General features: G+C 52.2%; 53 protein-coding genes, 1 other RNA gene and 1 other annotated feature. Of the genes, 16 read left to right on the forward strand and 38 right to left on the reverse strand.

All coding sequences use genetic code 11. The features are described 5' to 3' along the window. Both V6944_RS18735 and ydfZ read left to right on the forward strand, forming a co-directional pair. Positions 1-412, forward strand: a 412-nt coding sequence (locus V6944_RS18735) for a hypothetical protein (RefSeq protein ID WP_333500053.1), incomplete at its 5' end; no start/stop codon positions are given. Positions 413-551: 139 nt separating this feature from the next. Further along, a complete protein-coding gene (gene ydfZ / locus V6944_RS18740) occupies positions 552-755 on the forward strand; it encodes a putative selenium delivery protein YdfZ (protein WP_333500054.1) in 204 nt (67 codons plus the stop codon). A 66-nt stretch (positions 756-821) separates the two neighbouring features. On the opposite strand, the gene V6944_RS18745 is transcribed toward ydfZ, so the two are convergent. Genes V6944_RS18745 through V6944_RS18760 form a run of 4 tightly spaced genes read right to left on the reverse strand, consistent with a single transcriptional unit; the run spans position 822 to position 5176 of the window. Continuing rightward, the gene (locus tag V6944_RS18745) at positions 822-1928 is read right to left on the reverse strand and encodes a DUF4056 domain-containing protein (RefSeq protein WP_333500055.1); all 1107 of its coding nucleotides are present in this window, start codon (positions 1926-1928) and stop codon (positions 822-824) included. Then, positions 1929-3056 carry a BamA/TamA family outer membrane protein gene (locus tag V6944_RS18750; protein WP_333500056.1) on the reverse strand — a complete coding sequence of 376 codons (1128 nt, stop codon included), beginning with the start codon at positions 3054-3056 and terminating at the stop codon, positions 1929-1931. Next, the gene (locus tag V6944_RS18755; RefSeq protein WP_333500057.1) at positions 3056-3994 is read right to left on the reverse strand and encodes a hypothetical protein; all 939 of its coding nucleotides are present in this window, start codon (positions 3992-3994) and stop codon (positions 3056-3058) included. Before V6944_RS18755 ends, V6944_RS18750 begins: the two co-directional genes overlap by 1 nt. A 30-nt stretch (positions 3995-4024) precedes the next feature. After that, the gene (locus tag V6944_RS18760; RefSeq protein WP_442910759.1) at positions 4025-5176 is read right to left on the reverse strand and encodes a BamA/TamA family outer membrane protein; all 1152 of its coding nucleotides are present in this window, start codon (positions 5174-5176) and stop codon (positions 4025-4027) included. Between the two features lie 169 nt (positions 5177-5345). Here V6944_RS18760 and V6944_RS18765 point away from each other — a divergent pair, with 169 nt between their 5' ends. Further along, the gene (locus tag V6944_RS18765) at positions 5346-6431 is read left to right on the forward strand and encodes a GGDEF domain-containing protein (protein WP_333500059.1); all 1086 of its coding nucleotides are present in this window, start codon (positions 5346-5348) and stop codon (positions 6429-6431) included. A gap of 19 nt (positions 6432-6450) precedes the next feature. Here the strand turns inward: V6944_RS18765 and V6944_RS18770 are convergent, their stop codons facing one another. From V6944_RS18770 to V6944_RS18780, 3 genes are all read right to left on the reverse strand, one after another. Further along, positions 6451-7260 carry a hypothetical protein gene (locus tag V6944_RS18770; RefSeq protein WP_333500060.1) on the reverse strand — a complete coding sequence of 270 codons (810 nt, stop codon included), beginning with the start codon at positions 7258-7260 and terminating at the stop codon, positions 6451-6453. A 160-nt stretch (positions 7261-7420) separates the two neighbouring features. Further along, entirely contained in the window at positions 7421-8467 is a 1047-nt protein-coding gene (ompA, locus tag V6944_RS18775) for a porin OmpA (RefSeq protein WP_333500061.1), read from the reverse strand. A 160-nt stretch (positions 8468-8627) separates the two neighbouring features. After that, complete coding sequence (locus V6944_RS18780; protein WP_333500062.1) at positions 8628-9815, reverse strand: OmpP1/FadL family transporter; 1188 nt, start codon at positions 9813-9815, stop codon at positions 8628-8630. Between the two features lie 754 nt (positions 9816-10569). On the opposite strand from V6944_RS18780, the gene V6944_RS18785 reads away from it, so the two are divergent. Beyond that, complete coding sequence (locus V6944_RS18785) at positions 10570-12270, forward strand: penicillin-binding transpeptidase domain-containing protein (protein ID WP_442910760.1); 1701 nt, start codon at positions 10570-10572, stop codon at positions 12268-12270. Between the two features lie 55 nt (positions 12271-12325). On the opposite strand, the gene menI is transcribed toward V6944_RS18785, so the two are convergent. Together menI and ydiJ are read right to left on the reverse strand one after the other, a co-directional pair. Continuing rightward, positions 12326-12736, reverse strand: coding sequence for a 1,4-dihydroxy-2-naphthoyl-CoA hydrolase (menI, locus tag V6944_RS18790; RefSeq protein WP_333500064.1), 411 nt, complete (start codon positions 12734-12736; stop codon positions 12326-12328). Then, positions 12733-15789, reverse strand: coding sequence for a D-2-hydroxyglutarate dehydrogenase YdiJ (gene ydiJ / locus V6944_RS18795; protein ID WP_333500065.1), 3057 nt, complete (start codon positions 15787-15789; stop codon positions 12733-12735). The genes menI and ydiJ overlap by 4 nt, the downstream gene beginning before the upstream one ends. A 258-nt stretch (positions 15790-16047) precedes the next feature. Here ydiJ and ydiK point away from each other — a divergent pair, with 258 nt between their 5' ends. Further along, on the forward strand, positions 16048-17169 hold the full coding sequence (ydiK, locus tag V6944_RS18800; RefSeq protein WP_333500066.1) for an AI-2E family transporter YdiK: 1122 nt from the start codon (positions 16048-16050) through the stop codon (positions 17167-17169). 192 nt (positions 17170-17361) lie between these two features. Next, positions 17362-17461: antisense sRNA RprA (gene rprA / locus V6944_RS18805), an RNA gene on the forward strand. Between the two features lie 62 nt (positions 17462-17523). On the opposite strand, the gene V6944_RS18810 is transcribed toward rprA, so the two are convergent. Further along, positions 17524-19893 carry a glycoside hydrolase family 3 N-terminal domain-containing protein gene (locus V6944_RS18810; protein WP_333500067.1) on the reverse strand — a complete coding sequence of 790 codons (2370 nt, stop codon included), beginning with the start codon at positions 19891-19893 and terminating at the stop codon, positions 17524-17526. Between the two features lie 232 nt (positions 19894-20125). Then, positions 20126-22504 carry a phosphoenolpyruvate synthase gene (ppsA, locus tag V6944_RS18815; RefSeq protein ID WP_333500068.1) on the reverse strand — a complete coding sequence of 793 codons (2379 nt, stop codon included), beginning with the start codon at positions 22502-22504 and terminating at the stop codon, positions 20126-20128. Positions 22505-22833: 329 nt separating this feature from the next. Here ppsA and ppsR point away from each other — a divergent pair, with 329 nt between their 5' ends. The 3 genes from ppsR (at position 22834) to hemP (ending at position 25185) form a co-directional block, all read left to right on the forward strand. Beyond that, positions 22834-23667, forward strand: coding sequence for a posphoenolpyruvate synthetase regulatory kinase/phosphorylase PpsR (ppsR, locus tag V6944_RS18820; protein ID WP_333494879.1), 834 nt, complete (start codon positions 22834-22836; stop codon positions 23665-23667). Positions 23668-23820: 153 nt separating this feature from the next. Beyond that, complete coding sequence (gene aroH, locus V6944_RS18825) at positions 23821-24867, forward strand: 3-deoxy-7-phosphoheptulonate synthase AroH (RefSeq protein ID WP_333500069.1); 1047 nt, start codon at positions 23821-23823, stop codon at positions 24865-24867. Positions 24868-24996: 129 nt separating this feature from the next. Beyond that, complete coding sequence (gene hemP / locus V6944_RS18830) at positions 24997-25185, forward strand: hemin uptake protein HemP (protein WP_442910761.1); 189 nt, start codon at positions 24997-24999, stop codon at positions 25183-25185. A gap of 31 nt (positions 25186-25216) precedes the next feature. On the opposite strand, the gene selO is transcribed toward hemP, so the two are convergent. From selO to thrS, 14 genes are all read right to left on the reverse strand, one after another. Next, on the reverse strand, positions 25217-26659 hold the full coding sequence (gene selO, locus V6944_RS18835; RefSeq protein ID WP_333500071.1) for a protein adenylyltransferase SelO: 1443 nt from the start codon (positions 26657-26659) through the stop codon (positions 25217-25219). 61 nt (positions 26660-26720) lie between these two features. Beyond that, positions 26721-27434, reverse strand: a complete 714-nt coding sequence (locus V6944_RS18840) for an EAL domain-containing protein (RefSeq protein ID WP_333500072.1) — start codon at positions 27432-27434, stop codon at positions 26721-26723. Positions 27435-27714: 280 nt separating this feature from the next. Beyond that, positions 27715-28179 (reverse strand): NlpC/P60 family protein, encoded by a 465-nt coding sequence (locus V6944_RS18845; protein WP_333500073.1) that lies wholly within the window; start codon positions 28177-28179, stop codon positions 27715-27717. Positions 28180-28273: 94 nt separating this feature from the next. Then, the gene (gene btuD, locus V6944_RS18850) at positions 28274-29035 is read right to left on the reverse strand and encodes a vitamin B12 ABC transporter ATP-binding protein BtuD (protein ID WP_333500074.1); all 762 of its coding nucleotides are present in this window, start codon (positions 29033-29035) and stop codon (positions 28274-28276) included. After that, entirely contained in the window at positions 29032-29586 is a 555-nt protein-coding gene (locus tag V6944_RS18855) for a glutathione peroxidase (RefSeq protein ID WP_333500075.1), read from the reverse strand. The genes btuD and V6944_RS18855 overlap by 4 nt, the downstream gene beginning before the upstream one ends. A gap of 100 nt (positions 29587-29686) precedes the next feature. After that, complete coding sequence (gene btuC / locus V6944_RS18860) at positions 29687-30670, reverse strand: vitamin B12 ABC transporter permease BtuC (RefSeq protein ID WP_333500076.1); 984 nt, start codon at positions 30668-30670, stop codon at positions 29687-29689. Positions 30671-30769: 99 nt separating this feature from the next. Beyond that, the gene (ihfA, locus tag V6944_RS18865; RefSeq protein ID WP_003030571.1) at positions 30770-31069 is read right to left on the reverse strand and encodes an integration host factor subunit alpha; all 300 of its coding nucleotides are present in this window, start codon (positions 31067-31069) and stop codon (positions 30770-30772) included. Between the two features lie 4 nt (positions 31070-31073). Beyond that, positions 31074-33461, reverse strand: coding sequence for a phenylalanine--tRNA ligase subunit beta (gene pheT, locus V6944_RS18870; RefSeq protein ID WP_333500077.1), 2388 nt, complete (start codon positions 33459-33461; stop codon positions 31074-31076). 15 nt (positions 33462-33476) lie between these two features. Further along, positions 33477-34460 carry a phenylalanine--tRNA ligase subunit alpha gene (gene pheS / locus V6944_RS18875; protein ID WP_185668625.1) on the reverse strand — a complete coding sequence of 328 codons (984 nt, stop codon included), beginning with the start codon at positions 34458-34460 and terminating at the stop codon, positions 33477-33479. 60 nt (positions 34461-34520) lie between these two features. Next, positions 34521-34645 (reverse strand) — a sequence feature (Phe leader region). Then, a complete protein-coding gene (gene pheM / locus V6944_RS18880; RefSeq protein WP_001386830.1) occupies positions 34596-34640 on the reverse strand; it encodes a pheST operon leader peptide PheM in 45 nt (14 codons plus the stop codon). It overlaps the preceding feature by 45 nt. Before the next feature lie 118 nt (positions 34646-34763). Continuing rightward, positions 34764-35120, reverse strand: coding sequence for a 50S ribosomal protein L20 (gene rplT / locus V6944_RS18885; protein ID WP_000124850.1), 357 nt, complete (start codon positions 35118-35120; stop codon positions 34764-34766). Positions 35121-35172: 52 nt separating this feature from the next. Further along, a complete protein-coding gene (rpmI, locus tag V6944_RS18890) occupies positions 35173-35370 on the reverse strand; it encodes a 50S ribosomal protein L35 (protein ID WP_003030583.1) in 198 nt (65 codons plus the stop codon). A 96-nt stretch (positions 35371-35466) separates the two neighbouring features. After that, a complete protein-coding gene (gene infC / locus V6944_RS18895) occupies positions 35467-36009 on the reverse strand; it encodes a translation initiation factor IF-3 (RefSeq protein WP_071828920.1) in 543 nt (180 codons plus the stop codon). Positions 36010-36012: 3 nt separating this feature from the next. After that, positions 36013-37941: a threonine--tRNA ligase gene (gene thrS, locus V6944_RS18900; protein WP_333500078.1), complete on the reverse strand. Its 1929-nt coding sequence runs from the start codon at positions 37939-37941 to the stop codon at positions 36013-36015. Positions 37942-38233: 292 nt separating this feature from the next. On the opposite strand from thrS, the gene yniD reads away from it, so the two are divergent. Beyond that, complete coding sequence (yniD, locus tag V6944_RS18905) at positions 38234-38341, forward strand: small membrane protein YniD (RefSeq protein ID WP_185668624.1); 108 nt, start codon at positions 38234-38236, stop codon at positions 38339-38341. A gap of 269 nt (positions 38342-38610) precedes the next feature. Here yniD and V6944_RS18910 read toward each other — a convergent pair whose 3' ends face one another. Together V6944_RS18910 and V6944_RS18915 are read right to left on the reverse strand one after the other, a co-directional pair. Further along, entirely contained in the window at positions 38611-38856 is a 246-nt protein-coding gene (locus V6944_RS18910; protein WP_333500079.1) for a hypothetical protein, read from the reverse strand. A gap of 270 nt (positions 38857-39126) precedes the next feature. Then, the gene (locus V6944_RS18915) at positions 39127-39885 is read right to left on the reverse strand and encodes a DUF481 domain-containing protein (protein WP_333500080.1); all 759 of its coding nucleotides are present in this window, start codon (positions 39883-39885) and stop codon (positions 39127-39129) included. A 316-nt stretch (positions 39886-40201) separates the two neighbouring features. On the opposite strand from V6944_RS18915, the gene pfkB reads away from it, so the two are divergent. Together pfkB and V6944_RS18925 are read left to right on the forward strand one after the other, a co-directional pair. Next, positions 40202-41134: a 6-phosphofructokinase II gene (gene pfkB, locus V6944_RS18920; RefSeq protein WP_333500081.1), complete on the forward strand. Its 933-nt coding sequence runs from the start codon at positions 40202-40204 to the stop codon at positions 41132-41134. A 274-nt stretch (positions 41135-41408) separates the two neighbouring features. Further along, the gene (locus tag V6944_RS18925) at positions 41409-42269 is read left to right on the forward strand and encodes a fructosamine kinase family protein (RefSeq protein ID WP_333500082.1); all 861 of its coding nucleotides are present in this window, start codon (positions 41409-41411) and stop codon (positions 42267-42269) included. 29 nt (positions 42270-42298) lie between these two features. Here V6944_RS18925 and tonB read toward each other — a convergent pair whose 3' ends face one another. Then, positions 42299-43018: a TonB system transport protein TonB gene (gene tonB / locus V6944_RS18930; protein WP_333500110.1), complete on the reverse strand. Its 720-nt coding sequence runs from the start codon at positions 43016-43018 to the stop codon at positions 42299-42301. Positions 43019-43238: 220 nt separating this feature from the next. Between tonB and V6944_RS18935 the strand changes: the two genes are divergently transcribed. Then, on the forward strand, positions 43239-43535 hold the full coding sequence (locus V6944_RS18935; RefSeq protein WP_064545104.1) for a YciI family protein: 297 nt from the start codon (positions 43239-43241) through the stop codon (positions 43533-43535). A 64-nt stretch (positions 43536-43599) separates the two neighbouring features. On the opposite strand, the gene V6944_RS18940 is transcribed toward V6944_RS18935, so the two are convergent. Beyond that, positions 43600-43773: a YciY family protein gene (locus tag V6944_RS18940; RefSeq protein ID WP_123652457.1), complete on the reverse strand. Its 174-nt coding sequence runs from the start codon at positions 43771-43773 to the stop codon at positions 43600-43602. 143 nt (positions 43774-43916) lie between these two features. On the opposite strand from V6944_RS18940, the gene cls reads away from it, so the two are divergent. Both cls and V6944_RS18950 read left to right on the forward strand, forming a co-directional pair. Next, positions 43917-45377 (forward strand): cardiolipin synthase, encoded by a 1461-nt coding sequence (gene cls / locus V6944_RS18945; protein ID WP_185669960.1) that lies wholly within the window; start codon positions 43917-43919, stop codon positions 45375-45377. A 33-nt stretch (positions 45378-45410) separates the two neighbouring features. Continuing rightward, positions 45411-45740 (forward strand): HI1450 family dsDNA-mimic protein, encoded by a 330-nt coding sequence (locus tag V6944_RS18950; RefSeq protein WP_185669961.1) that lies wholly within the window; start codon positions 45411-45413, stop codon positions 45738-45740. Positions 45741-45780: 40 nt separating this feature from the next. Here the strand turns inward: V6944_RS18950 and V6944_RS18955 are convergent, their stop codons facing one another. From V6944_RS18955 to V6944_RS18990, 8 genes are all read right to left on the reverse strand, one after another. Beyond that, the gene (locus tag V6944_RS18955) at positions 45781-46623 is read right to left on the reverse strand and encodes an ion transporter (RefSeq protein ID WP_333500083.1); all 843 of its coding nucleotides are present in this window, start codon (positions 46621-46623) and stop codon (positions 45781-45783) included. 53 nt (positions 46624-46676) lie between these two features. Beyond that, positions 46677-47681 carry a murein tripeptide/oligopeptide ABC transporter ATP-binding protein OppF gene (gene oppF, locus V6944_RS18960; RefSeq protein WP_220440814.1) on the reverse strand — a complete coding sequence of 335 codons (1005 nt, stop codon included), beginning with the start codon at positions 47679-47681 and terminating at the stop codon, positions 46677-46679. Continuing rightward, complete coding sequence (locus V6944_RS18965) at positions 47678-48673, reverse strand: ABC transporter ATP-binding protein (RefSeq protein WP_185669964.1); 996 nt, start codon at positions 48671-48673, stop codon at positions 47678-47680. The genes oppF and V6944_RS18965 overlap by 4 nt, the downstream gene beginning before the upstream one ends. An 11-nt stretch (positions 48674-48684) precedes the next feature. After that, a complete protein-coding gene (oppC, locus tag V6944_RS18970) occupies positions 48685-49593 on the reverse strand; it encodes an oligopeptide ABC transporter permease OppC (protein ID WP_333500084.1) in 909 nt (302 codons plus the stop codon). A 14-nt stretch (positions 49594-49607) separates the two neighbouring features. Beyond that, the gene (oppB, locus tag V6944_RS18975; RefSeq protein WP_333500085.1) at positions 49608-50528 is read right to left on the reverse strand and encodes an oligopeptide ABC transporter permease OppB; all 921 of its coding nucleotides are present in this window, start codon (positions 50526-50528) and stop codon (positions 49608-49610) included. A gap of 84 nt (positions 50529-50612) precedes the next feature. After that, entirely contained in the window at positions 50613-52241 is a 1629-nt protein-coding gene (gene oppA, locus V6944_RS18980; protein WP_333500086.1) for an oligopeptide ABC transporter substrate-binding protein OppA, read from the reverse strand. 47 nt (positions 52242-52288) lie between these two features. Next, entirely contained in the window at positions 52289-52411 is a 123-nt protein-coding gene (locus V6944_RS18985) for a hypothetical protein (RefSeq protein WP_333500087.1), read from the reverse strand. A 589-nt stretch (positions 52412-53000) separates the two neighbouring features. Beyond that, positions 53001-53648: a YchE family NAAT transporter gene (locus tag V6944_RS18990; protein ID WP_220440816.1), complete on the reverse strand. Its 648-nt coding sequence runs from the start codon at positions 53646-53648 to the stop codon at positions 53001-53003. Between the two features lie 496 nt (positions 53649-54144). On the opposite strand from V6944_RS18990, the gene adhE reads away from it, so the two are divergent. Then, a complete protein-coding gene (adhE, locus tag V6944_RS18995) occupies positions 54145-56814 on the forward strand; it encodes a bifunctional acetaldehyde-CoA/alcohol dehydrogenase (RefSeq protein ID WP_333500088.1) in 2670 nt (889 codons plus the stop codon). Positions 56815-56954: 140 nt separating this feature from the next. Here adhE and tdk read toward each other — a convergent pair whose 3' ends face one another. Then, positions 56955-57584 carry a thymidine kinase gene (gene tdk, locus V6944_RS19000; RefSeq protein WP_333500089.1) on the reverse strand — a complete coding sequence of 210 codons (630 nt, stop codon included), beginning with the start codon at positions 57582-57584 and terminating at the stop codon, positions 56955-56957. Positions 57585-57671 lie beyond the last annotated feature (87 nt).

Consider the following 57671-nt stretch of genomic DNA (forward strand, 5'->3'; position numbering starts at 1 on the left):
GAAAACCAGTATTATCAACGGCTCGGAAGTGTCTAGATTATCCGTGGCGATTCAACATTTCACTCTCATCTTTGCCTTTCATCAGCCAGATCGTTGCATTTCACATCTAGGCATCTGCATCACAATAGGCTATCTTACCCGCTCAAACCAAACCAGGGTTCCCCTCGTGCGTAGCCATTCCTCATTCAATTTTTTCTCACTTTGCTACATGATGATGACCTATGCGCTCATGTTCATCTGTGTACTGGTCTTCATTGACTTTGCCGTCGGTGAATCATCTGAGGATGTCTGGACTGGGCGGATGACCTTGCAGGACTATTTTCTCGAACACGCCCTGCTCTACCTTAGCATTGCCGTTGCAGGTGCCGCCGCTGGATTCATCATCTGGTTTATCGGTTCCAGAAAATCTTAATCCCCCTCTTTGGTAATCCAGGTACTTCATACAACGGATAAACCTCTCTTTTGACAAAGCTCAAAACATGACGCTTTCTATCGCGGTATTAATTCACACCGCAAATGTATCCCGTCTTGAAATGTGAAAGGAGGAGACGATGAAAACCTACGATCGTAACCGTAACGCTATCACTATCGGCAGCCGCGTCATGATTGCTAACAATGGCGCGACGGGCGTTATCCGGTCAATTCACGGTGAAGGTAAAACGGCTGAGCAAATGCGCCGTGCTGACTGCGTTGAGATTGAGGGTTGCGATGGCGTCTATTGCCCGCTGGATTTGATCCGTCTTGGCTTTAACTAATGCGTTATCGTGTTAACAAAAAACAACGTAGAAAATGACAGCCTAAGGCCACCGATGTGGCCTTATTTATTTCTGTATCCTCTCAAGTAGCACCTTGTCCGAACGCTCTGCTTTATCGGCCAGTTTTTGAAACTGCGATGGGCTGTAGAAGGATTTGGGTGGCGGAAGTAACTGCATCGCTTTCCCTGGATAGATCTGAAGCGCCCCCAAATGTGAAAGTTGATACCCTTCAACTACGGCAGGAAACGTTAGCATCAGCGGCTGCGCGCCTTCATGAGCAACGGGAGTGGGTAATCGGTTGATATTCAGGTTATAGTTTCTTTTTAGGACCAGAAATTTATCCGGCACTCTTCGTTTACTGTTCCACCACTCGCCATCCAGCTCGCGAAACTTCTTTTCGGTTTCCGTTCGTGTCGCAATATCCAGACCCAGTAGCGCCTCCTTCAGCGCAGACGTCATAGCCGCATTGTAGTCATCGACGGTTCCGACCTTCCCTTGCAGAATCAGCGCTACCGCGATGCGTGCGCCAAGCAGATTGGAATAGAGATCCTCCGGCGAAAAGGCGGAGATCTCTTCTGAAAAGCCGGGAACCGACTGAAACCCGTACCACTGTGCAATTTCATGCCACTGCGCTAATTCAAAGGCTAAATACCCGGCAAGCCAGGCCGCGATCGTATAGCGCGCACTCAACTCGGCCGGTGGGGTAAAGGCGTTTAATTGTATGCGCCTGACCCCCAGCTCATTGCTGTAAAAATAGCGCCAACGCTGGCCTAACTTTGGGTAGATTCTGGAGAAAAGAAAAAAGGTATTATCTGCGGTATCGCGGACGTGGGCGATGTCGATAAACCCTCCTCGATGGGTATAGACCAGCCCGTTTTCTTCTTTACTTAACCCGACGATATTTTTAACCGCGCCGAAGGCATTATCGTTGTACTGATGGTCACCCAGGGTATCCAGTGCGAGCACATTGCCAATCTGATAGAAGGGAATCGGTACGCCAATCGCACGTACCTGCAAATCGTGCCCGAACGCACAGCACGGACGTAGGGATTCTGGCGCATTAAGGTGCCCTGCGACGGGGGATATCTGACGGGCCTGCTTTAACGATAACAAACCGCCGCTTGCCTGGGCGCCAGCCATAACAACGAGCAGCAACAATAGCCATTTGCCCATTCAAAATGCCTCTGCTACCTGAAAATAGAATCCTGCGCTCTCTCGGCCAAAGCCAAGATCAAGCCTGATATTCATCGCCGGTTTAACCTCAAACCGATACCCTACGCCAGCGGTCGGCAGAAGAGGATGGTGGCTTAAGTCACCAGCATCATTTCCCAACGCCCCGGCCCCCAGCCAAAGTACGTAGCCGTGTCGCCAGTTGAGTTTGCGCCGGTACTCCATCTGCCCGCTTACAACATCTTTATCGCGATACCGCCCCTGGTAATAGCCCCGTAATCGTCGGTCATCTCCCGCCATCGAGAGCTTATCCCACGGAACGTCACCACGTGTAAAACGTCCCCAGAGATCAAACGCTAATACCGTTTTTTCATTGAGGAGATGGTAATAATCGTACTGAAGTTCTGCCGCCGTAAAGTGTGTATCGGAGCCCAATGCCGGATCATAGACGGTATATTCCATCTTAAAAAATTGCCCGTGCTCAGGGCGCGTCACCACATCGCGAGAATCATAGTTCACCGCCACGGACGCCCCGGAAGAAAGTGGAGAGGGATCCGCATGCCAGGTGGCAAAAACGTCTCCTGGATGGGCATCTTTTACACTTGCCTGCATGGATGAAAAATCCCAGCCAGCGCCTACATAGAAATTATCGGCCACCTCACGCAGCAACACCGGATGCAGACCTACAGAATTATTGGTGTAGCTCTGCTCTCCGCCCTGGGCGGCATCGTAGCCTACCCCCCAAAAGCTGGTGGGCACTTTGGCTATAGAACCGTCAACAAAGAGTCGCCAGCGATCGTCAGTGAAAAAAGTATAATTGTTGAGGCCAATACCTAACGCCCCACTCGAACTGATGAACCCGGTGAACGACAGCGATGAGTTTTGCGTCGTGCTATCGGACGGATCAACGCGATAAATCCCCGCCACCGCCATCCCCAGCCCAAGCTTTAATTCCGGCGTATAAAAAGGACCAGGCAACACGCTCCAGTTTATGCCTTTCGCCGGATCGTATTGATTATCCGCGCCCAGCTTAACCAGCAGGTCATCCACTGACCTCTTGTCGAGGGGAAGCGCGTCGGACTGAAAGCTCAACAACATCAGCCCCGCCAGAATAAAGGGTCTGATCATCATCAGAAACGATATTCGCCAGCAATAAAGAAGCTGTTACGTTCGTTAAACCCAATTTCCGTCAGAAGATTAAAGTGCGGCGTAATTTCATACTGACTCCCCACCAGCACATTCCAGGGCGATGTCAGACGCTGTTTAACATCAAAACGCCCCTCACCGTTCTGATTGACCGCATCAATTAACGGCTGAAGCGCCGCCGGCATACTCAGGTCTGAAAGGTTCCCTTTAAACTCCTGTTGAACGTCCTGGTACATGCTTCCTAGCCAGACGCTCAGGTGCGATAGACCCGCGGGGCCCTGGAGATTAAAGCGATATCCAATGCGGGGTGAGACGGTTAATGCCGAAATTTTGCCATCAAGAATATCGAAGTCCGTCCGCGTGTAGTTGGTGTCCACCAGCGCAAACCAGTTTTCATATCCCCCGGCAAGCGTAATGCCGGTTCCCCAGGTCATACCTTTAAAATCCAGGGTGAAATCAATATCCTGAAGATCGCCGCGTTGATAGAGCCGATGCACGGCCCCGGCTATGAGTCGATCAACGCCGGTATAACGCGTAGGATCCGCGTCAACCGATACGTTGGAGACGGATGAGCCACGAGAATGCCCCACCAATCCATACACGTTCAGAAAGGGGAAAACCCACATATCGAGACGCACCGTTTCTGATTTACTTTTTTCTCGTGTATGCCCGGCATCAATATTAAACATGTCCGTGGGAATAGGATGATTCCCCAGCGCCAGTCCTGAAAAACTGATGCTATCCACATCAATGTTCTGTCGCATATTCATATAGTTAACATTGATGCCAAAGGGTAATGGAATAGAATACCCGCGCGCTCTGGCCTCGTCTCCCCAGATAGGAAAGGTGCGGTCATCGCCGTCGGCCGCCGTTACCGCGCCTGATACCAACAGCAATGGCAAAACAGTATGCTTCCATCTCATTATTGAATGCCCACCAGTCCTGCGGCTCGCTTACAGCCCTGAGCCAACGTTGAAATAAACCGCCTGTTCGTTATCGCTAAACGCGATATCGACCCCGGTACGTAACCCATATTCACGGGCAATCAAGTAGCGAAACCCTGTCCCCCACGCCACCTCTGCGGTGTGAAACAAATCAGACGAAGTATCTGTCGCGCTTCCGGCACCAATAAAACCCTGAATAATCCAGCGTGGCGTAGCCTGCCAGCCCAGTTGTGTTTGCACCGTGGCAACGTCATTTCCCTGATAGCGATAACGGGAGATCCCCCTTAACGCGATATAGGGCCGCGCCATTGGCGGCAGGTGGTTATCCTGATGTGAGAGGCTTTGATAGTTTCCGGCAAGCGCCAGCGTCCAGGCAGGATTGAGCGGCAGGAACACCTTGCCGTCCAGCGTCAGCAGATCGTAGCGGTAATCTCCGCCTAGCGCGCTGCCATAAAACTGATACTCCCCCGAAAGAGATACCCCCTGCCCTGGCCAAAAGAGATTATCCGTGGTGTCATATTCCGCAACGATACCGAAACCCGAGGAGGTGCTGCTTTCGCCCAGTACGCGCTTCCAGATGCTGTCGATAACGGGGTTATTTTTGGCGGAGATATCCATTCTGGCCCAGAACTGCGAAGCACCAAGGAATACTGGCGTATCCCCGAGGCGAAAGAGCAGCTTTTGCATGCCCCCGTAGCCCTTTGTTTCAGTATTAATCGCTTTATTGTGACCAAAACCAATCACATCACCGGTATAAATATCCAGATTGATATCCGCATACCCCCCCGCCACCAAATAACGAATATGGTCGTCCTGCCAGGTATGGCGATGCCCGCCGCCCACAAACCAGGTTCCATTTTGGGTACCCCCACCGCCAAAAGCGCTGATAGGCGGGGGAATAAAACGGCCATCCTCTCGTTGACCTTTGCCATGCAAAAAAAGGCCAAACAACCCGCCGCCGTATCCCACGGCGGGTTCAGTAATCACGACGGGGATAGGTAAAAAACCATATTGGTTATCCTGCAGGTAACGGCTCATATCCAGCATGCCATCTTCAGGATCAAACAGGCCGTCAGCTAGCGCTCGCGAGCACAGCAAAGGCAGCAGCAGGATTAACCACCGCAATGGCCACGCACATTCTCCAGCCCGTGTTCTGATCATGACTATCACCCAGATACATATATTTTTATTATTGAGCGTAAGACTTAAACACCGTAAGTTCATTTGAGCTTAGTCCAGTCTTAAACGAATTCAAGACGTGGCAGCCTACGTGTTTAGACTATAATTTCAGACTGAAGTTAAACATGGCGAGCCGTAGACAATGAAGGTAATGACTGACAGTAAGAAAATTTTAGATATCGTTTACTCATGGGGCTACATTTGGTTTCTTAGCCTTAATGTGATTTTTTGTCTATGGACGCTAGTCAGCAATTTTTCTCACTCACCGAATAGCCTCAACAGCAGCATAATCAACACATTATGTTTGCTGACCATCATCGTCTCATTGCTCGGGTTTTACTTGAGAGCGTATATTAAAAAGAAATTCCAGCCATTAACTTTATCCCTTTTAGTATTAGCTTTAGGATTGCTATGGGGAGGGTTATTTTACTTTATGATTCAGAACTACAATACGCCCACAACCTCCCTCGCCTTGCTCATTACCATTTTATTACCGGCAACGATTTCCTTCTACATATCAGGAAGAATATTGATTCTCTTTTGTGCACCCATTATATTTTCGATGGTCTTTAGTGAGCTGACCTCTTTTGAAAAATTCAATCCGTTACAAATCTCTGGAACTATAATCATTTTCGCTGTCGTCATCAGTGCCCGGTATATTCTTCTGGAATGGTACATCCGCACGCAAAACAGCGAATTTGCCAAAAGTATGCTGATTAAAAAGCTTACGCGACTGGCCCATCGAGATTCACTGACGGGTTTGCTCAACAAAGGCAGTCTGAACACGCATTTTGAAGAGAATATCCAGTTGCTGAGGAAGCCTGAAGAGAAGCTATTTATGATCATCATGGATATCGACTTTTTCAAACAGTATAACGATCTCTATGGACATATTGCGGGCGATGAATGCCTGGTTAAGACCGCAAAATGCCTATCCCAGTCACTGAGGAAATCAACGGATACGGCGTTTCGTTTCGGTGGTGAAGAGTTTATTGTACTCAGCCGCTGCAACAACCTTCAGGAAGCAATAATGATTGCTGAAAGAATTCGCCAGACCATCAGTGAGGCAAAGATCCCGCATAAAGGATCCCAGCACTCTTCCTGGTTGAGCGCAAGTTTCGGCGTTGCCCAGTGGAGAGCGGGGAGTTCGCTGGAAAAACTGGCTGAAGATGCCGATAAAGAACTCTATAAGGCGAAACAAGCCGGGCGAAACCAGGTGTCATTCACCAGGGCTTAGCGGATTTCTCCACCTGACGTTAGAGTAATTTAAATAACAGGCGAATCGGCTTCAATTGAGTCAGATGCTGCCAAAGATTATGCAGATTAACAATGCCTGCCTGCGCTAAAATTGCCAGCGTAATCATCAGCGTTGAGGCCGTGATAATCAGCATTAAGCGATTAATATTCTTCTGGATCCTGAGTTGCTGTTTATCCCTTCTTTCGTCCGATTCCCACGCGACGATGGTAGAAATCGCCTGGCCTTGAATAAGGTATTTGCCCTCTTCAAGCTTGATGTCGCCAGTCATCACCAGCGATTGCAGCAGTAGAAAAATCTTACGTCTAAAATCTTCGTTCTTTATATGGTGATACCAAAGCGTACCGTACAGTAAGTCAATCACTTCATTACCCGTCACCCCGGTATGGGTCTTTTCAGGCGATTGGTGCACATACTCACTCACCAGCATTTTCAGCAGCGTGATACGATCAAGACCCGTCATTTCCCTGTTATGCGAGAACGGGACCAACAGTTTATTTTTAGCACGGGTAAGTAGGTTCTTAAGATAAGCGAATCGCGTGAAATAGTTAATCGCAAAAAGGACAATAGAATCGAACTTGAGTGGGCCATACTTTTTCCAATGAATGACTTCGACATTCATTTTCTCAATTTCACTAATCGATATATTTAATCTCGTCGTGTATGCCTGCTTCTCCGTATTCCATTTTTCAAGCACTACGCATTTGCCAATCAGCTTGAGCAGTTGATATTTTTCTTGTTTTACGTCAGAAAAATAAACGCCGTAGTAGTTGTAGACTTCACCCTCTTTCAAGCTGTTGGCGGTGAACACGGGAAGAAAATAACTCCACAGTATAGTTTTAAGTTTTGATAAGATCGATTCTATAAACATGATGATTCTCTACAGCGTGCATATCATACATAGCGAAGATTGAATTGATTTAAAAAAGCCCATCTAATCCGAAGATAAGATGGGCTTTTTTAGCGCCTAATTAATGTTTGTCCGTTATCTCAACCACCACATGACGGTCTGGAGCCAAACAGTTAATCAGTTGCTGACCAGACTGCCCATCGCAGCTCGCCCCCGTAACCGAATCGCTGGCACCATGGCCTTCAGCGGTAATATTGGCCGCAGGCATCCCCAAAGCGACTAACTCATCGGCAACGGCCTGAGCACGCTGGGCAGAGAGCTGCTGGTTATAATCGGCGGCACCGATACGGTCACTATAGCCAATAACAACCGTCGTTTTATCATTCGCTGGTTGCATTCCTGGATTGTGATAAAGCTGGGCAATAGCCGCCTTACCTTCAGCCGTTAATGCCGCAGAATCATAGCCAAACATCACATCAGATTTTAAGTTAAAACGCTGAGGCAGCGGTGCGGCAACAACGGCAGCGGCTGGCGCGGCAACAACCGCTGCATCATCGTGCTGCCCGAAACGGTAGGAGAGACCCGCCGTCACAGAGTGGACATCGCTTGACACGCCAATCTGGTTTTCATTGCCCACATTGCTCACCCACTGGTATTCCAGACGGCCAGCCCAGTTCTTATTAAAGGCATATTCCGTACCGACGGCGACGACAGGGCGTACACCGGTATCAAAACGGTTGTGGCCTTTAATATCAGACTCGGCACGATACCCCATCGCCCCTGCACGGCCATACAGATCCCAACTATCCGTCAGACCGTAGCTGGCTTTTAATGACAACTGCAGACCCTGGCTCTTCATCTGAGAACCCGATGCGCCATTTCGGCCATTAAACTGCGTATTGCCTAAGTAATCATAGCCACCTTCAACGGCCAACCAAGGGGTAATCTGGTAGCCCGTAAATACGCCGCCGCCCACATTATCGCTATTCTTGCCCACATCGCCGAACTTATTTCCATCAGCATTGGTTTGCTGGCTGGTGCTGGTATCCGAATAGTGCGACCAGCCAAATTTACCGCCGGTATACCAGGTTCCTGCGTCCGCTGCTGCGAAAGCCGTGGAGGCAGTCAGTGCATTTGCAATAATGAGTGTAATAAGCGCCTTTTTCATAATCATCCTATTATAGCGTTGCCATTAGTCAGTGAGTTACCTAAGAAGTGGCGCTACAATAGTTTTTTTAGCGTGTGCTGATAATCGATAACTTGTTTATTTCTGGATAAGTAGAATCGGAACGCCATCACGGTGATGACCAGAGCAGCGATTATTCAGCTTAAAATTGGTAGCTATAATTGACGCTCGCAAACCATAGCCACGGGTGGTTGTATTCACCGGCAAATGTCGCTGATTTAACCTGCGAAGACTGCATATGCAGGTATTCCACCGCCACCCCGATATTACTGGCAGGCGTTATCTGATATTGCGCTCCGGTGGCAAAACGCCACTCGTCCCCCGTCGGTAAGGAAAGCGCGACATCGCTTTGTGATTTATACGGCGTGCTATCAAATGCCACGCCAGCGTTTACCCGCCACTGTTCATCGGGGCGATACTGGACGCCCAATGCCGTATGCCACGTATCCTTCAGCCGGTTGGTTTTATTACTGGAATGTTCGTTAACTGAAATTTGCGGACTGCCAAACTGGCTCCAGTCTTGCCAACCAAGATCGCCCATCACCGACCACTGTTTATTCATGTCGTGGACAAGGCTCATCATTATCTGCTGTGGCGCGCGAACCTGCGCAGCAATCGGCAGGTTATACTCAACATTAGGCACGTTAGGGAAACGCGCTTTACCGTCGATATTAAAGTGGTAGTCCGTTTTACTCGTCCAGGTGACACCCGCTCGCGTTTGATCGGTTAAATCCATCAACAAACCCAGGCGATAATTCATCGCCCAGTCATGGTCGTTTTGTTTCTCGTCATTGCCATCCACGTTTCGCGTCAGTGAAAGCACCCCGTAGTTCAATCCGGTCGCTGCGCCAATAGAAACCTTATCACTTAATTTCCAGGAAATACCGGGGCTGAGCGTCATCGCTACCATGGTGCTTTTTTTAATAAGACGATCCCCAGCCCAATTGCCAAAATCAATGCCGAGCCCATAGTTGCCGTACAAACCCAGACCAGCTGACACCGTATCGCTCAAACGTTGGGTATAAAACATACTGGCGTTGGGAAAAAGCTTCATGATATTGCCCGGGCTTTGACGCCCTGCCGTTTCATCATCCAGCGTGTAGGGGATATTCCCCCCCATTGCTTGCAACCCGCCAGTGACCATGTGGTCTGGTAACCGCGTCATACCCGCCGGATTGGTCAATAGCGTTGACGCATCCTGAGCACGTGCCGCCTGCCCCGCCCCCGCTAATGCAGTATCTTCGGTGCCTATTTCATAAAAATAGAGCGCACTCGCATGGCTGTACGTTGTAAAAAATAGCCCAGTAATAATCATTGTTTTTTTATTCATTTGGTTACCTTGCAACAGAAAGCGTGGATTATTTGTGGTTCTAAAAGAACCTGAATCACGTCATTTAAAGCGTAGAAGTATCGCCGTGCTACGACAAAATAATTTTTATTAAACCTAAGTCGTATCATAGCGATAGCAAATGAACACTGTCTCTGCTTGATTTATCCAGTATTAAATATTGAGAACGACCGTTATCTATTTTCACCAGGTTTTGTTTAATAAAAACAACAGTAAAAGATAACAATAAGAATCAATTTTTTATTTGAGCTCAGCTGACAGCAAGATTGGTCATAGCATCAATGATGCTTTCCCGGTGCGGGAAGGTTACGGCTATCACATTCAGCGCCGACGGCCTGGCTAAAAGGTCACCATAAGCTCAAGCTGAAACGGCACGGCAATGCGGTAACGAAAGCAGCATTAACCGACTAAGTCAGATAATTCCGATAACGTCACGGTTACGCGGGAAAATACCCACACAATCGCTAGCGATAAAAACCGTCTTCCGGTGTTTTTCTGTCGCGTTCCTGGGCGACTTCCCTTCTAACATCCCCTATCTGGTTCAGGATAATATCCTTTCCGTAGTGAAATAATCTGTTAACTTAATAGCTTGTTATCAATAGCATTCCCTGTAAACTGATTATTCAGATCGTCCGGTAAATGGATATTTTCATCGCATCATTGTGGTCACGATTAAACCGCTGACCACCTGGCATTTAATTAAAAAAATAAAAATTCATGTGGTTCAATGTTACAAATGAAAACAAAATCGACAGAAAAGCAAAATAAAGACTCATTTATTACATCTCGTTACATAATAATCTGTCTGGGCATTCTGTTTTGCCTTGCCGTTTTACTGGTGCGAGTGGCGGATCTGCAATTTTTAAATCATCCAATGCTGGAGCGTGAGGCCGATCAGCGCTCTCTGCGTACCGTGGTCCTGCCGACAAACCGCGGTACGCTGGTAGACAGGAACGGTGAAGCACTGGCGATGAGCGTACCTTCGCGCGATGTGGTGGTCGACCCGGTAAAGGTCGTTGAGGCTAGTCCTAATTTTCGCGATCCAAAATGGCAGTATCTCGCCTCGGCGTTAAATACCACGCCAGACCAAATTGCGAGCAAGATTTATCAGAATGCGCACCGCCATTTCCTTTTTCTCGGGCGTAAAGTTGAGCTTGGCATCGCCAAGGATGTTGCTGACCTTCATATAAAAGGCATCAGCGAGATTTACGACGATAGCCGCTTCTACCCGATGGGCGAAGCCTCTGCCCCCTTAATTGGCATTGTCGGCGCGGATAATACCGGCCTGAACGGCGTAGAAAAGGGCTATGACAATATTCTTCAGGGTGAGCCGGGAAAAGAAATTTACCGTAAGGACGCTAATGGCGGCATTATCAGCGTATTAAATTACGATGCGCCAAAACAGGCACCGACGGTGCAGCTCAGTATTGATAAATTCGATCAGTACACGCTTTATAGCAAACTGCGCGATGGCGTCCTGCTGAATAAGGCCGATTCCGGCGCGGCGGTACTGGTTAAAATTGACACCGGCGAAATCCTCGCGATGGCGTCTTACCCTTCCTACAACCCGAATAACTTTGATAACGCCACCCAGACGCAGATGCGCGATGTGGCGATCAACGACAGCTTTGAGCCGGGTTCAACGGTGAAGCCGCTGGTGATTATTGAAGGGCTGGAGCGCAATATTATCCAACCGAATACGCTACTGAACACTACGCCGTATAGCGTAAACGGGCACCTGATCCGTGACGTCGGCCACTGGCCGCAGCTCACGCCAACCGGTATTCTGCAAAAATCGAGCGATATCGGCGTCTCCCACATTGCCCTGGCGATGCCGGCGCAGGCGCTGGTCAATACCTATCAAGCGTTTGGTCTTGGTAAGCCGACCGACCTCGGTCTGAGCGGCGAAAGCGTGGGCTACTTCCCGCTCCACCGCCAGCAGTGGGCAGACATTGAACGCGCCACCTTCTCCTTCGGCTATGGCCTGCGCGTCACGCCGCTGCAAATTGCCCGTGAGTACGCCACGATGGGTTCCTATGGTGTCTATCGTCCACTATCGATAACCAAGGTCACACCGCCGGTCATGGGCCAGCAGGTTGCTGACCCGAACATTGTGAAAACCGTGGTCCATATGATGGAGAGCGACGTTCTGCCCGGCGGCAGCGGCGTGAGAGCGGCGGTGCCCGGCTATCGACTGGCGACCAAAACCGGTACGGCAGAGAAACTGGGCGACAGCGGTAAATACGACGGCGGCTACGTGAACTACACCGCAGGCGTCGCACCGGTCAGCCACCCTGAAGTGGCCCTGGTGGTGGTGGTGAACAACCCAACCGCAGGCACTCACTTTGGCGGTTCGGTGGCGGCACCTATCTTTGGCAATATCATGGGACCCGTGCTGAAGAATATGAATATCGCGCCGGATGCGCTGTTGCAGTAATGAGGCAGGAAACGGTATGGCTTCCCGGAATGGGAAGCCATACTGGCCTATTAGACTAGACGACGGCGGTGGTTAAGCGCGACGAGCAGCATAAACGCCCTTGCTCATCGAAGATTTCAATCTGCCAGACCTGATGACGACGACCGGCGTGCAGCGCTTTGCATACGCCGCGTACGCGCCCGCTGCGGGCCGAACGAATATGGTTGGCGTTCACTTCCAGCCCTACGACTCGGTCTTCCCCTTCAGTGCACAGATAGCCCGCCACTGAACCCAGCGTTTCCGCCAACACCACTGAAGCACCGCCGTGCAACAGCCCAAACGGCTGATGCGTACGGTGATCCACCGGCATCGTCGCCGCGATCGAATCGTCATCAATATGATCAAACTGAATATCCAGCAGCCCCACCATATTACCTTCCCCCATCGCATTGAGGGCATCCAGCGTTGTTTGTCGTTTCCAGATCATCCCATCATCTCCAGTAATGCCTGCAGTGGATGGCGCACGCCATTACCTTCCACGCGTTTCACCTGGCTTCGGCAAGAATAACCTGTCGCCAGACAGCGGTTACGCGGAAGTTTTTGCATCGCCTGATGCCAGGAAAGCTCGTAAATACCCAGTGAATTGGCGTGGTTTTTGACTTCATGACCATAGGTTCCGGCCATCCCGCAGCAGCCCACGCTGACATTCTCAAGCTTCGCGCCGAAATGGGCAAAGATTGAAGCCCACTGCTTCGGCGCGGTCGGCAGCGCTGTCACCTCGGTGCAGTGGCCAAACAGATACCAGGGCTCGCCGGACGGCAACGCCGTTTCTTTGCGCTCAAGCACCTGCGGTAGCCATTCGTGCACCAGCATAACGTTGAAGTCACCGCGCTTGTCGCCAAGTACCTGCTTGTACTCATCGCGATAGCAAAGCACCAGCGCTGGATCGACCCCGACCATTGGCATCCCTAATTCCGCCACACGATTGAGATAGTCGGAGGTTTTCTGCGCCGTCTTCGTGAAGCGACTGACGAAGCCTTTAATATGCTGCGCCTTGCCGTTCGGCGAGAACGGCAGCAGCACCGGCTGGAGGCCTAGTTTCTCAACCAGCCGGACAAAGTCCGCCACCACCTGAGCATCGTAGTAGCTGGTGAACGGATCTTGAACCACCAGCACGGTCTGCGCTTTTTGCTCCGGCGGCAGCGCTTCCAGTTGCTCAAGGGTCATGTTTGCCGAACGGTGGGTCACCATCTGTTTTTGCAGCGACGGTACCGAAAGCAGCGGCAGGTCGATCATGCCGATATGTTTTTCCGACAGCTTACGTACCTGCGGCTGACTCATAAAGAAGTTGAAGGTTTTCGGCGCGCGCGCCATCAGCGGCGCGTAGCTTTCGACCGTTGCCACCAGGTGATCGCGCACCGGGCGCAGGTAGCGGGTATGGTAGAGTTGCAGGAAGCGAGAACGGAACTCCGGCACATCAATTTTAATCGGGCACTGAGTAGAACAGGCTTTACAGGCCAGGCAGCCGGACATCGCCTCTTTCACTTCATGCGAAAAATCGTATTCCCCTTTGCGGGCATGCCAACTGTTGCGCGTCCGCTCAATCATCGACCGCAGGCTCGCGCGTTTTTCCGGCAGCTCTTTTTCCAGCAGCAGCGGATCTACACCGCGATCCGCCAGCAAGCGCAACCATTCACGCACCAACGTCGCGCGACCTTTTGGCGAATGCATACGGTTGTTGGTAATTTTCATCGACGGACACATCGGGCTTTTAGCGTCAAAGTTGAAGCACAAGCCGTTGCCGTTGCACTCCATCGCCCCGCGCCATGCCGAGCGAACCGTCACCGGGATCTGGCGATCGTAGGTGCCGCGTTTTACCGCATCCACCTTCATCATTGGCGAATCCACGCCTTCCGGCGGGCAGATTTTCCCCGGGTTAAGACGGTTATCCGGGTCAAAAGCCGCTTTCACTTTGCGCAGCTCACCGTAGAGCTGTTCGCCGAAGAACGCTGGGCTGTACTCGGCGCGGAAGCCTTTGCCGTGCTCGCCCCATAGCAGGCCACCGTACTTCGCGGTCAGCGCGACCACATCGTCGGAGATCTGCTTCATTAAGATCTCCTGCTGCGGGTCGCACATGTCCAGTGCCGGGCGCACGTGCAGCACACCGGCATCGACGTGACCAAACATGCCGTAGCTCAGGCCATGACTATCGAGCAGCGCGCGGAATTCAACGATATAATCGGCCAGATGTTCTGGCGGTACGCAGGTATCTTCCGCAAACGGAATTGGCTTGGCAGCCCCTTTGGCGTTGCCAAGCAGGCCGACCGCTTTTTTACGCATCGCGTAAATACGCTCGATGCCGTCCAGCTCATTGCAGCGCTGCCAGCCGATAACTCCCCCTTCCTGCTGGGCAATCAGCTCGTCCAGCCGCTGGCACAACGCCGACACCTGACCTTCAATCAGCGCGTCGTCGTCACCCGCGAACTCGACGATATTTAACCCCAGCATCTCTTTATCCGGCACGTCGGTAATCAGCTCGTTAACCGAGTGCCAGACAATATCTTCCCGCGCCAGGTTAAGCACCTTTGAGTCCACCGTTTCAACGGACAGCGCGCGCGCTTCGACCATGAACGGCGCGTTACGCAGCGCAGAATCAAAGGAGTCATATTTGATATTGACTAGCCTGCGCACCTTCGGCAGCGGCGTGATGTCCAGCCGCGCTTCAGTGATAAAGGCCAGCGTGCCTTCTGAACCCGTCAACACGCGCGTCAGGTCGAACTCGGTCATCTCGTCATTAAAGACGTGTCGCAGGTCGTAGCCCGTGAGGAAGCGGTTAAGTTTCGGGAACTTATCGATAATCAACTGACGGTTTTCCCGACAGCGTTCATAAACGGTTCGATAGATACGCCCCGCCGCCGACTGTTCTTTCGCCAGCGTTTCGGCCAGCGCCACCGGCATCGGTTGGGTGTCGAGAATATCACCCCCCAACAGCACGGCGCGAACGCCCAGGACATGGTCGGACGTTTTACCGTATACCAGCGAACCTTGTCCGGAGGCATCGGTGTTAATCATCCCACCCAGCGTCGCGCGATTACTGGTCGACAGCTCAGGAGCGAAAAAATAACCATGGGGTTTTAAATACTGGTTAAGCTGATCTTTAATGACCCCCGCTTCAACGCGCACCCAACCTTCTTCCGGGTTGATCTCAATGATGCGGTTCATATAGCGGGACATGTCAATAATGATGCCCTGATTCAGCGCCTGGCCGTTGGTGCCAGTACCGCCGCCGCGCGGAGTAAAAATCAGGGACTGGAAGCGCGCTTCTGCCGCTAAACGGGCCAGAAGCGCGACGTCAGCGGTGGAACGCGGGAAGATCACCGCGTCGGGAAGAAGCTGGTAGATACTGTTATCGGTCGCCATCGTCAGCCTGTCGGCATAACGGGTGGCGGTGTCGCCGGTAAAGCCTTGTTGCTCCAGTGCTTGCAAATAATTCAGCACCAGCTGAACTACGCCAGGTGCCTGGGAAATCTGTGGGATCATTACTTGTGACCCTTTCTGAATGTTGTGTTGTACGCACAAAATCTTGCCGGTTTACGCGAGGCAACAAACGGCAAAGATGATGTGTAGAGAGTAATTAATCGTTTGCGTCGTGCAGTTATTCTTTTATCACATTTTTTTCTTATACGCCCGGTAGATTTTGTCGCAGAATCAGCGCCGGGAATTTATTGATATTATTATCAATGAACGGATTTACGCTGCGTCAACACGCTGACAAGCTACTGAAGGTAAAACTTATTTATGAACACGAATCCTCGGCCTCGTGATATTCCACAAATACTGCTATCCGTGCTGTTTTTGGCACTGATGATCATCGCCTGTTTATGGATAGTTCAGCCATTTATTCTGGGCTTCGCCTGGGCATCAACTATCGTTATTGCCACCTGGCCAGTTCTGCTCTGGTTCCAGCGCAAACTTTTTGGTCGCCGTTCTCTGGCCGTGCTGGTCATGACGCTGCTGCTTTTTTTACTGTTCGTTATCCCTATCGCGCTGCTGGTTAACAGCCTGGTTGATGGATCCACGCCGTTGGTGCACGCCATTACCAGCGGTACGCTGAGCCTGCCCGATCTGGCCTGGCTGAACAGCATTCCTTTTGTGGGAGCCAAACTCTACAGCGGCTGGCATAGCCTGCTGGATATGGGTGGCAGCGCGCTGATGGCGAAGGTTCGCCCGTATATCGGTACCACGACCACCTGGTTTGTCGGCCAGGCCGCGTACGTCGGACGATTCCTGATGCACAGCGCCCTGATGCTACTGTTCAGTGCCCTGATGTACTGGCAGGGTGAAAAGGTGGCGTTTGGTATGCGCTACTTCGCGACCCGTCTGGCGGCGAAGCGCGGCGATGCGGCAGTATTGCTGGCGGGCCAGGCGATTCGCGCCGTGGCGTTGGGCGTGGTCGTCACCGCGCTGACGCAGGCGGTACTTGGCGGCATCGGCCTCGGTATCTCAGGCGTACCGTACGCCACGCTGCTGACCGTAGTGATGATCTTCTCGTGCCTGGTGCAGCTGGGGCCGTTGATCGTGCTGGTACCGTGCATTATCTGGCTCTACTGGACGGGTGACACCACCTGGGGCACCGTACTGCTGGTCTGGAGCTGTGTGGTCGGGACGATGGATAACGTGATTCGTCCGATGCTTATCCGCATGGGCGCTGACCTGCCGATGATTCTGATCCTCTCCGGCGTTATCGGCGGCCTGGTCGCATTCGGCATGATTGGCCTGTTCATTGGCCCGGTACTGCTGGCCGTCTCCTGGCGTCTGTTTGATGCCTGGCTGCACGAAGTGCCACCGCCGTCACGAGACCCTGACCAGGTTCTGGAAGAGCTGGCCGAGCTTGAACAGAACAACTACCCGAAACAGTAAGATAAAAAGGCGGGGCTTCCCGCCTTTTTATACTTAAGCAAATTTTATTTAAGTAAAATTCACCCTTTCTCCGCTTTACCCAACACCATTCCTTCACCTTCTGCGACATGCCACGGAAACTATTCACATTTCTTTAACTATTGAGACGAATCTGATCGACGATAAAACCGGGCATGGCCTAGTATAAGTCCCAAGGTACTAGATCAACCCCTTGATTTATATATCCCCTGAGAGAAACACCGAATTGCTGTGTGTAGTCTTTGCCCAACTCCCACGTTGGGCTTTTTTTTGCCTGTCATCTGGCCAATCCCCAGAGTCGGCGCACCACACCGTCTCCGGGAATAAGGGGAAAAATTAACGCACTTCGCAGCGGCTCATCATGCGCCAGCCAGACGGCAGAACACGAGTTTCTCCCGTTACCTTCACCGTTGCTCGCCCGTGAATCTGCGCGCACGAGCTGCCCACCTGCAGTTCGAACTCGCCGGGTTCGACAATGCGCTGGCCTTCGTAGCTGGTGAAGTTCAGCATATCAACCGGCACGGTGAAGGTAAGCGTTGCTTGCTCATTCGGTGACAACGTCACGCGTTGAAAGGCTTTTAGCTCCTGCAATGGACGCACCATTGAGGCAACCTTATCCCGCACGTACAGTTGCACCACTTCGCTGCCGCTGTGCTCGCCGCTATTTTTTACCGTGACGCTTAAGGTGATTTCACCATCAATAGCCACCTGGTTTTGCAGTAACTGCGGCGTGCCGTAGCTAAATTCTCCCCAGCCTTTGCCATAGCCAAACGGGTACAACGCGCCGAAGTGGAAGGCGAACGGCGTGCCGCCGCTTTTCAGCTTGTGGTTATAGTAGAACGGCATTGCCCCGGCGCTTTTCGGTACGCTAACCACCAGACGCCCCTGCGGTTCAGCACGACCGGTTAAGACATCAGCAATTGCCCAGCCGCCTTCCTGACCCGGCGCCCAGGCGAGCATAAGAGCCGCCACTTTGGACTCCAGCCCTTGAAGGTTGTAAGGCCGGCCGCCGGTCATCACCACAATCACCGGTTTACCGGTATCCACCAGCGCTTGCAGCAGTTGCTGCTGCACGCCCGGCAGGTTCAGGCTGTCAGTATCCGACCCTTCCCCGACGGTACCACTCTGAAATAGCCCAGCCAGATCGCCCACGCAGGCCACCACCACATCGCTCGCCTGTGCGGCATGAACCGCCTCCGGGATCAAACTCAGGTCTTGCGAGACGGGAGAAGACTGCATCGGTTTGCCGGAGTTGTCCCCAGGGAAGACCGGCGCACCGGCCATACGCTGTTCAATGATATGACAGCCTTTGGCATAACGAATATGGTCATCCCCCAGATAATGGCGCAGCGCCGCCAGCGGCGTAGTGACCTGCGAGGTTTTTTCCATCATGTCGCTGATAATCAGATGCACCGGGAAGCTATAGCCGCTTAAAAGCGCCAGCGGATCATCCGCCGTCGGGCCCACCACCGCCAGCTTCGGTTTACCGGTCAGCGGTAGCGCCTGACGATTTTCCAGCAGCGTCATCGAACGCGTAGCAACTTCACGCGCGACCTGCCGGGTGGCATCAGACTGCAGCGAAATAGCATCTTCATCGGTATACGGATGCTCAAACAGGCCGAGACGGAACTTCTCAGTCAGAGTACGCGCCACGATCTCGTCGATTTTCTCCGGCGTGATCAGCCCACGAGTAACCGCCTCCGCCAGATGACGCGCGCAGTCGTCTTTTGGCAGTTCGACGTCCAGCCCGGCGTTGAACGCCAGCGCTGCCGACTCCGCCGCATCCTGCGCAACGCCGTGATGCTGATGCAGCAGGCTCACGCCGCCGTAGTCTGCCACCACGATGCCATCAAAGCCCCAGCGCTCACGCAGGACGGTGGTCAGCAAGAAGCTGTCGCTATGGCCCGGTTGATTATCAATATCGTGATAGGCCGGCATCACCGAACCCGCATTGGCCTGCTTGACCGCCATTTCAAACGGTAGCAGGAAAGTATCGTTCAGTTCACGAAAACCCAGATGGACCGGCGCATGGTTACGCGCCCCTTCACTAAATGAGTGACCAACGTAGTGCTTCAGCGTCGCCAGCACGTCACGTTTTTCGCCCTGCAAGCCCTCAACGTAGGCGCAAGCCATCACCCCCACCAGCCACGGATCTTCACCGAAAGTCTCTTCTGTACGCCCCCAACGAACGTCGCGGGAGACATCCAGCACCGGGGCCAAACCCTGCTTACAACCGGTAGAGCGAGCCTCTTCGCCTATTTGTCGGGCAGCACGCTTAACCAGTTCCGCATCCCAGGTCGAGCCATAGTTCAGCGATGACGGGAATAACGTCGCGTCTTTGCACAACAGCCCCACCAGACACTCTTCGTGGAACAGCGCGGGAATACCCAGCCGCGTCTCTTCCATCATCATTTTTTGCAGGCGATTAGCCGCCCGAACGCCGGTTTTGGCATCCACAATATGGGTGCCCAGCGGGCGGGTGATTTGCCCAACGCCAAGTTTTAAACGCGCGTGTAGCGACGTTTGCTCGCTGACGCCAGCAAACTCATCGCTCATATCCGTTCTTTCGCGGTGATTGCCGTCTTCCGATAGCACCAGCCACCAGGCATGCATCTGGGCATATTTTTCTTCGGGGGTCATGCGCGCCAGTAAATCCGCCACGCGTTCCGGAATGGGGCGCTGAGGGTCTTTATAAATCGGGGTCATAGCCGTTCTCCTGAGTCGCTGATAAGTACCCGAAACCATTGGTTAATGATGAGGGGTAAGCACACGGTGTTAACATTTGCGAATCAGTATTCAGAAGTGATGCGTGAGGAACAATTGTAGAAATTGCCAGTAGATTTATGATTTTTGGTTTTCTTTCCGGAGTGTGATCCCCCGCAACCCTACGGGCAAAAAAATCCCGGGACAATGCCCGGGATCTCAGTACGCGGTGGCGTTACTTGTTCAGTTCCGCCAGACTCAGCCAGGTCTGCACGACGGTATCCGGGTTCAGCGACAGACTGTCGATTCCCTCTTCCATCAGCCAGGCGGCAAAGTCTTCGTGGTCAGAAGGACCCTGGCCGCAAATACCGACATATTTCCCCTGCTTCTTCGCGGCGCGAATCGCCATCGACAGCAGCGCTTTCACCGCATCGTTGCGTTCGTCGAACAGCGCAGAGACAACGCCGGAGTCACGGTCAAGACCCAGCGCCAGCTGCGTCATGTCGTTTGAACCGATGGAGAAGCCATCAAAGTGCTCAAGGAACTGGTCCGCCAACAGGGCGTTAGATGGGATCTCACACATCATGATGATTTTGAGCCCGTTTTCGCCGCGTTTCAGCCCCTGGCGCGCCAGTTCGTCCACCACCGCTTTCGCCTGCTCCACGGTACGGACGAACGGCACCATGATCTCAACGTTAGTCAGCCCCATGTCGTTACGCACGCGCTTCACCGCATCGCACTCCAGCGCGAAGCAGTCGCGGAAGCTATCGGAAACGTAGCGGCCGGCACCACGGAATCCCAGCATCGGATTCTCTTCTTCCGGCTCGTAACGCTCGCCGCCCACCAGGTTGGCGTATTCGTTCGATTTGAAGTCAGAGAGACGAACAATGACGCGTTTCGGGTAGAACGCCGCACCCAGCGTCGCGATCCCTTCGGTCAGACGACCAACGTAAAACTCTTTCGGCGAGTCGAAGCCTTTCATCATCTCGCGGATTTCGTTTTGCAGCTTAGGTTCCTGGTCATCAAACTCCAGCAGCGCACGTGGGTGCACGCCGATCATACGGTTGATGATGAACTCCAGGCGCGCAAGACCGACGCCCTCGTTCGGCAGGCAGGCAAAGTCGAACGCACGGTCAGGGTTACCGACGTTCATCATAATTTTCAGCGGCAGGTCCGGCATGGTATCGACGCTGGAGCTTTTCACGCTGAAGTCCAGCAGGTCGGCGTAGACGTAGCCGGTGTCACCTTCGGCGCAGGAGACGGTGACTTTCTCGTCATCCTTCATGCGCTCGGTAGCATCACCGCAGCCCACTACCGCTGGAATACCCAGTTCACGGGCGATAATTGCCGCGTGGCAGGTACGGCCGCCGCGGTTAGTCACAATCGCCGCCGCTTTTTTCATGATCGGTTCCCAATCCGGGTCGGTCATGTCGGTAACCAGCACATCGCCAGGCTGGATACGGTTCATTTCGCTGATGTCGTGAATGACCTTCACCGGACCCGCACCGATGCGATGACCGATAGCACGGCCTTCAGAGACAATGCGACCCTGGGAGTGCAGCGTGTAACGTTCCATCACCTGGCCACGGGAACGCACGGTTTCCGGGCGGGCCTGAACGATAAACAGTTTGCCAGTATGACCGTCTTTCGCCCACTCGATGTCCATAGGACGACCGTAGTGTTTTTCGATCTGCACGGCCTGCTTCGCCAGTTCCTGCACTTCATTGTTGGTCAGAGAGAAGATGTCGCCCTGCTGCTGCGGCACATCTTCAATTCGTACCTGCTTGCCATGCTCCTGCGTTGGTGCGTAGACCATGCGGATCTTTTTCGACCCCATGGTACGACGCACAATCGCCGGGCGGCCAGCGGCCAGCGTTGGTTTATGGACGTAGAATTCATCGGGGTTGACCGCGCCCTGTACGACCATCTCACCTAAGCCCCACGCGGAGGTGATAAACACCACCTGATCAAAGCCGGATTCAGTATCGATAGAGAACATCACGCCGGAAGACGCGAGGTCAGAACGTACCATCAGCTGAACGCCAGCAGAGAGCGCGACGCCGCGGTGGTCGTAACCCTGGTGAACGCGGTAGGAGATGGCACGGTCGTTGAACAGCGAAGCAAACACGTGCTTCACCGCCACCAGCACCGCTTCATAGCCCTGGACGTTAAGGAAGGTTTCCTGCTGACCGGCGAAGGACGCATCCGGCATGTCTTCCGCGGTGGCTGAGGAGCGCACGGCGAAAGAGGCGTTGGCGTTGTCGGCAGCCAGTTGGTTGTAGGCTTCGTGAATAGCCTGTTCCAGTTCGCTCTGGAAAGGTGTGTCGATGATCCACTGGCGGATCTGCGCGCCGGCTTTCGCCAGGGCGGTAACGTCGTCAATATCGGTGTTATCCAACAGCTGATAGATCTGCTGGTTCACGCCGCTCTGGTCGAGAAACTGATTAAACGCATCGGCAGTGGTGGCAAATCCGTTGGGTACAGAAACCCCCATCCCGGACAGATTCGTAATCATTTCACCCAAGGAGGCATTTTTGCCTCCAACTCTGTCTACATCATTCATGCCGAGTTGGTTGTACCAAAGCACCAGCGGTGACGAGCCATTGTTGGACATCGAACAATCCTTTTTTGATTAAAGAAGCAGTGATAAGTAACGACTGACTACTTAAATTATCCTCGCATATTTAAACGGCTGAAAAAAACGGTGAATCGTGTAAGCAAATTATTTTTTTACTTTTTCGGATTGATTCCAGGTTATTCATAACCTACTGATTCAGCTGAAAAGGCACAGCAACCAGCGGTCTATTGGTAGCTTTTGGAAATTGAAACGACCATTTCATTAAAAATAAAAATACCGTTTCATTTTTAAATTTAAGACAAATACCACAGGCTTGTGTTTAAATTTAATTTACCCTTTCAGGCAATTAATGGGAGTCAAGCAATATGGATAACGCAGTCGACAGGCAGGTGTTTTATATTTCTGACGGTACCGCCATCACGGCGGAAGTGCTCGGCCACGCGGTGATGTCGCAGTTTCCGGTGGCGATAAACAGTATCACCCTGCCGTTTATCGAAAGCGAGAGTCGCGCCCGGGCAGTAAAGGAGCAGATTGACGCTATCTATCAGCAAACCGGTATTCGCCCGCTGGTCTTCTATTCCATCGTTATCCCCGAAATTCGTCACATTATTCTGCAATGTGAAGGGTTTTGTCAGGACATCGTTCAGGCGCTGGTGGCGCCATTGCAGGAAGAACTGAAGCTTGACCCGACGCCTATCGCCCACCGCACCCATGGCTTAACCCCTGGTAACCTGACCAAGTACGACGCCCGTATTGCCGCCATTGATTACACGCTGGCGCACGACGATGGTATCTCGCTGCGCAATCTCGACCAGGCACAGGTTATTCTGCTTGGCGTGTCGCGCTGCGGAAAAACCCCTACCAGCCTATATCTGGCGATGCAGTTTGGTATTCGCGCCGCCAACTACCCGTTTATTGCCGATGATATGGATAACCTCGTGCTGCCCGCGTCGCTCAAGCCGCTGCAGCATAAACTCTTCGGGCTGACCATCAACCCGGAACGCCTGGCAGCCATTCGCGAAGAGCGACGGGAAAATAGCCGCTATGCGTCAATGCGCCAGTGCCGAATGGAAGTCGCTGAGGTTGAGGCGCTGTACCGCAGACATCAGATCCCGTGGCTGAACAGCACCAACTATTCGGTCGAAGAAATTGCTACTAAAATCATGGACATCATGGGATTAAGCCGCAGAATGTACTAATACACTAGTACAATACATCGAATTTGTTTATCATAGCAGTGTGATTGAGCGCACATTACGCGCCGCCCTTGAATTTAGCGGGGATTGGTTTATCGTGATGTGCATCACTTCCCAGCATATTGGCTGGCGAAGCAACAAATTTCTGAGATATCCATGAATAAGACCGATGAACTGCGTACCGCTCGCATTGAGAGCCTGATTACGCCTGCTGAACTTGCTCAGCGCCACCCTGTATCAGCGGACGTTGCTGCGCACGTTACCGCCTCACGCCACCGCATTGAAAAAATCCTCAACGGTGAAGATCGTCGCCTGCTGGCGATTGTCGGCCCTTGTTCCATTCACGACCTCGATGCTGCGATGGATTACGCTCGCCGTTTACAGGTGCTGCGTGAAAAACATCAGGGCGAACTCGAAATCGTTATGCGCACCTATTTTGAAAAGCCGCGCACCGTGGTTGGCTGGAAAGGCCTGATCTCCGATCCGGATCTGAACGGCAGCTACCGCGTGAATCACGGCATTGAACAGGCACGTAAGCTGCTGCTGCAGGTGAACACCCTCGGCGTGCCGACGGCAACCGAATTCCTCGATATGGTGACCGGTCAGTTTATCGCCGATCTTATCAGTTGGGGCGCTATCGGTGCTCGTACCACGGAAAGCCAGATTCACCGCGAGATGGCCTCTGCGCTCTCCTGCCCGGTCGGTTTTAAAAACGGTACCGACGGCAACACGCGGATTGCGGTGGATGCGATTCGCGCCTCCCGCGCCAGCCACATGTTCCTCTCACCAGACAAAAATGGCCAGATGACCATTTACCAAACCAGCGGTAACCCGTACGGCCATATCATCATGCGCGGCGGCAAGAAACCGAACTACCACGCCGACGATATTGCGGCAGCCTGCGATACGCTGCACGAATTCGACCTGCCTGAGCATCTGGTCGTCGATTTCAGCCACGGCAACTGTCAGAAACAGCATCGCCGTCAGTTGGAAGTGTGCGATGACATCTGCCAGCAGATTCGCAACGGCTCCTCGGCGATTGCCGGGATTATGGCCGAAAGTTTCCTGCGCGAAGGCACGCAAAAAATCGTTGCCGACCAGCCGCTGACCTACGGTCAGTCGATCACTGACCCTTGTCTTAGCTGGGAAGATACCGAGCTGCTGCTGGAAAAACTGGCTGCGGCCGTCGCCACCCGCCTGTAGCATCCCCTGCCCGCTGTTTTACAGCGGGCAATAAATCCCTTATTACACAAAATGATAAATAACGCTTGCGGTTAATATAACGATTACTGATAATGGTTATCATTGTTACATTGATTTTCATTATGAAAAATGTCGCTAATGGATACGTGCGCAGCAGTGGAACCGCCAAAGGATAACACCCCTCGTCCTCTCCCCAACGATCGTCGGATTGATAGCCTTGCGCTATTAGGTCAGGAAGGTCGGGTCATCATCGAACACGGTGAACAGCAATATTTACTGCGTCAGACTCAGGCGGGAAAACTTATTTTGACGAAATAACTGCGCCACCATTGGCAGCGCAGCGCATTCATTAACTTGAACAACTCACTTCCAGTCGCTTACCCCAGTCTGGCGGACGGCGGCTATAGTCGTCATCGCGGTCTCGCCACGGATCGCGAAGCGCTTCGTGCAGACGGTGCAACTCCTGATAATCGCCCTTCTCGGCCTGTTCAATGGCACGCTGCGCCAGCCAGTTACGCAGGACAACGGTTGGATTAGCCTGCTTCATCGCTTGTTGGCGCTGGGCATCATCAATCTGCTCCTGCTGCAAACGCGTACGATACTGCGTAAACCATGAATCAAAGGCTGCACGGTCGATAAACTCATCGCGCAGCGGTGAAGCGGCACTCTGCTGCTCGGTTTCGCTCAGCATACGGAAGGTTCGCGTATAATCGCTGCCCTCACGTTCCATTAGCGCATACAGCCCGTTCAATAGATCGTTATCGCCGTTCTCTTCGCTAAAGAGCCCCAGTTTCTGACGCATCCGCTGGCCATATTCCCGGAACAACACCGACTGATAGCTATCCAGCGCCGCGTTGAGCGTATCCACGTCAATCAACGGCGACAGCGCCTGCGCCAGGCACTGCAGGTTCCACAGACCAACCGCAGGTTGATTATCAAAGCGATAGCGCCCCTGGTGATCCGAGTGGTTACAGATGTACCCCGGCTGGTAATCATCAAGAAAACCGAACGGTCCGTAGTCCAGCGTCAGGCCGAGAATCGACATATTGTCAGTATTCATCACCCCGTGGGCGAAGCCGACCGTTTGCCAGCGGGCAATCATGCGAGCGGTACGGGCAACCACGTCCTTGAACCACAAACCATAGCAGTCCGGCTCATCCTGTAAATGTGGCCAGTGGTGGCGAACGGTGTATTCCGCCAACTGACGAACGCGATCCATCTCCCGGCGATAGTAGAAATGTTCGAAGTGACCAAAGCGAATGTGGCTTTCGGCGATACGCATCAGCATCGCGCCAGACTCTACGGTTTCACGATAAACCGGCGTGTCGCTGGTGACGATCGACAGCGCACGGGTGCCCGCGATCCCCAGATAGTGCATCGCTTCAGAGGCCAGACTTTCCCGCAGCGTGGAGCGTAATACCGCGCGCCCATCGCCCATTCGCGAATAGGGCGTCAGCCCGGCACCTTTCAAGTGCCAGTCGACCGTTTTACCGTTTTCCAGCTGTTGCTCACCGAGCAGGATACCGCGACCGTCGCCCAACTGGCCGGCCCATACGCCAAACTGGTGGCCACTGTAGACCTCCGCCAGCGGTGACATCCCTGGCAAGAGCGTTTCACCGCCCCAGATGCCTGCTCCGTGTTCAGGGGTAAAGAGCGAATCAGGAATAGCAAGTTCATGCGCCAGCGGCACGTTATGCCAGATGAGGCGGGCATTGGTTAACGGCGTCGGCTGTAGCGCACTGTAAAATCCCGGCAGCTCATCGCGCCAGCGAGTGTTAAATGACAGGTTCATGGTTCCTCCTGCCCGTAGTGTATTGGGTTACGGTACGTTAAACACCCGAGGAAATGCAGGGTTATTGTTGCACTAATGTGATTAACGAGGATTCCTCAACCACTGGCCACAGGGCGCCGAGCATCGCGCTAAAGCCATAAGGGATAACCCGCTGGCGGATATTTTCATCATCGATACCAGACACCATGATCCCCTGGCAGTAAGGCTGAATCTGACTCACGATGGCACGCATAAACGGCTCAAAGGAGAGGTGTTTCAGCTGGCGTTGCACAAAGCTCTTGTCCAGAACGATACGACGGAATACCCCGGCAAAAACGGCCCTGGTGGAGGCATTCCCCGCCCCAAAATCACTGAGCGCGAGTGGAAAACGCTGGCTCAAGCGGGTCAGCGGATGGTTTTCATCAAGATCATTCAGCCCCGGATACTGCTCACTGACGGCCAGCTCAAGAAAAGGCAAACGCTGCACGCTAGCGGCCAGTTCATCATCGCTAAGTAATGCCTCAACTACGCCCGGTGGAATCATTATCCATGCCGTTAAATGGTGCTGCATAAAGAACAACTGACAGGTGGTCAGTAACGCCAGCTTTTCCTGAAACAAGGTTATTTCTTGTTGTTGGGTAAGACGGGGTAACACCAGACTCGTGGGAATTCGGACGTGGTTATTAAGGCCAGAAAACTGACACACCACTTTCAGACCGACAAGTTGCCCCTCGCTATTTCGGGCGGGAAGAAAATACAACTGAGAAGTATATGTATTATCCAGCGATACAATCATTGCGACTGCCCTTCACTTAAAGCCATGTCCGGGTTCCTGACGTCACAAAGCAAAAAACTTGCGGTGATGGAGACGGTATCTATTCCTTTCATCGGTTCCTTTTTATTTCATCAATCCGTCACTGGATCTTAATGATTGTAATCGAAAGTAATGGAATAACACAATCAACCTTAAGTTCAATGATCTTGCCTAACAAAAATAATAATATAGCAGGCTATTCATTATAAATTTCACAAACAATTAAAAGAAAAGGAGACATTTTGTCTCCTTTTCTTTTTGATCAAATTCGCCTGGCTTGCCAGAAATTCTTTCGCCAGTAGACGTTATCCAGAGAGGAACGCGTCACCCCCTGGCTGGTAGAGGCATGAATAAACGTGTTATCGGTATCATAAATACCAACGTGCAGCCCGCTTTCGCCAGCGCCCGTTTTAAAGAAGACTAAATCACCGGGTAAAAGATCGCCTTTGTCTATCTCGGTACCTATCTTTGCCTGCTGCCGCGTTTCCCTCGGCAACTGCATTTCAAACTTATCGCGGAAGGTCATCAACACAAACGCTGAGCAATCCACGCCGCGGCGAGTCATACCACCGTAGCGATAAGGTGTACCGTGCCAGTTCTGTAGCTGGTCATTAAGACCGGCAATCACGGCAATAGAATCCGAGAGTCGAGGATTCGGTGGCGGCGCACGGTGGCTGCTACACCCTGCTAAAATGAATGCCACAAGAAAAAGAGTCCAGAAACGCATATCCAGCGCATCCTCTGTTTTTAATCAGCTAACAAATTATATCGATTCGCGATTGCCTGGCAAGCAATGCCGATAGTGGCAAGAAGCATATGGATTAAATTTCGCCGTCACTGTCATAAATGAGCATTTGATGACCAGCAATGTCCAGTTTCTGAAAAGTCATATTATAAGCGGCGGATAAATGATTCGGTTGCAATACGTTTTCAGTATCGCCGCTGGCAATCATCCGCCCTTCACATAATAACCAGGTGCGACCAGCATGACGCAGCGTGTAGTTAAGATCGTGACTGCTCATTACGACGGACACCCCCGCCGCACACAGTTCGACCAGCAGCTTATCCAGCGCCGCCTGCTGGGCAACATCAAGGCTGTTCATGGGTTCATCCAGCAGTAGAAGCTGACCATCCGGGTTGGCGGCAGGGTGAATTTGTAAGATAACTGCTGCTAGCCGTACGCGCTGCCACTCTCCCCCGGAGAGCTGGCTGACGTTACGGCCGAGCTTATTGCTTAGTCCCAGCGCCTGCGCCACATGTGCAGATAAAGAGGCATTCTGGGTCGTCGATTGATGCAGCATCAGAAACTGCCAGACTGGCATGGCAAACGGTGCAGACTGGTGTTGAGAAAGATAGGCGCGATGTCGCGCCAGCTGCGCTGCAGGCCAGTCATCCAGCGACTGACCATTGAGCGTTATGATCCCTTTCCCCCGGCTTAGCCCGGCCATTCTCATGAGCAACGTGCTTTTCCCGGCACCGTTTGGCCCCACCAGATGCACCATTTCACCGCGTTCAACATCAGCGTTAATGTCCTGAAGCTTGACGTTTTCACTGACGTCCTGAAGCTGCATCAGTAGCATCATGACTGCGCGAGAGCCCGCTTAATGGCTGAGGTCAGAGTAGGATCATCAGGCGTCATATCCGGTGAGAAACGGCCGATCACCTCACCATCACGGCCAATCAAGAATTTTTCAAAGTTCCACAGGATATCACCTGGTTGTGCAGGCGCGCGGCCTTTACTCGCCATACGCTCGTAGAAACCGCTGCCTTCTGGCGCAATGGCGTCTGGCGCAACACGCGTCAGCAGGCTATAGAGCGGATGACGCTGCTCGCCATTCACCTCAACCTTGCTAAACAGCGGGAAGGTCACGCCGTAAGTGGTGCTGCAGAAGGTTTTGATCTCTTCTTCACTGCCCGGCTCCTGGCCCAGGAATTGATTACATGGGAAGCCCAGCACGGTAAAGCCTTCCCCCTGCAAAGACGCCTGAAGCGCTTCCAACTGCTCATACTGCGGCGTCAGGCCACATTTTGAGGCCACGTTAACAATTAGCAGTACCTTGCCCTTATAGCCTTCCAGGGTGTTTTTTTCACCATCAATGGTGGTCACGGGGGTATTCAGAACATTGGTTTGCATAGCATCCTCTTTTCAGCGTGTTTGGGGTCTTATCGCCCGGTCTTTAATAATAGCCAGAGACGCGGGCGCGACACCAAGGCTTTTTAATCAGGATGTTGATTCAGTATTTACCCGATTTGAGCAGCAGCCAGATAAATACCGGTGCTCCCAGAGTGGCGGTGACCACGCCAATCGGTAGCTCAGCAGCAGACAGCGCCAGACGTGCCACAATATCGGCGAACAGCAGCGTGCTGGCCCCAGCCAGCGCGCTGGCTGGCAACAGCACCCGGTGATCGGTCAGGCCGCACAGGCGCAGCATATGCGGCACCACCAGTCCGATAAAACCGATAGCCCCCGCCAACGCTACGCTGACACCCACCAGCCAGCCGGTCGCCATCACCAGCAGTTTACGCCACAGTGCGATAGGCACCCCAAGCTGGCGCGCGGAGGTTTCACCCAGCGCTAACAGGTTTAGCGGCTGCGATTGCCAACAAAGCCAGGTAATCACCGGTACCAGCGCCGCCATCAGCCAGAGCTGCTGCCAGTCAACGCCGCCAAACCCGCCCATCATCCAGTACATCAACTGACGCAGATCGAACGAGGTTGAGAAATAGACGGCCCAGGTCATCAGTGCGCTACAGATAATCCCCAGTGCGACCCCAGCCAGCAGCAGGCGGCTGGTCGATAAGTGTCGGCGAGAAAAGTGCATCAGAATCGTGGTGATGGTCAGCGCACCAACGATGGCCGCCAACCCTGGTCCCCAGGCCGGTAACAGCCCTTGCCCCAGCATCACCGCGGCAATCAGCCCTACACCTGCCCCGTTTGAAACCCCAAGTAGACCTGGCTCAGCCAACGGGTTCTCAAACAGCGCCTGCATCACGGTCCCTGACAACGCCAGCGCAGCGCCCACCAGCACCACCGCCAGCGTACGCGGCAGGCGGATTTGCCAGATAAAGAGCTGCCCTTTCGCCGTGAACCACTCACCAGGTGCAATCCATTGGTCGCCCGCACACAGGCCGATAGCCAGCATAAACAGGAGAAGAAGCGACAGTGCGATGAGCCAGCGGCGGTGAATCCGCTGCTGTTGGGATGCATAGACCTGCATAGTTATCCGTAAGCTCGTAGAGAAGCGTTTGATTTTACGGTGGTTACGCCACCAGGAAAAGAAAAAGGCCGCATGCGCGGCCTTTTTAGTTAGTTCAGATTACTCTTCTTTGGGTGTTGCGTTTTCGACCCGGCTTTTTAACTTCTGTCCTGGTCTGAAGGTCACCACACGCCGGGCTGTAATGGGAATATCTTCACCCGTTTTAGGGTTACGTCCCGGGCGTTGGTTTTTGTCACGCAAATCAAAGTTACCAAAACCGGAGAGTTTTACCTGCTCACCGTTTTCAAGAGCGCGACGGATCTCTTCGAAAAACAGCTCAACCAGTTCTTTGGCATCCCGCTTGCTAAGCCCAAGCTTATCAAACAGATATTCTGACATTTCAGCTTTTGTAAGCGCCATAGGTTCAATCCCTCAATGATGCCTGGAATCGCTCTTTTAATGCCTCTACACATTTGGCGACGGTAGCGGCAATCTCCTCTTCTTCGAGTGTACGGCTGGTATCTTGTAGGATCAGGCTGATAGCAAGGCTCTTATAGCCTTCCGCAACACCCTTACCACGGTACACGTCAAATAAGTTTACGCCAACTACCTGATTTACGCCAACTTTCTTACATTCGTTTAAAATATCTGCTGCAGGCACGTTTTCAGCAACCACAACCGCGATGTCGCGACGGTTTGCCGGGAAGCGTGAAACGTCACGAGCCTGAGGAACCACGCGGTCTGCGAGCTTGTTCCACTCCAGTTCGAACACCAGAGTGCGGCCGTTCAGATCCAGCTTACGTTCCAGTTCCGGGTGAATAACACCAATGAAACCAACGCGTTCACCTTTCAGATAAATCGCCGCAGACTGGCCCGGATGCAGGGCTGGGTTTGCTTCTGCCTTGAACTGAATTTCAGATAATTTACCGGTCAGGTCGAGAACGGACTCCAGATCGCCCTTCAGATCATAGAAATCAACGGTCTCTTTTGCCAGGTTCCAGTGCTCATCGTAGCGGTTACCGCAGATAACGCCACCCAGCATCACGTCCTGACGAATACCCAGCGGAGCCTGAGTGTCCGGCACAAAGCGCAGACCGGTTTCAAAGATACGTACGCGGCTCTGCTGACGGTTCTGGTTATAAACTACGGTAGACAGCAGGCCAGTCCACAGGGACAGACGCATGGCCGACATTTCGCTGGAAATTGGATTTGGCAGAATCAGCGCTTCTTCACCTGGGTGAACCAGTTGCTGAATTTTCGGATCCACGAAGCTATAGGTAATCACTTCCTGATAGCCTTTATCGTTAAGCATGGTTTTCACACGCTTCAGCGACAGGTTAGCTTCTTTATGGCTGCCCATCACCAGACCAGCCTGTACCGGCTCGTTCGGGATGCTGTTGTAGCCGTAAATACGTGCCACTTCTTCAATCAGATCTTCTTCAATTTCCATGTCGAAGCGCCAGGTCGGTGCAACCGCCTGCCATTCGTCATTACCCACGGTCACTTCACAGCCCAGACGGGTCAGGATGTCGGTCACCAGCTCATCAGCAATATGATGACCAATCAGGCGATCCAGCTTGCTGCGGCGCAGGGTGATGGTCGCACGCTTCGGCAGCGTAGCATCGTTAGTGACATCGATGATTGGACCCGCTTCACCGCCGCAGATTTCGAGGAGCAGGCCGGTAGCGCGTTCAATCGCTTTGTACTGCAGTACCGGGTCAACGCCGCGCTCATAACGGTGAGACGCATCGGTGTGCAGACCATGACGGCGTGCACGGCCGGTGATAGACAGCGGGCTGAAGAATGCGGATTCCAGCAGCACGTTTTGCGTTTCATCGTTCACGCCAGAGTGCTCGCCGCCAAAGATACCGGCCATCGCCAGCGCTTTGTTATGGTCAGCAATCACCAGGGTATCGGCGTTCAGCTTCGCTTCGGTGCCGTCGAGCAGAACCAGGGTTTCACCCTCTTTTGCCATACGCACAACGATGCCGCCTTCGATGCGATCTTTATCGAACGCATGCATTGGCTGACCCAGCTCAAGCAGGACGTAGTTGGTGATATCGACAACCGCATCGATGGAACGAATACCGCAGCGACGCAGTTTTTCTTTCATCCACAGCGGGGTTGGCGCTTTAACGTTGATGCCTTTAACCACACGGCCGAGGTAACGTGGGCACGCGTCGGCAGCATCGACCTGAATCGGCAGCACGTCGGCAACGGTGGCGGCAACGGCGTTAATTTCCGGCTCGTTCAGCGGCAGCTTGTTCAGCACGGCGACATCACGTGCAACGCCGATAATGCCTAAGCAATCGGCGCGGTTTGGCGTCACGCTGATTTCAATGGTGTTGTCATCAAGCTTCAGGTATTCACGGATATCGGTACCCAGCGGCGCGTCGGCCGGCAGTTCGATAATGCCGCTATGGTCGTCGGAAATGCCCAGTTCAGAGAACGAGCACAGCATCCCTTCAGACGGCTCACCGCGCAGTTTAGCGGCTTTAATTTTGAAGTCACCTGGCAGTACGGCACCGATGGTCGCCACGGCAACCTTAAGGCCCTGGCGGCAGTTTGGCGCACCGCAGACGATATCCAGCAGACGTTCACCGCCTACGTTCACTTTCGTCACACGCAGTTTGTCTGCATTCGGGTGCTGGCCGCACTCAACCACTTCACCAACAACGACACCGTTGAAGCTACCGGCAACGGCTTCTACGCCGTCCACTTCCAGGCCAGCCATGGTGATTTGGCCCGACAGCGCTTCGCTATCAATCGCCGGATTCACCCATTCGCGTAACCACAGTTCACTGAATTTCATTGTTTTATCCTGCCCTTATTTAAACTGTTTGAGGAAACGCAGATCGTTTTCGAAGAATGCACGTAAGTCGGTGACGCCGTAACGCAGCATAGTCAGACGCTCCATGCCCATACCGAAGGCGAAGCCGGAATAAACTTCCGGATCGATACCAACGTTACGCAGGACGTTCGGATGCACCATACCGCAGCCCAGAACTTCCAGCCATTTGCCGTTTTTACCCATCACGTCGACTTCAGCGGACGGTTCGGTGAACGGGAAGTAGGACGGACGGAAACGAATCTGCAGATCTTCTTCAAAGAAGTTACGCAGGAAGTCGTGAATCGTGCCCTTCAGATTAGTGAAGCTGATGTTCTTATCAACAATCAGACCTTCCATCTGATGGAACATTGGGGTGTGCGTCTGATCGTAATCGTTACGATATACGCGGCCCGGTGCGATAATACGGATTGGCGGCTCCTGATCCTTCATGGTGCGGATCTGTACGCCGGAGGTCTGCGTACGCAGCAGACGGGTAGCATCAAACCAGAAAGTGTCGTGGTCAGCGCGTGCCGGGTGGTGCGCGGGAATATTCAGCGCATCGAAGTTATGATAGTCATCTTCGATTTCCGGACCCGTCGCTACGGTAAAGCCGAGCTCACCGAAGAAACTTTCAATACGGTCGATAGTGCGAGTAACCGGGTGTAAACCACCATTTTCGATACGACGACCCGGCAGGGAGATGTCGATGGTCTCTGCGGCCAGACGGGCGTTCAGTACGGCGCTTTCCAGATCGGCTTTACGCGCGTTCAGTGCCTGCTGCACCTGCTCTTTCGCTTCGTTGATGACGGCACCCGCTGCTGGACGCTCTTCTGGCGGCAGTTCACGCAGTGTGGTCATCTGAAGGGTCAGATGCCCTTTCTTACCCAGATATTCGACGCGGACATTGTCTAACGCGGCAACATCTGAAGCCTGGTTAATGGCTGCCTTGGCACTGGCAACCAGCTCTGCGAGATGTGACATGGTTTTCCTCATTATGTCGGTGCAGACACCGGTTTGGTGGACTTAATCTCGAATTCAGATACAAAAAAAGCCTCCATCCGGAGGCTTATTGGCGCTGATTTTTCGTTTCTTCTTTCACGCGCAAGCCTCCTGAATTCAGGTGCTAAAGTAAAAGAAGAAGCGGAAAATAGCAGCATTCATGCTTGCGTTACCTTGTGTGATAAAAATCGCAGAGTCTTTATTGAAAGGTCTACGGTGATAAAAGTCAATGCATTGATACGGTTAAAATGAAAAGAGGGAGACTAGCTCCCTCTTCCAACTGGCTTATGCCAGTGCTGCTTTCGCTTTTTCGACCAGAGCGGTGAACGCTACTTTGTCGAATACTGCGATGTCAGCCAGGATCTTACGGTCGATTTCAACAGAGGCTTTTTTCAGGCCGTTGATGAATTTGCTGTAAGAAATACCGTTCTGACGTGCTGCTGCATTGATACGTGCAATCCACAGCTGACGGAACTGACGTTTACGTTGACGACGGTCACGGTAAGCGTACTGACCAGCTTTGATAACAGCCTGGAAGGCAACGCGGTATACGCGAGAACGCGCACCGTAGTAGCCTTTAGCTTGTTTCAGAATTTTTTTGTGACGTGCACGAGCAATTACACCACGTTTTACGCGAGCCATGTGAGCTCTCCTGTATCTATATTCTTAGTAAAAAAAATTAAACGTTAACGGCTTATGCGTACGGCAGGCACGCGATAACCAGACCCAGATCGCCTTTAGACACGAGGCCTTTTGGACGCAGGTGACGTTTACGTTTAGTAGATTTTTTGGTCAGAATATGACGCAGGTTTGCGTGCTTACGCTTAAATCCACCACCACCGGTTTTTTTGAAGCGCTTAGCAGCACCGCGTACGGTCTTAATTTTAGGCATCTTAATAACTTCCACTTCGCATTGTTAATAAACGAAACGTAGGCGAACAACATCAGTGAAGCCCTAAGGCTCCACCGACATCGCTACTTGAAGGCCTTACTGTTTCTTCTTAGGAGCGAGCACCATGATCATCTGGCGGCCTTCGATCTTCGTAGGGAAGGATTCGACTACTGCCAGTTCACTCAGATCGTCACGGACGCGCGTAAGCACTTCCATACCGATCTGCTGGTGGGCCATTTCACGACCGCGGAAACGCAGTGTGATCTTAGCCTTATCGCCATCTTCGAGAAAGCGAACCAGGCTGCGGAGTTTTACCTGGTAATCGCCATCATCGGTCCCAGGACGGAATTTAATTTCCTTAACCTGGATAACTTTTTGCTTCTTCTTCTGTTCCTTAGAAGACTTACTCTTTTCATAAAGGAACTTGCCGTAGTCCATGATACGACAAACTGGCGGTTCGGCGTTAGGGCTGATTTCAACTAAATCTACTCCGGCCTCTTCAGCCTTTTCGATAGCTTCTCTCAGACTCACAATACCCAAAGCTTCGCCTTCCAGACCTGTCAAGCGAACTTCCAGGGCGCGAATCTCGCCATTGATACGATTCGGACGTGCCGTTTGAACTCGTTTTCCGCCTTTAATACCTTATTCCTCCAGTTGTTGAAGACTGCGGCTGCGAATCTCTTGTTGCAGCTTCTCAATCACTTCACTTACGTCCAGGCTGCCCAGGTCTTTACCACGGCGGGTGCGAACGGCAACTTTGCCAGCTTCCACCTCTTTGTCACCGCAGACCAACATATAAGGGACACGACGTAAAGTGTGCTCGCGGATTTTAAAGCCAATCTTCTCATTTCTCAAGTCCGCTTTTACACGAATGCCTGCATTTTGTAGTTTGCGGGTCAATTCGTTAACGTATTCGGACTGAGAATCAGTGATGTTCATCACCACAACCTGCACGGGTGCAAGCCATGTTGGGAAGAAACCAGCGAACTCTTCGGTCAGGATGCCAATGAAGCGCTCCAGAGACCCCAGAATTGCGCGGTGAATCATCACCGGTACCTGACGCTCGTTGTTCTCGCCTACATAGGAGGCGCTCAGACGAGACGGCAGAGAGAAGTCCAGCTGTACAGTACCGCACTGCCATGCACGATCGAGGCAGTCATACAGGGTAAATTCAATTTTCGGACCGTAGAATGCGCCTTCACCCAGTTGATATTCAAACGGGATGTTGTTCTCTTCCAGCGCAACCGCCAGATCCGCTTCAGCACGGTCCCACATTTCATCGCTGCCGATACGTTTTTCCGGACGCGTTGAAAGTTTGACCACGATTTTTTCGAAACCGAAAGTGCTGTACATATCATAGACTAAACGAATGCATGCGTTCACTTCATCACGCACCTGCTCTTCCGTACAGAAGATATGGGCGTCATCCTGAGTGAAGCCGCGTACACGCATTAAGCCATGCAGTGCACCTGACGGTTCATTACGGTGGCAGCTACCGAACTCCGCCATACGCAGCGGCAGGTCGCGGTAGGATTTCAGACCCTGGTTAAAGATCTGAACGTGACCAGGGCAGTTCATTGGCTTGATGCAGTATTCACGGTTCTCTGAAGAAGTGGTGAACATCGCATCTTTATAGTTGTCCCAGTGGCCGGTTTTTTCCCACAGCACACGGTCCATCATAAACGGGCCTTTCACTTCCTGATACTGGTACTCTTTCAGCTTAGAGCGTACGAAAGTTTCCAGTTCGCGGAAGATAGTCCAGCCGTCGTTATGCCAGAACACCATACCCGGCGCTTCTTCCTGCATATGATACAGATCGAGCTGCTTACCGATTTTACGGTGATCGCGTTTTGACGCTTCTTCCAGACGCTGCAGGTAGGCATTGAGGGCTTTTTTGTCCGTCCATGCAGTACCATAGATACGCTGCAGCATTTTGTTATTGCTGTCGCCGCGCCAGTAAGCACCGGCGGTTTTCATCAGCTTGAAGTAATGACAGAAACGCATATTCGGCACGTGCGGACCACGGCACATGTCGACGTATTCTTCGTGATGATACAAGCCAGGCTTGTCATCATGCGCGATGTTTTCATCGAGGATGGAAACTTTATAGTTTTCACCACGTTTGACGAAAGTTTCACGGGCTTCATGCCAGCTCACTTTCTTCTTGATGACATCGTAGTTTTTCTCGGCGAGCTCGTGCATACGTTTTTCGAGCGCGTCGATGTCTTCCTGGGTCAGCGTATGGTCAAGATCAACGTCATAGTAGAAACCGTTGTCAATCACCGGGCCGATAGCCATTTTAGTGTTTGGCCAAAGCTGTTTGATCGCATGACCAAGCAGGTGGGCACAGGAGTGACGGATGATTTCCAGACCGTCTTCATCTTTTGCGGTGATGAGAGACAGGGTGGCATTGTTTTCAATCAGATCGGAAGCGTCAACCAGCTCACCGTTTACGCGCCCAGCGATGGTGGCTTTTGCCAGGCCAGGACCGATGTCCAGAGCAACATCCATTGGGCTAACGGCGTGGTCGTAATGGCGTTGGCTGCCATCAGGAAGAGTAATTACAGGCATTTAATGTCCTTATTTGCAGTGGTGCCCCACACGAAAGAGCACATACAAAACTATATGATTAAATTTATCAACAGGTTATGGATTGATTTCTGCTTCACTCTGCAAAAAATGAGGAGTGTGTACAAATTGTGTACCCTGCTCCGCCTGCATCCGCCCGTTGATAACACCGTGGGTTAGTTTACACATCATCAGGACATGATAAAAGCCGCAATTACCCTATGGGGTACACACTGCTATCTTTACCAACAATTCTGATACACTACGTGAGATCTTAAAGACATAAGGATAGAAAATGCCATCACATCGATTCGCGAAAAAACACTGGAAAATGGTACTGGTACTGATCGCTATCTGTGGCGCAATGCTTCTGCTCCGATGGGCGGCGATGATCTGGGGATAATAGCGAGGACGTTGCGGTTAATAAGGTGAAGCATTGAAGCCAATTTAACATTCTGGTCAGCGCATTAAAATATATACAGAAAATGCTGTTAACGCAGATTAATTGACAATATGTGCGGCTAAATCTGATTCAGATTTACATGTAAAATACAAAAACTGAAGTTTGAATTTGAAATAAATAGCAGCAAGAAAAACCGGTACCACTCTACCCGGTTTTCTCTGCCGGTATTAATAACTGAACGAAAATCAAATTATTACAGCACAGAAATATTAGGACCAACCGCCCGCAACCAGGGTATGTACGTTAAACGCGTCATCCATAGACTGACCGGTAGACTGTGAGCCTGGCGCCATGTTAGAGCCTGCTTCAACGTCGTGCGCATTGGAGATACCGATGTGCTGCGCGGTAGTGGTGTTTGTAGAACTGGCAGGTTGGGTTACTGGTTCGGCAGCAAATACGCCGAAAGAGAGTGCTGACAGCAGAATAGCTGCAGATACGATTTTGATATTTTTCATAATGTTTATTCTCTGACTTGATTAAGACTTTAGAACGCTAAGGCATCATTTCGCCCTTGAATACAAGTGTAGATCCAGATCACACTTTTGCCTAGTCAAAATATTTAGCTATTCGTGTCAAATTTACTGAATATATGTCAGAAAGGTCGAATGTGGAGATATTATGGAGAACTTGTATTTTTAATAAAATAAAACAGCGGTTGTTTTTAATAATAACACAAAACGATAAATTGAAAATACAGGCTGGGAGATCCCCCAGCCTGTAAATGATTACATCGTGTAACCCAGGGTCAACGATGTACGACGGTCGGTGTGATTCGGTGCCGTTGCCGGTGGCTCTGAGTTCCAGGTCACGTTGTACGCCACTTTTAAACCAAAGTGCGCGTTAATCGCAACGTTCAGCGCAGTTTCTGAGTTCGCGGTAGTATCATCAGCTCCAAGGACGGAGACGCCCTGAGTGAATTTCGCTGTCTCGGTCATCTGCCAGGCATAGGTGGCGGAAGCATAGCCCAGCGGCTGGGTTTCCGTGTCGCCATTGGTGTATTCGTCATAGCGAACACCAGGACCGAATTCAAAGCGGAAGCTGTGGATAGGCCCGGTCAGGAACTGGCGGCCATAACCAGCCGTAAACACGTCGCGCGCATGGTAACCATTATAGCGGTCGGTCAACCAGCTAGCCTGACCAAACAGGTAGTCTGCATCCGTCATATTATAACGACTACGACCACCGACGGAATATTTCTCGGAAGAGCGTTCATCGTTTGCAGAGGTATTGCTAGCCGTGCCCCACAAGGACCATGCTGTCGTGGCACCATACCATGTAAGCGTGGAATCTGCGGTGGCTGACGTACTTTTGGTATTGCCAGCCTGCGAGAGATAGCCCGCATTGACGTTGCCTTCAAAAGGCTTCTTAGCGGTAGTTGGGTCATCCATAACAGTAAAAACGGTATCACTGGCGGTTGCATACATAGACGCAAACACGCCCCCCAGCAGCACAACCGCTACCGGTACTGTCTTCAAAAGCTTCATTTATTAAAGGTCCGCACAACAAAATAGGAGACGATTCCGTCCCGGGAACTTTCGCGAGGATCAACGATGGGGTGGTCCGTAGAAAGGCAACAAATTATAAAAAGGCACGTATAACATAGCAATCTATTCTTCTTTCATTTTTTGAATAAGAGCCCTCTTAAATCACGTTTTATTTCATAATAAGAAAACGACTGTTTCTTTACACTTTTCTATAAAAATCAGTCCGTTGCTTCTTCCTTTATGAGCAAACGGGTGCCAAACTTAAACATAATTGCACTTAGAGCCGTCCGCTAGCTCATAAAGGGAGGTTATCGCTATGGTTCAGATCTACACGCTTACACTCGCTCCTTCACTCGACAGTGCCACTCAAACGCCGCAAATCTATCCGGAAGGCAAACTACGCTGCAGTTCTCCCGTATTTGAACCGGGCGGTGGCGGTATTAACGTTGCTCGCGCAATTACCTTCCTTGGCGGTCGCGCTACCGCTATATTTCCTGCCGGCGGCGCCACGGGCGAGCATCTGGTCGCCCTACTCCAGCAAGAAAATGTTCCCGTTGAGAGTATCCGAGCTCACGAATGGACCCGCCAGAACCTTCACGTCCACGTCAATGCCAGCGGCGAACAATATCGATTTGTCATGCCCGGCGCGACGCTCCATGAAGATGAACTGCAGCAAATTCAGCAAAAGGTCCTGCAGATTGCACCAGGCTCTTTGCTGGTTATCAGCGGCAGTCTGCCGCCCGGAATTTCCCTTGAGCAGTTCACAACGCTTATTAAAGCGGCTCAACACCATGGGCTGCGCTGCGTTATCGATAGCTCTGGCGATGCGCTTACCGCCGCGTTAGCCATTGGCCAAATCGAGTTGGTTAAACCGAATCAGAAAGAGCTGAGTGCGCTGGTCCAGCGCGAACTTGTCCAGCCTGATGACGTTCGCAACGCCGCTCAGGAGATTGTCCGCAGCGGTAAAGCGCGTCGGGTGGTGGTGTCATTAGGGGCCCAGGGGGCATTGGCAGTGGATGAACAAAACTGCGTACAGGTTGTTCCCCCGCCAATTAAAAGCCAGAGCACCGTAGGTGCGGGTGATAGCATGGTTGGCGCGATGACACTGAAACTTGCTGAGCACGCCAGCCTGGAAGAGATGGTCCGCTTCGGGGTCGCCGCAGGCAGTGCCGCAACGATCAACCAGGGCACGCGTCTGTGCTCACGGGAAAATACCCAAAAAATTTACGATTACCTGCAACAGCACTAAATGTTCAAGAATCGGACTCGCGGAGCCCGCCGCGAGTCGCGAAATTGCCGTAATCGGCTATGCTAACCAAACTCCATTGTTAACAATGGCGTGCATCATGATGGTTGAGCCAACCATTGCCACGGGTGAGCCATCATGCGTCTGTCGCAGAAGGCATATGACCTTGCCTCTGCTTTCTACACTCTTTTTACCCGTTGTGCGGTCTAGCTCGTATTTTTACCCGGTATTTATGCGCTAACCTTATGATATGGCAGAAAACATGGGGAGAGACATCATGTGGCAAGCGATCAGTAGCCTGTTAGGCGAGCAACTTGGAAGTGGCGAAATCGATCAGCGTACTGAACTGCCCGGCGGAGAGATCCATGCCGCATGGCATATGCGCTATGCGGGTCGTGATTTTTTCGTCAAATGCGATGAACGAGAATTACTGCCCATTTTTACCGCGGAGGCCGATCAGCTTGAGCTGCTTTCCCGCAGTAAAACCGTGACCGTCCCTGAAGTCTTCGTTGTCGGCACCGATCGCGACTACAGCTTCCTGGTCATGGAGTATCTCCCGCCGCGTCCGCTGGATGCGCATAATGCTTTCTTACTAGGACAACAACTGGCCCGTTTGCACGAATGGAGCGATCAACCCCAGTTCGGCCTCGACTTCGATAACGATCTGTCCACCACCCCGCAGCCCAACGCCTGGCAACGGCGCTGGTCCAACTTTTTCGCCGAGCAGCGTATTGGCTGGCAGCTGGAATTAGCGGCGGAGAAAGGAATGGAGTTTGGTGATATCGATGCGATAGTCGATCACGTTCAGCAGCGCCTGAGCTCGCACCAGCCACAGCCTTCTTTACTGCACGGTGATTTGTGGTCAAACAACTGCGCGCTGGGGCTAAACGGGCCGTACATTTTTGACCCGGCCTGTTATTGGGGAGACCGCGAGTGCGACCTTGCCATGCTGCCGCTGCATCCCGACCAGCCGCCGCAAATCTACGATGGCTATCAGTCCGTCTCACCGTTGCCGGCCGATTTTCTTGAACGCCAGCCGGTGTATCAGCTATATACCCTCATTAACCGGGCCATTCTGTTTGGCGGACAGCATCTGGTTATCGCGCAAAAGGCGCTGGATAACGTTCTTGCCGTATAACGACAAAGCCCCCTTGCGGGGGCTTTGCTTTAGTTCATCTGTACGCCCTTCAGGCGGAACTCAATATTCATAATCAGCCCCGTCCCCGGCTTCCCGGATTCGTAGCGCCATTTACGCATCGCCGTTTTCACGTCACGTTCAAACATGTTAGATGGCTGAGCGGAGAGAATTTCTACGTTTTCAACGCGGCCATCGGCGGTCACGTCAAACTTCACTCGCACTTTACCTTCAATACGTAATGCTTGCGCACGCGTCGGGTAACCCGGCTGCGGACGATTCAGCGCACGTGGGCCCGTCGGTGCATTAACCGACGGCGCACTTGCCCCCGGCAGATTATTCGCCACGGAACGCGCAGGTGGCGCATCGTTGTTCACCGTAGAAAGCGGGCGCTGCTCAACCGGCTTAACTTCCGGTTTCGGCTGCTCAACCTTTTTCACCGGCTTCGGTTTAGGTTTCGGCTTAGGCTTAGGCTTCGGTTTATGAATAACGACCGGGGCCTGCGGTACTTCAGGGATCGGTTCCGGCTCTGGCTCGGGTTCAGGCTCGACGACCGGTTGTGGCTGAACCACCGCCTGTGGCGGCTCTAAATCGGCAGGCGCGACCATGGTAATGGTAATCGGCTGAGCGGGTGCGGGCAGTTCAATAACCTGATGTACCGAGGTATAAAGCAGACCAGCGACGACGGCACCGTGAATACCAACAGAGAGTAACGTCGGCCACGGGAAGCGGCGAGGTAAATCAAGGGTCATTGCAGTCATAGTCGTTACAGTTGAAAAATGAGACCCCGATTTTAAATGCAAATGACAATCATATTCAATAAGACATCTTATCTTCGATCAATTTTTTCCCCTTCCTGCCTAAAAAACCCCCGCCAAAACACAACTTTTCACGCCGCGAAAACTTTGCATTGCAGTCGCTGACGCTTTCCCTTACCGTAATTCGCAAATTATTTAAACAGGAGTTCCGCCCGTGCTTTACGTCATCTATGCCCAGGATATCGCCGACTCTCTTGAAAAACGTCTTTCCGTTCGTCCGGCTCACCTCGCTCGCCTGCAGCTTCTGCACGACGAAGGCCGCCTGCTGACCGCAGGCCCGATGCCTGCCGTTGATAGCAACGACCCGGGCGCCGCCGGTTTCAGCGGTTCAACGGTTATTGCAGAATTTGAATCACTGGAAGCCGCGCAGTCATGGGCGCAGGATGACCCGTACGTTGCCGCGGGTGTTTATCAGCAGGTTTCAGTAAAACCTTATAAAAAAGTATTCTGATACAGGCAGGCTGGTGCTTGCTAAAAAAAACTGAGGGCACCCTGACGGTGCCCTTTTTATATCATCAGAGATCGTAGATGGCGAACAGCAGGCAATTGCGCTGCCGACCGACAAGGCACTTTCTGATGGAGTGGATACGCATATTACGGCGAGACTGAGCTTCCAGCCAACGCGACTTGCGACGGCTCGCCTGTCTCAGCATCCGCCAGCGCCCCACTTCCGGTCTACTACGCTTCATTTCTAACGCTCTTTCAAAAAAAGACGGACCATTATAGCCCCTCGCTTAGTGCTGACCAGCGCTTTCTCATGGTGTTTTTATTTGCCAGATGCCTTCTGATGCGTAAACTCTTAACAACTGGCATTCAAAAGGATTTTCGACATATGACAACCGTCTACACCGTAGTGAGTTGGATGGCAATTTTGGGGTATTGGTTGTTGATAGCCGGGGTAACGCTACGTATTTTAATGAAGCGCCGCGCCGTGCCCTCAGCGATGGCCTGGCTGCTGGTTATTTATATCCTGCCGCTGGTTGGGATCATCGCCTACCTCTCTTTAGGGGAGCTCCATCTCGGTAAACGCCGCGCCGAGCGCGCACGCGCGATGTGGCCGTCGACGGCAAAATGGCTTAACGATCTCAAAGCCTGCAAACATATTTTTGCCGAGGACAACAGCCAGGTCGCCTCTTCGCTGTTCAAACTGTGCGAACGCCGCCAGGGTATTGCTGGTCTTAAGGGCAATCAGCTACAGCTGTTAACGGAATCCGATGATGTGATGCAGGCCATCATCCGCGATATTCAGCTCGCACGACATAATATTGAGATGGTCTTCTATATCTGGCAGCCCGGCGGCATGGCCGATCAGGTTGCCGAGTCGCTGATGGCCGCGGCCCGACGCGGCGTGCACTGCCGCCTGATGCTCGACTCTGCTGGCAGCGTGGCATTTTTCCGCAGCCCGTGGGCGGCCATGATGCGCAATGCTGGCATCGAAGTGGTGGAAGCCCTCAAAGTTAATCTGATGCGTGTGTTCCTGCGCCGTATGGACTTACGCCAGCATCGCAAAATGATCATGATTGATAACTATATTGCCTACACCGGCAGTATGAACATGGTCGACCCGCGTTTCTTTAAACAGGATTCCGGCGTCGGTCAGTGGATTGATCTGATGGCGCGAATGGAAGGCCCTATCGCTACCGGCATGGGGATTGTCTACTCCTGTGACTGGGAGATAGAAACCGGCAAGCGCATTTTACCCCCAGCCCCAGACCTCAACATTATGCCGTTTGAAGAGGCCAGCGGGCATACCATCCAGACCATCGCCTCAGGCCCGGGTTTCCCGGAAGATTTGATTCATCAGGCATTATTAACGGCGGCGTATTCTGCCCGTGAATATCTGATCATGACCACCCCCTACTTCGTCCCGAGCGAAGACCTGCTGCATGCTATCTGCACGGCGGCTCAGCGTGGGGTTGATGTCAGCATTATTCTGCCCCGTAAGAACGATTCAGTTCTGGTGGGTTGGGCAAGCCGCGCCTTCTTTACCGAACTGCTGGCAGCAGGGGTGAAAATTTATCAATTTGAAGGTGGCCTGCTGCACACCAAGAGCGTGCTGGTCGATGGGGAACTGAGCCTGGTCGGCACCGTTAATCTTGATATGCGCAGCCTGTGGCTCAATTTCGAGATCACGCTGGTGATTGATGATGCCGGATTCGGCGCCGATTTAGCCTCCGTGCAGGACGACTACATTTCCCGCTCCCGGTTACTGGATGCGCGGTTATGGGTCAAACGTCCCTTCTGGCACCGCATTGCCGAACGTCTGTTTTACTTCTTCAGTCCGTTGCTGTAAAACGTGCCCAACAGAACTCAACAGGTAGCCATCATGGATATGGATTTAAATAATCGTCTTACCGAAGACGAAACGCTCGAGCAGGCTTACGACATTTTCCTCGAACTGGCGGTCGATAATCTCGACCCCGCCGATGTTCTTCTGTTCAACCTGCAGTTCGAAGAACGCGGCGGCGCCGAGCTGTTCGACCCAGCGGAAGATTGGCAGGAACACGTTGATTACGACCTGAACCCGGACTTCTTTGCGGAAGTGGTTATCGGTCTGGCGGATACCGACGGCGGCGAACTGAACGATATCTTCGCACGCGTACTGCTGTGTCGCGAAAAAGATCACAAGCTCTGCCATATTCTGTGGCGAGAATAAGTAAAATGTTAATCAGAGGGCAGCATAACGCTGCCCTTTTTTATGTCCCAAGCTCACGGGGAAGTGCCGTCCCACATCCATTGCAGTAACGCGCCTGCGGATCATGGTCGCGCTGTTTACAGTGCGGGCACACGCGTTCATGGCGGCGTTTTTGAAACTCAGTGGTCATCTGCGCGGTGATAATCCCGGTTGGGATAGCAATGACAGAGTAGCCGATTAAGATAAGAATCGACGCCACCGTTCTGCCCGGTGCGGTATGCGGCGTAATATCACCATAACCAACCGTTGTCACCGTGACAATCGCCCAATACACCGAGGTGCTCAGCGTGGTAAAGCCGTTTACCGGCCCTTCTATGCCGTACATCAGCGCGCCCGCGACGACCATGACAATGCCAATAAAGGCATAGAACAGAATCAACTGATGCCGTGAATTAACGATAGCGCTCCACAAACTGTTCAGCGCAGGCATCAGGCGCAGCAGTTTCAGAATACGCAACACGCGGATCACGCGCATCGCTCGCCAGGCGAACAGATATTCCACGCCAATCTCTGGCCATAGCAAAATAACGTACAACGGCAGAATCGTCGCGAGATCGATAAATCCCCAGAAGCTGAAGACGTAGCGCGCCGGTTGTGGCCAGCAGAATACCCGCAGAAGATATTCCAGGGTAAACATAAGGGTAAATCCAACTTCCAGCAGCACGAAGGCATGCCATTCGTCGAAAGTCAGATGGTAGGTTGTGCCAATCCCTGATTCGATAAAAATAACGATAACGCTTAATAGCGCAAACAGTCCGCACAGCGCTTCAAACCGTCGGCCGGTGCGCGTACGTTGATCGAATAAGAAATGATAAAGACGATGGCGCAAAGCGCTAATAGCCACCACGTTATCTCCTCGTCAAAATAAAAGGGCTGGCAAACTGCCAGCCCTGACGATTATAACGGGTCAACCTTGAGACAGGAAACCGCGTGGCGGAAACTCCCTTCCAGAAGTGGACGCGTTTTCGCACATTCTGGCCCTGCCAGCGGACAGCGCGTACGGAATACGCAGCCTGACGGCGGGTTAATTGGCGACGGCAGTTCCCCTTCCAGCAGTTGAATGGTTTTATTCTGCTCCAGATCCGGGTCAGGAACCGGCACCGCGGACATCAGCGCCCTGGTGTACGGATGAAGTGGATTGTTGTACACCTCATCGTAGGTACCAAGCTCTACCGCATGCCCAAGATACATCACCAGTACGCGGTCAGAGATATGCTTCACCACCGCCAGATCGTGGGCGATGAAGATAAGCGACAGTCCCATCTCGCGTTGCAGTTGCTGCAGCAAGTTCACCACTTGCGCCTGGATTGATACGTCCAGCGCCGACACCGGTTCATCACAGATAATCAGCTTCGGCTCGAGGATCAGCGCGCGGGCAATACCGATACGCTGACACTGACCACCGGAAAACTCATGCGGGTAACGGTTGACAAGGTTCGGCAGCAACCCAACCTTCATCATCATGGTTTTCACTTTGTCGCGCACTTCCTGGCGCGGCATCTTCGGATAGTAGGTGCGCAGCGGCTCGGCGATGATCTCGCCGATGGTCATACGTGGGTTCAGCGAGGCCAGCGGATCCTGGAAAATCATCTGGATATCGCTGCGCACAGCGCGCCACTCATCCGGTTTCATCCCTAGCAGATCTTTACCAAGCCAGGCCACTTTACCTTCCGTGGCCTTCACCAGCCCGATAATAGCGCGCGCGAAGGTCGACTTCCCGCAGCCTGACTCGCCCACCACGCCCAGCGTTTCGCCTTCATACAGACGCAGGGTCACGCCATCGACTGCTTTCAACGTTTTTGGCGGCTGCCAGAACCACTGTTTCCCATCTTTGATCTCGAAGTGGACCTTTAAGTCTGCAATTTCGAGCAGCACTTTTCTTTCGTCAGTCACGGCGCTCATACCAGTTCCCCCACGTTTCTAAAGCAGGCACGTAAACGGCCCGGCGCAAACTCTTCCAGCGGCGGCGCGCTATTGCAGGCCTCCATCGCATGTGGACAGCGAGGCTGGAACGGGCAACCGGTCGGCAGACGCAGCAGGTTTGGTGGGTTACCAGGGATAGTCAGCAGCGACTCACCCTCGGCATCAAGACGTGGAACGGCATTCAGCAAGCCAATAGAATACGGGTGCGCAGGCTGATAGAACACATCGCGCGCCTTACCGTATTCCATGGTCCGCCCGGCGTACATCACCAGCACCTTATCGCAGATCCCGGCAACGACGCCCAGATCGTGGGTGATCATGATAATCGCCGTATTGAACTCGCGCTTCAACTCGTTCAACAGGGTCATAATTTGCGCCTGAACGGTCACGTCCAGCGCGGTGGTTGGTTCATCGGCAATCAGCAGTTTTGGCCGGCACAGCAGCGCCATGGCGATCATCACGCGCTGACGCATACCGCCGGAGAACTCGTGCGGGTACATTTTCATGCGCTTACGCGCTTCCGGCATTTTGACCGCGTCCAGCATTCTGACCGACTCTTCAAACGCTTCGGCCTTGCCCATGCCTTTATGTAGCATCAGGACTTCCATTAACTGCTCGCCAACGCGCATATACGGGTTCAGCGAGGTCATTGGGTCCTGGAAAATCATCGAGATCTGCTCGGCGCGCAGCTTGTTCAGCTGATGCTCGGGCAGGTTAAGGATCTCTTTACCGTTAAACAGCGCCGAACCGCCAATACGCCCGTTACTGGCCAGCAGCCCCATCAGCGCAAATGCGGTCTGCGACTTACCGGAACCGGACTCGCCAACAATCCCCAGCGTTTCACCCGCACGCAGGCTGAAGTTGAGATCGTTCACCGCGGTCACGTCGCCGTCCGGGGTTTTAAAGGTGACGCGCAGGTCTTTAACGCTAAGCAACCGCTCAGATGCCGTTGCCGTTTCAATTGTGCTCATGGCAACTCTCCTTAACGGTCTTTCGGGTCGAGGGCATCACGCAGGCCATCGCCGATAAAGTTAAAACAGAACAGGGTCACAACCAGGAATCCGGCCGGGAACAGCAGCAGCCACGGCGAAACTTCCATTGAGTTTGCCCCATCGCTTAACAATGCCCCCCAACTACTCAACGGCTCCTGGGTACCCAGGCCGAGGAAGCTCAGGAAGGATTCGAACAGGATCATGCTCGGCACCAGCAGCGAGGCGTAAACCACCACCACGCCCAGCACGTTCGGCACGATATGGCGAACCACGATATTGACGGTCGATACACCGCCTACCTGTGCCGCTTCGATAAACTCTTTGCGCTTAAGACTGAGAGTCTGACCACGCACGATACGCGCCATATCCAGCCAGGACACCATCCCGATAGCCACGAAGATCAGCAGGATGTTTTGCCCAAAGAAGGTTACCAGCAGGATCACAAAGAACATGAACGGGAAGGAGTTGAGGATTTCCAGCAGGCGCATCATCACCGAATCGACTTTACCACCCAAGTAACCAGACAGTGAGCCATACAACGTGCCGACAATCACGGCCACCAGCGCAGCGGCGATCCCAACCATTAAGGATATACGCCCACCGATAGCGACGCGAACCAGCAGGTCACGCCCGGAGGAGTCGGTGCCGAAGTAGTGCCCGGAGGCCATATCCGGCGCATTGGACATCATGCCCCAATCGGTGTCGAAGTAGGAGAACTGCGACAACATGGGCGCCAGCGTCACGAACAGTGCGATCACAACGAGCACAACCAGGCTGGCAACCGCCGCGCGGTTGTGCATGAAGCGTCGACGCGCATCCTGCCAGAGGCTACGCCCTTCAACTTCCAGCTTCTCACTGAAGTTTTCCAGCGCCTCGCTGTTTTTTTTACTTAACATCATGGCGAACTCCAGCCTTAGTAACGGATTTTCGGGTCAATCACGGCGTAGAGTACGTCTACCACCGCGTTAAACAGGATCGTCAGAGCACCAACCAGAATGGTCAGACTCAACACCAGGGAGTAATCGCGGTTAAGCGCCCCGTTAACGAACAGCTGTCCAATCCCCGGTAAACCGTAGATTGTCTCGATAACCATCGAACCGGTAATAATACCGACGAAGGCAGGCCCCATATAAGAAAGCACCGGCAACAGCGCAGGTTTTAACGCATGGCGGAAAATAATCCGCCGCATCGGTAACCCTTTCGCTCGTGCGGTACGGATGAAGTTGGAGTGTAAAACCTCAATCATCGAGCCGCGGGTAATACGCGCAATGCTGGCAATATAGGCCAGAGAAAGCGCCACCATCGGCAGAATCATGAATTGGATCGCCCCGCCGTTCCAGCCACCACCGGGCAGCCAATGCAGCGTGATCGCAAATATCATCACCAGCAGCGGCGCGACAACGAAGCTCGGTATGACCACCCCGGTCATTGCCACCCCCATGACCGCGTAATCCCACTTGGTGTTTTGATTCAGCGCAGCCAGCACCCCCGCCGACACACCGAGAATAACGGCCAGCAGAAACGCTGCGGCGCCAAGCTTGGCGGATACCGGCAGACTGCTCGCCACCAGATCGTTCACCGTATAATCTTTGTATTTAAACGATGGCCCAAAATCACCGTGAGCAAGCTGTTTCAGATAGTTAAAATACTGAGTGGTAATAGGATCGTTCAGATGATATTTCGCTTCAATATTTGCCATCACTTCCGGCGGCAACGTACGCTCACCCGTAAAAGGACTTCCCGGCGCAAGGCGCATCATAAAGAACGAAATAGTAATTAGAATAAATAGCGTCGGAATCGCTTCCAGACAACGACGGAGAATAAATTTCAACATTGCCCATACCTTTTGGCTGTGCCTGTAATAATGCAGTAACGCGAGACACCGTGGGTCAAGCAAGGCCTGACCCACGTATTGCCATTAGTGCTTAATAATATACATGTTTCTTGTATAGGTGTTGTCCAGCGGATCTTTTCCGGTATAACCACCGACCCACGGTTTCACCAGGCGGGCGTTGACATAGTAATAAACCGGTACAATCGCGCTGTCTTTATCGAGCTGCTGCTCTGCTTTGCTATACAGTGCGGTACGCTGCGCTTCATCGGTCGCTTTCAGCGTTTCCGCCATGATGCTATCGAATGCCGGGCTCTTATAGTGCGCGGTATTCATTGAGCTGTTAGACAACATGGTATTCAGGAAAGAGGTCGGTTCGTTATAGTCCGCACACCAGCCTGCACGCGCGATATCGAACGTCCCCTGATGACGGGAATCCAGGAAGGTTTTCCACTCCTGGTTAACCAACTTCACATCCACGCCAATGTTCTTTTTCCACAACGATGCAGCAGCAATCGCCAGTTTCTTGTGCAGATCGGATGTGTTGTACAGAAGATTAATGGTCAGCGGTTTATCCGCAGTGTAGCCCGCTTCGGCCAGCAATTTTTTCGCTTCTTCGTTACGTTTAGCCTGCGTCCAACCGAACCATTCTGGTGGCGTCAATTTTGCGCCATCGGTATAAGGCGGCGTGTAGCCATAAGCTGGCATATCGCCCTGCGCTTTAACCTTATTAACAATAATATCGCGATCGATACCCAGCTTCAGTGCGGTACGCACGCGCGCATCGGTAAACGGTGCTTTCTGGTTGTTAATTTCGTAATAGTAGGTGCAGAGATACGGGTCGACATGAACTTCGCTCGGGATCTCTTTTTTCAGCTTCTGGAATAGCTCAATCGGCATATTGTTATAGGTCATGTCGATTTCGCCACTACGGTAGCGGTTTACGTCAGTCACTTCAGAAGAGATTGGCAGGAAGGTAACCTGATCGATAACCGTTTTCGCGTTATTCCAATAGGTTGGGCTGCGTTCAAGGACGATACGCTCGTTCACCACCCAATCTTTTAATTTATAGGCACCGTTGGTGACGATGTTCGCCGGCTGGGTCCATTTTTCGCCATATTTTTCGATTGCTGCTTTTGGTACCGGCGAAGTCGACGGGTGCACCAGCAGTTTGTAGAAATAAGGAACCGGCTCACTTAAGGTCACTTCTAAGGTGTGGTCGTCAACCGCTTTTACGCCGAGATCGGTAATCGGTTTTTTGCCTTCGAGGATCTCATCAATACCGGCGACATGGCCATACTGCAGGTAACTTGCATAAGGAGATGCGGTTTTCGGATCAACCGAACGCTGCCAGCTGTAAACGAAATCTTGCGCGGTAACGGGGGTACCGTCGGACCATTTGGCATCTTTACGCAGATGGAAGGTCCAGACTTTAAAATCTTTATTATCCCAGGATTCTGCAACACCCGGTGCCGGATGGCCGTCCAGGTCGCTAACAAGTAATCCTTCAAACAGATCGCGGCTAATATTGGATTCTGGAACGCCTTCGATCTTATGTGGATCAAGCGATTGCACTTCGGAACCGTTATTACGTACCAGCGTTTGCTTTTCTGCCAACTGTACGCCTGCAGGAACATCTGCAGCCATGACATTACCCGCGATCAGTGCGGTGAGAATCCCAGCCGCAACCAGGCTTTTTTTTGTGATGATGGACATTGTGTTGATACTCCGTTCATTATTATTACTGACTCACGCCAGCCTGTTTAATCCCCTTTCGGGTTCCCGTACAGCGCAGGAGATTTTTGCGTCTGCCGGGTCGTTTTACTGCTGCTATCACCGACTTTTTTATTACGGTTGCTCTTATTGGCAACCTGACGTCGATTCATTAAAAGCTTCCCCCTGCCGGGAAACTTTTCTTATCCGTTAATAACTGCTTACAACTAGAAACAGTTACCGTTTACAAAATTTTATCTTGCGAATCACTCAGGCCGGAAAGTACCAAATGCCTATCACTGCCGCCAATATAATTTGCAAATTTGTTAAGCAATTCTCTTTTGCTCAACATATTGCGCGTTGGCCAGTAGCGTAATCGCAAAGCTAACCTATCTGAAATCAATATTTTTCAATTAGATAGATAAAAACAGCGCCCTGTACGTGCGTGCTCTGCAAAGATGTGCGTTTTTTGTACGAAAATTTAACAGTTGCTTATTTTTTAGCACATAACTCTGCATTGAAACTGAAATTACTAATATCATTTCAATTATCTAACAGCAAGCACCAGAGTATGGTGTGAGAGAAATAACATGTGAGTTGCGGATAAAACAGGCAGGGCGAGAAAGTATCTGATTGATTAAAATCGCTTTTTCAAAACATTCAAATTAATTATGCATGCGCCATAACAAAAGTTGATGAATATGTTTTTCTGATAGTCACGGCGGTAATCGCGACGAGCACGCGACGACTACCGCAGCATAATTAACCGACCAGGCCTGGAAAGATAGATTTGATGCCGGTCACAATAAACTCAATACCCAATGCCATCAGCAGCAGACCCATAATACGCGTCACCACGTTGATCCCCGTCTGCCCCAGCATACGCACCAGCCACGGCGAAATACGGAAAATCCCCCAGCAGCAGTAAGCAAACAGCGCGATGGACAGCGAGAAACCGAGTAAATAAGGAAGAGAGTGGAAGCGTGTACCCCACACGATGGTCGAACTGATCGCCCCAGGCCCAGCCATCAACGGCAGTGCCAGCGGTACCACGCCAAGGCTTTCACGCACCGAGGTTTCCGACTTCTCCTGCTTATTCTGTTTGTCCTCCCCCAGCTTGCCGCTGATCATCGACATGGCGATGCTGACCACCAGAATCCCACCGGCGATACGGAAGGAATCAATGGAAATACCGAACAGTTGCAGAATCAGGTCGCCAAGGAATAAAGACGTCAGCAGGATAATGGCGACGGAAAGGCTCGCCGTCAGATTGGTTTTATTTCGCACCATCGCCGTCTGATTGCTCGTCAGACTGATGAAAACAGGAATCAGCCCCACCGGGTTGACCAGCGCAAACAGGCCAATAAAGAACTTAAAGAAGATAGGAAAATCAAACAGCGTTTGAATCACGTTAACCCCAGAGCATCATTAAAAGTTAGTAGTTGACGAACGGCAAACCATAATTTGCGCTGACAATACCCTGTTTAGGCCTTAGGTTCATCTGAATTATCCATAAAACCGGGTACAAAACAGAGTGTTACAGAGTTGTATAAAATATGCTAATGTTAAACCCACAACTACTCACGATTGATTAACGGCATTTATAATTTGCTAAAAGCGCCCTGCTGAAAGGTGTCAGCTTGGCTTAAACTTGATTTAGATCATGCAAATCGTACTCAGAAGTGGGTAATCTGCTTACACCAAAAGGGAAACGGCTTCATAAAAATAGCGTATCCCGGCCGGTGAGCTCCTTGGCTAAATCGAAGCTCTTTTAGTAAATCAGTGAATCAGTTCGTGGATAACACCTTGTTTCCTTAACTTTTTCGCCAGCTGCAGGCGATTTGTCTATACTGACTTGTCGAGCAGATGATTCACTAAAAAAGTTTAACATTATCAGGAGAGCATTATGGCTGTTACTAATGTCGCTGAACTTAACGCACTCGTAGAGCGCGTAAAAAAAGCCCAGCGTGAATATGCCAGTTTCACTCAAGAGCAAGTTGACAAAATCTTCCGCGCCGCCGCTCTGGCCGCTGCAGATGCTCGAATCCCTCTCGCAAAAATGGCCGTTGCCGAATCCGGCATGGGTATCGTTGAAGATAAAGTGATCAAAAACCACTTCGCTTCTGAGTATATCTACAACGCCTATAAAGATGAAAAGACCTGTGGTGTTCTGTCTGAAGACGACACTTTCGGGACCATCACTATCGCTGAACCAATCGGCATCATCTGCGGTATCGTACCGACCACTAACCCAACTTCTACCGCTATCTTCAAATCGCTGATCAGCCTGAAGACGCGTAACGCCATCATCTTCTCTCCGCACCCACGTGCTAAAGATGCAACTAACAAAGCAGCAGATATCGTTCTGCAGGCTGCAATCGCTGCTGGCGCACCAAAAGATCTGATCGGCTGGATTGACCAACCGTCTGTAGAACTGTCTAACGCACTGATGCACCACCCGGACATCAACCTGATCCTTGCGACCGGTGGTCCAGGTATGGTTAAAGCAGCATACAGCTCCGGTAAACCAGCTATCGGCGTAGGCGCAGGTAACACCCCTGTTGTTATCGACGAAACCGCTGATATCAAACGTGCGGTGGCATCTGTTCTGATGTCTAAAACCTTCGATAACGGCGTGATCTGTGCTTCTGAACAGTCCGTTGTTGTTGTTGACTCCGTTTACGATGCCGTTCGCGAACGTTTCGCAAGCCACGGTGGCTACATGCTGCAGGGCAAAGAGCTGAAAGCCGTTCAGGACATCATCCTGAAAAATGGCGCGCTGAACGCCGCTATCGTTGGTCAGCCAGCATACAAAATTGCTGAACTGGCAGGCTTCACCGTACCGGTAACCACTAAGATCCTGATTGGTGAAGTGAAAGTTGTCGACGAAAGCGAGCCGTTTGCACACGAAAAACTGTCGCCAACTCTGGCGATGTATCGTGCAAAAGACTTCAACGATGCTGTTGAGAAAGCTGAGAAACTGGTTGCGATGGGTGGTATCGGTCATACCTCTTGCCTGTACACCGACCAGGACAACCAGCCAGAACGCGTTGCTCACTTCGGTCAGATGATGAAAACCGCGCGTATCCTGATCAACACCCCTGCTTCTCAGGGTGGTATCGGTGACCTCTACAACTTCAAACTCGCACCTTCCCTGACTCTGGGTTGTGGTTCATGGGGTGGTAACTCCATCTCTGAAAACGTTGGTCCTAAGCACCTGATCAACAAGAAAACCGTTGCTAAGCGAGCTGAAAACATGTTGTGGCACAAACTTCCGAAATCTATCTACTTCCGTCGTGGCTCACTGCCAATCGCGTTAGATGAGCTGATTACTGATGGCCACAAACGCGCGCTGATCGTAACCGACCGCTTCCTGTTCAACAACGGCTACGCAGACCAGATCACTTCTGTACTGAAAGCCGCTGGCGTTGAAACTGACGTGTTCTTCGAAGTTGAAGCTGACCCGACTCTGACCATCGTACGTAAAGGTGCAGAGCTGGCGAACTCCTTCAAACCAGACGTGATCATCGCACTGGGCGGCGGTTCCCCGATGGACGCAGCCAAAATCATGTGGGTCATGTACGAACACCCAGAAACTCACTTCGAAGAACTGGCGCTGCGCTTTATGGACATCCGTAAGCGTATCTACAAGTTCCCGAAAATGGGTGTGAAAGCGAAAATGGTTGCTATCACCACCACTTCCGGTACCGGTTCTGAAGTGACGCCGTTTGCGGTAGTAACCGACGACGCAACTGGCCAGAAATACCCACTGGCTGACTACGCGCTGACTCCAGACATGGCGATTGTTGATGCCAACCTGGTTATGGATATGCCGAAGTCCCTGTGTGCTTTCGGTGGCCTGGATGCGGTAACTCACGCCCTGGAAGCTTACGTTTCCGTGCTGGCTTCCGAGTTCTCTGACGGTCAGGCTCTGCAGGCTCTGAAACTGCTGAAAGAAAACCTGCCAGCGTCCTACCACGAAGGTTCTAAGAACCCGATAGCGCGTGAACGCGTTCACAGTGCAGCCACCATCGCAGGTATCGCGTTTGCCAACGCCTTCCTGGGTGTATGTCACTCCATGGCGCACAAGCTGGGCTCTCAGTTCCACATTCCTCACGGTCTGGCGAACGCCCTGCTGATCAGCAACGTTATTCGTTATAACGCGAACGACAACCCAACTAAACAGACTGCATTCAGCCAGTACGACCGTCCGCAAGCACGTCGTCGCTACGCTGAAATCGCTGACCATCTGGGTCTGTCTGCACCGGGTGACCGTACCGCAGCGAAAATCGAAAAACTGCTGGGCTGGCTGGAAGAGATCAAAGCTGAACTGGGTATTCCTAAGTCTATCCGTGAAGCTGGCGTACAGGAAGCTGACTTCCTGGCACACGTTGACAAACTGTCTGAAGATGCGTTTGACGACCAGTGTACTGGTGCTAACCCACGTTACCCGCTGATTTCTGAGCTGAAACAAATTCTGCTGGATACCTTCTACGGACGTGAATTCGTTGAAGGTGGAGTAGAAGAGAAGAAAGAAGCTGCACCGGCTAAAGCTGAGAAAAAAGCGAAGAAATAATTCGCTGATTTCTGGCTGAAAAGCTAAACGAACAAGCCCCATCATTGATGGGGCTTTTTTTATGTCTGATAAGCGGTAAAGAAGGCAGCGCGTTCCCCCCTGCTCATAGTAAAAACAGCAGGAAACGCATCAGGAGAGGATTAACAGGAACGGCAGGTGTGACGATGTTGCTCCTGGATAACGGCCAACGAGCCCTCTTCCAGCGCTTCTTTGTAATGCTTGCGACAAACGGAGACATAGCGCTCGTTGCCACCAATGACCACCTGCTCACCTTCATTGTACGGACGCCCTTCTTGATCGAGGCGCAGTACCATGCTGGCCTTACGCCCGCAGAAGCAGATAGTCTTTAATTCGACCAGTTTATCTGAGAGCGCCAGGAGGTACTGACTGCCGGTAAACAGTTCACCACGGAAATCGGTTCTTAGGCCATAACACAATACCGGAATATCCAGATTATCCACCACATCAGAGAGCGCGTAGACCTGTTCACGCGTCAGGAACTGGCATTCATCCACCAGTACGCAATTAACCGCCTCACGGGCGTTCTCAGCGTTAATTTCATCAAACAGTTGGCTGCCCTGATTAAACAGCTTAGCGGGTGATGAGAGGCCAATACGCGAACTGACCTTACCGGCACCAAAGCGATCGTCTATTTCAGCGGTATAAACGATGGTGCGCATCCCCCGCTCCTGGTAATTGTATGACGACTGTAAAAGTGCCGTCGACTTCCCCGCATTCATTGCTGAGTAGTAGAAATAAAGTTGTGCCATTGGCTGAGGAGTCCTAATCGATACGTTTTTTAAACGGAGCGCAGTGTACCATATTAACTCCCTGGCTTCCTGTGTCATCCTGACGTT

Origin of the sequence: Kluyvera sp. CHPC 1.2972 (assembly GCF_036759925.1) — a bacterium.
Classification (GTDB): Bacteria; Pseudomonadota; Gammaproteobacteria; order Enterobacterales; family Enterobacteriaceae; genus Kluyvera.

Excerpts from the sequence above, each read along its gene's own strand:
- rpmI (WP_003030583.1), bottom strand. The coding sequence starts at position 35,370 with ATGCCTAAAATTAAGACCGTACGCGGTGCTGCTAAGCGCTTCAAAAAA.
- menI (WP_333500064.1), bottom strand. The coding sequence starts at position 12,736 with ATGATCTGGAAACGACAAACAACGCTGGATGCCCTCAATGCGATGGGG.
- cls (WP_185669960.1), top strand. The coding sequence starts at position 43,917 with ATGACAACCGTCTACACCGTAGTGAGTTGGATGGCAATTTTGGGGTAT.
- V6944_RS18965 (WP_185669964.1), bottom strand. The coding sequence starts at position 48,673 with ATGAGCACAATTGAAACGGCAACGGCATCTGAGCGGTTGCTTAGCGTT.
- V6944_RS18745 (WP_333500055.1), bottom strand. The coding sequence starts at position 1,928 with ATGGGCAAATGGCTATTGTTGCTGCTCGTTGTTATGGCTGGCGCCCAG.
- V6944_RS18810 (WP_333500067.1), bottom strand. The coding sequence starts at position 19,893 with ATGACCCCGATTTATAAAGACCCTCAGCGCCCCATTCCGGAACGCGTG.
- V6944_RS18840 (WP_333500072.1), bottom strand. The coding sequence starts at position 27,434 with ATGATTGTATCGCTGGATAATACATATACTTCTCAGTTGTATTTTCTT.
- aroH (WP_333500069.1), top strand. The coding sequence starts at position 23,821 with ATGAATAAGACCGATGAACTGCGTACCGCTCGCATTGAGAGCCTGATT.
- V6944_RS18780 (WP_333500062.1), bottom strand. The coding sequence starts at position 9,815 with ATGAATAAAAAAACAATGATTATTACTGGGCTATTTTTTACAACGTAC.
- tonB (WP_333500110.1), bottom strand. The coding sequence starts at position 43,018 with ATGACCCTTGATTTACCTCGCCGCTTCCCGTGGCCGACGTTACTCTCT.
- pfkB (WP_333500081.1), top strand. The coding sequence starts at position 40,202 with ATGGTTCAGATCTACACGCTTACACTCGCTCCTTCACTCGACAGTGCC.
- V6944_RS18845 (WP_333500073.1), bottom strand. The coding sequence starts at position 28,179 with ATGCGTTTCTGGACTCTTTTTCTTGTGGCATTCATTTTAGCAGGGTGT.
- tdk (WP_333500089.1), bottom strand. The coding sequence starts at position 57,584 with ATGGCACAACTTTATTTCTACTACTCAGCAATGAATGCGGGGAAGTCG.
- ompA (WP_333500061.1), bottom strand. The coding sequence starts at position 8,467 with ATGAAAAAGGCGCTTATTACACTCATTATTGCAAATGCACTGACTGCC.
- hemP (WP_442910761.1), top strand. The coding sequence starts at position 24,997 with ATGTCGCTAATGGATACGTGCGCAGCAGTGGAACCGCCAAAGGATAAC.
- thrS (WP_333500078.1), bottom strand. The coding sequence starts at position 37,941 with ATGCCTGTAATTACTCTTCCTGATGGCAGCCAACGCCATTACGACCAC.
- rplT (WP_000124850.1), bottom strand. The coding sequence starts at position 35,120 with ATGGCTCGCGTAAAACGTGGTGTAATTGCTCGTGCACGTCACAAAAAA.
- oppF (WP_220440814.1), bottom strand. The coding sequence starts at position 47,681 with ATGAGCGCCGTGACTGACGAAAGAAAAGTGCTGCTCGAAATTGCAGAC.
- ppsA (WP_333500068.1), bottom strand. The coding sequence starts at position 22,504 with ATGTCCAACAATGGCTCGTCACCGCTGGTGCTTTGGTACAACCAACTC.
- V6944_RS18855 (WP_333500075.1), bottom strand. The coding sequence starts at position 29,586 with ATGCAAACCAATGTTCTGAATACCCCCGTGACCACCATTGATGGTGAA.
- pheS (WP_185668625.1), bottom strand. The coding sequence starts at position 34,460 with ATGTCACATCTCGCAGAGCTGGTTGCCAGTGCCAAGGCAGCCATTAAC.
- ydfZ (WP_333500054.1), top strand. The coding sequence starts at position 552 with ATGAAAACCTACGATCGTAACCGTAACGCTATCACTATCGGCAGCCGC.
- V6944_RS18940 (WP_123652457.1), bottom strand. The coding sequence starts at position 43,773 with ATGAAGCGTAGTAGACCGGAAGTGGGGCGCTGGCGGATGCTGAGACAG.
- btuC (WP_333500076.1), bottom strand. The coding sequence starts at position 30,670 with ATGCAGGTCTATGCATCCCAACAGCAGCGGATTCACCGCCGCTGGCTC.
- oppA (WP_333500086.1), bottom strand. The coding sequence starts at position 52,241 with ATGTCCATCATCACAAAAAAAAGCCTGGTTGCGGCTGGGATTCTCACC.
- V6944_RS18755 (WP_333500057.1), bottom strand. The coding sequence starts at position 3,994 with ATGAGATGGAAGCATACTGTTTTGCCATTGCTGTTGGTATCAGGCGCG.
- pheT (WP_333500077.1), bottom strand. The coding sequence starts at position 33,461 with ATGAAATTCAGTGAACTGTGGTTACGCGAATGGGTGAATCCGGCGATT.
- ydiK (WP_333500066.1), top strand. The coding sequence starts at position 16,048 with ATGAACACGAATCCTCGGCCTCGTGATATTCCACAAATACTGCTATCC.
- yniD (WP_185668624.1), top strand. The coding sequence starts at position 38,234 with ATGCCATCACATCGATTCGCGAAAAAACACTGGAAAATGGTACTGGTA.
- V6944_RS18750 (WP_333500056.1), bottom strand. The coding sequence starts at position 3,056 with ATGATGATCAGACCCTTTATTCTGGCGGGGCTGATGTTGTTGAGCTTT.
- oppC (WP_333500084.1), bottom strand. The coding sequence starts at position 49,593 with ATGATGTTAAGTAAAAAAAACAGCGAGGCGCTGGAAAACTTCAGTGAG.
- selO (WP_333500071.1), bottom strand. The coding sequence starts at position 26,659 with ATGAACCTGTCATTTAACACTCGCTGGCGCGATGAGCTGCCGGGATTT.
- ydiJ (WP_333500065.1), bottom strand. The coding sequence starts at position 15,789 with ATGATCCCACAGATTTCCCAGGCACCTGGCGTAGTTCAGCTGGTGCTG.
- ppsR (WP_333494879.1), top strand. The coding sequence starts at position 22,834 with ATGGATAACGCAGTCGACAGGCAGGTGTTTTATATTTCTGACGGTACC.
- btuD (WP_333500074.1), bottom strand. The coding sequence starts at position 29,035 with ATGATGCTACTGATGCAGCTTCAGGACGTCAGTGAAAACGTCAAGCTT.
- V6944_RS18760 (WP_442910759.1), bottom strand. The coding sequence starts at position 5,176 with ATGATCAGAACACGGGCTGGAGAATGTGCGTGGCCATTGCGGTGGTTA.
- V6944_RS18950 (WP_185669961.1), top strand. The coding sequence starts at position 45,411 with ATGGATATGGATTTAAATAATCGTCTTACCGAAGACGAAACGCTCGAG.
- V6944_RS18765 (WP_333500059.1), top strand. The coding sequence starts at position 5,346 with ATGACTGACAGTAAGAAAATTTTAGATATCGTTTACTCATGGGGCTAC.
- adhE (WP_333500088.1), top strand. The coding sequence starts at position 54,145 with ATGGCTGTTACTAATGTCGCTGAACTTAACGCACTCGTAGAGCGCGTA.
- V6944_RS18985 (WP_333500087.1), bottom strand. The coding sequence starts at position 52,411 with ATGAATCGACGTCAGGTTGCCAATAAGAGCAACCGTAATAAAAAAGTC.
- ihfA (WP_003030571.1), bottom strand. The coding sequence starts at position 31,069 with ATGGCGCTTACAAAAGCTGAAATGTCAGAATATCTGTTTGATAAGCTT.
- V6944_RS18910 (WP_333500079.1), bottom strand. The coding sequence starts at position 38,856 with ATGAAAAATATCAAAATCGTATCTGCAGCTATTCTGCTGTCAGCACTC.
- V6944_RS18915 (WP_333500080.1), bottom strand. The coding sequence starts at position 39,885 with ATGAAGCTTTTGAAGACAGTACCGGTAGCGGTTGTGCTGCTGGGGGGC.
- V6944_RS18925 (WP_333500082.1), top strand. The coding sequence starts at position 41,409 with ATGTGGCAAGCGATCAGTAGCCTGTTAGGCGAGCAACTTGGAAGTGGC.
- V6944_RS18785 (WP_442910760.1), top strand. The coding sequence starts at position 10,570 with ATGAAAACAAAATCGACAGAAAAGCAAAATAAAGACTCATTTATTACA.
- oppB (WP_333500085.1), bottom strand. The coding sequence starts at position 50,528 with ATGTTGAAATTTATTCTCCGTCGTTGTCTGGAAGCGATTCCGACGCTA.